The following is a 57,671-nucleotide window of genomic DNA, read 5'->3' as shown; positions in this document are numbered from 1 at the left end:
CAACAGTGTAACCATCAGCAGCGGGCGTTCGCCACGGGAAGCAAAGCGAGGTTTTAGCGAATCGATAAAGCCATCAAAATGATCGAGATGCTGCTTAGCGGCGGCCTCCATATGCAGAAGCTGCGCCATTTCGTTCAGTGAGTTGCGGGCCATCGTCAGCGGTTTTTTGCCATCGCTGAAGGTAAATCCTCGGCCAGGTGCAATGTGCGCAAGCTTGTCTTCCGACGGGCCATAGCCCGCAGACCAGACCAGAAAGGAGGGTTTCATCTGGGTCAGCAGCTCAAGGTTCGGCTCGGTGCGCAGCCCAATATCAATCGCCGAATCGGGGATCTTTGGCTCGTTCACCCACAGGTTGTAGTTGGGAATATCCGCTACGCCATAGGGCGCGACGCCCAGCGCGAGTAAAAGCTCAACCGGCAGCCATTCCAGCGCCACAATTCGATGCGGATCGATGGCGGCAGCACGCGCCTTGCTCATGTTTAACAGCAGCGGCGAAAGCGCCATGGCCGTCAGTAAACGACGGCGACTCATCAAAGTGGAATCCAGCATCAGAACACAAAGCTCACCGGTGCAGCCCCTGCAGGATGAGGCAGAATACCCATTGGAATACCGTAAATTTGTTCCAGCGTTTCGCCGCGCATCAGTTCAGACGGCGTACCCTGTGCAATCATCTCTCCCCCGCGAAGGGCGACCAGATAATCGCAGTAACGGGCCGCCATGTTGATATCATGCAGCACCGCAATCACCGTCAGCCCTTTCTGCTGGCTCAGGCGATGGATCAACGCCAAAACATCAACCTGGTGCGCGATATCCAACGCCGAGGTGGGTTCATCGAGCAGCAAACAGTCGCTATCCTGCGCCACCAGCATCGCAATCCACGCACGCTGACGTTCGCCGCCGGAGAGGCTATCGACCAGACGATGCGCCAGCGGTTTTAATCCCACCAGCGTAATCGCTTCTTCTACTTTTTCTCTGTCGGCCATGCCAAAACGCCCGAGCGCACCGTGCCACGGATAACGTCCAATCGCCACGAGCTCACGCACCGTCATCCCTTCCGCCTGCGGAAGTTGCTGCGGCAGATAAGCGACCTTGCGCGCAAATGCCTTGCTGTTCCAGCTGTCGAGCGGCTGTCCGTCGAGCAGGATGTCTCCTTCTGACGGCGGCTGATGGCGGCCCAGCATTTTTAGCAGCGTGGATTTACCGGAACCATTGTGACCAATCAGGCCCGTTACTTTTCCAACAGGGAACGTCAAAGAGAGCGGATGCAGCAACGTGCGTCCGGGTACGCGAAAGGAGGTGTTCTGAAGTGCGAAAGTGGTGTCGGAATGCGTTTTGTTATCCTGCATGATAGCCAACTTGTTAAAGGGCACGGCGAACCGTGCCCGAAAAAAGATTAGAAGCGGAAGGTCGCCGTGGCAACAACCTGACGTCCTGCGCCCCAGTAGCATGCATATTCGCTATAGCAACTGGAGACATACTCACGGTCAAAGATATTGTTCACGTTGACGCCAACCGAAGAGCCCGGCAGACCTAAACGAGCAAGATCGTATTTCACGGTCGCATCGGCCAGCGCATAACCCGCGACGTTAAACGACTCGTAAGCTTTCGATGACGCAGCGGAGTAGTAAGAAACGGTATTGCCGATGTAACGCGCACCCGCACCTAAGGTCAGGCCACTCAGCGCCGTTTCATGGAAGGTATAATCCGCCCACAGTGAAGCCATGTTGCGCGGAACTTCTGCCGGACGACGGCCTTCGTACCAGGTATCGTGGGTATATTTGGCATCGGTGTAGCTATACGCTGCCGTCACGTCGATGTTGGCATTCACTGCCGCTTTCGCTTCCAGCTCGAAACCTCGTGAACGGATCTCACCACCCTGTACGCTAAATCCGCTGGTTGGGTTTGCTGGATCCGCTGTCAGGTTGTTGTTCTTGGTCAGCTGATATACAGCGGCAGTGATAACAACAGGCAGATCCTTAGGAACATATTTCACACCCGTTTCGTACTGTTTACCACGAGCCGGATCGAACGGTTTTCCGCCCTGCGTTCCCCCAGAAATTGGTTCGAATGATTCGCTATAGCTGAAGTAAGGTGTGATGCCGTTGTCGAAGAGATAGTTAATCCCGCCGCGCCAGGTGAAGGCCTTATCGTTAATTTCCGCTGTGGTTGCAGACGCGCGTGTCAGAGTCGACGTTTTTGCGAAATCATAACGTCCGCCCAGCGTCATTACCCACTTATCCCATTCCGCCTGATCCTGTGCATACAGTCCCGTTTGCTCCTGACGATTAAGCACCGCATAAGGGAAGTTCACGTTGACGTTGGCATTACCGTACTGCGGATCGTTCATGCTGATCGGATCGGCAGAACCATATTTAGCATCAATGTCGTTACGCATACGCAGGTAATCAACACCCGTTAACAGAGTATGATCGACGGCACCCGTAGCAAATTTTGACTGAAGCTGCGTATCAACCGTGAAGGAGTTCAGATTCTCATCGGAACGGACGTAGGCACGGCTTATTTGAGCGGGCGCAATATAGCCCGTTCCGTAGACAGAACGATAAAGCGTATTGATTTTGGTGTAGCGCAGGTTTTGACGCACAGTGAAAGTGTCATCAAATTCGTGCGCGAAGCTATAGCCGATAAGCTTCTGGCGACGAGAAACTTTATTGTCCTGTTCACCTTCGTTGAAATCAGTTGGCAGCTTATGCGCGTTGCCGTTCGCATCATAATAAGGAACGACCGTCCCTTCACGAGGCAGCCAACCGTAGTAACCCGCATCCGGATCGCTTTGGAAGTTGCTCAGGAAGGTGAAATCCGTTTTATCATCGGGACGCCAGCTGAATGAAGGTGCAACCGCGTAGCGGGTAGATTTCACCATTTCCTGCTGCGCATTCTCACTCTTACCCAAACCGGTCAGGCGGTAAGACCACACGCCGTTATCATCAATCGCATCGCTAAAGTCAAAACCGGTCTGCCAGAGGTTGTCAGTGCCCATTTTGAACTGAATTTCACGCAGTGGCTCGGTCGTTGGGCGTTTACTTACCATACTGACCACGCCGCCCGGATGGCTTTTGCCATACAGGACAGAGGTTGGACCGCGTAACAACTCAACACGTTCCAGGAAATATGGGTCCATAGACGCTTCAGAGTAGTTGTCACCCTGTAGCTTCATCCCATCCAGATACTGGTTGGTGTTCACCGTGCTGGAAGTGGTAAAACCGCGAATCGAAACAACGTCATACGTTGTCGAAGAACCACGCGTCGCAAAAACGCTTGGGGAGTACGCCAGAGCCTGCTTAACCGTTGCAGGCTGTTTCATATCCATCTCTTCGCGCGTGACGATGGAGATAGACTGCGGCGTTTTCTCAATAGGCGTATCGGTTTTGGTCGCGGTTGCAGTGCGTTTTGCCGCAATCGTCGGAGAGGGACCCCAAGCACTTTCCTGCTGAGCAGGTGCTGCGGTAATAGTAATCGTGTCTTCTTTAGGGGTATCAGCCGCATGTGCAAAAGCAGACATGCCGCTCACCGCTGTGGCTACAACAACTGCGATTTTACGCAGCGAAGCATTCATTGGCTGAGCAGTTTTAAGCGCCATTGGTATATCTCTGATGAAAGAGTGAATGATAACGTAAACGAGAATTATTATTATGACCGCAGAATAATATGCGAAACGCTGGCGGCATAGCAAGCGATATGCGGCCCTACCAGAAATGAGGGTTTAAGAATTAATCAGATGAAAATGATGGGTTAATAAAGTTAGGAAAATGATCGCGTAACTACCGCCACAGCATAACGATGGGTTAACGATAGAAAACGTCAAAAGTGGCGACAGCGTCCACTTTTCCGGCTTTGACATCACCGGTTTTGATGTAACGCGCTTTCAGTGGGATCTCGACTTTTTCATTTTCGCGGGTACTGCTGATGGCGGTGTAATCCTGGTCAAAACCTATCACCGTATTGTTACCGTCGAGGATCTGAATCCCCACTCCGCTTGCAGCTTGATCCCCACTCGCTATATCCAGAATATTACTGGTTTTCACCCCCATCGAACCTGCGCTCTTAAAGCGATAATCGACACGAGTGCCAGCCCTACAGTCTGTAATCTCAATTTTAAACCCACTGTCCGTCAAGATCTCAGAGTACCCATCTTTAAGATCGTGAGCGTTGATGGTTTTTAATGGGACATAAATATTCTTATCGATCAAATTGCAGGTATTTGTCGTAATGCGCACCGTGGTCGGGGAGAAACGCATTTCTCCCAACACAGAACCACCGAGCGTTTCCTGAGCGGTCAGAAGAGAGGTGTCCAGATTACCCTCTTCTATACTTCCTATAACAACAAACTGAGCGGCCGCGCGAAAAGTTACCGTGTCCGATGAAGAACCGTGCCGCGTGCCATAATAGTCCCAGGGGCGGATAAAATCGTCATCACTATAAGTGGGGAGCCTTTCGGTCGAGGCGGCTGCCCGAATGCCTATCCCCGGCACATTCGTTCGATAAACACCGGGTAATACATCTTCTCTGGCATCGCCATTATTTAACGTCAAATAACCTTTTCGGATTTGCTCATCTCGCCCTTCACACTTCACCACCACTTCACCGCTCTCTACGTTATGTTCGTAAACCACCGTCCCCACAGGCGTATCGGGATCAAGAATAATGACGGAAGGAACCTGAAAGGTAACGATACCATTGGCCTCTCCCTCCTCTAGATGACACGCTGCCCCTGCGGGGCTAATCCTCGTTCCGCAAAGCAATAACAGCGCCAGAAAGAAAAACGGTGCAACAGAAAAGTGATGACTCACACTCTTACCCCTACCTAACGGCAACTCACCGTAGCGTTTATAATACTTGAGGCATCCTTAACGGGTACCACAAGCGTTCCTGAACAATACTGCCCACGCCCTTCTCCCCACTGCACGCGAAACGCAACCGTTCCACTGAGACCCGTGAGCCACACTTCCCCATCATCACCCACAATCGCCGTCGTATTATCCAGAGCAACGATAGCGCCGAATGGTACTGGCTTGCCAAGATAAAGCAGCGTCACCAGGGCACGACGCCCAACTCGAGCGTCAAAGGTTGCAGTGACCGCAGCCCCTTTCGTGGGAACAACATCCAGAGTGGAAGCTTCAATATCGACGCTGTCATTTTCCTGCGTGTTCACTGTAATTACATTGTGGCGATAGGCCGTTAGCGTTGGAACTATCGCGTTACCAAAACCATCGGTAGAAATTTCGCGTCCGTTTTGCACTTTGACATCGTCGCCCTCAGGAATGTGCACAATAGCAAAAGCATCCCGCACCGGCTGACCGAGCGTGACGCCATACTCGTGCGCAACGACCGATCCCTGCGCACTGTAATTCCATTGCCTGTCACTGCCACCATAGCGATAGCCCAGGCCAACTTCTCCAGACGATCCGCGATATCGACCTGACATACTGGCACCATAACCCGCGTCATTTTGGGTATAACTCTGCTGGAGGTTGTAGCTCAGATTATTGTTTTCTAGCGCCGTTCCCCCCAGTCCAACTTGATGAGAGGCGTATCCATTGCTTGCGGTATTCACGCTATAAGTCGCCCATGCGTTGGGCAGCCAATGCGAGAGAGGAACGTTGACCGAGAAAGCCATCTGTCGGTCGTTGTCTGCATCCGGGGTTTGGGTCATATTGATATTCACAGACCAGGTGATATCCTGCCAACTTGAGCTAAATCCTGCGCTTACACTGCGTTCGTAACCGCCCATCCCCCAGTAATCTTGTTGATAGGTATTGAGATAAGCCGATCCCAAACTTCCCAGGCGTTGCGAGACATTTATCTGCATGCGACTACGGCGGTTATTCATCCAGCGATAGGTGTAGATCCCATCGTCAAAGTCGGTATCACGTCGATCGATGGCTTCCTGAAAGGAGTAAAATCCTGATGTCGAATAGCGATAGCTCGCCAGCGTCACCATAGTATTCGTATCCGGAATATCCTTTGAATATTGCATACGCCAGGACAGTCCATTCGCATCATCACGTCCATCATCGAAACGGGTGCGTGCCGCAGTGATATCCACAGATACCGATCCCAAACGACCTAAATCGGCTCCAGCACCGGCCAGCAGTGCGTGATATAACGATGCCCCGAGTGCTCCGCCGTATGCAGTGACGCCATACGGCAAACCATATATCACCGTTCCTTGTGCAAACGCAGGCGCTTCTTCTCCTTGCTCCCCGCGAAAAGTTCCGGCGGCAATTGCGTATTTGAAACCGCCTTCGCGCTGCAATATTGGCACCGAGGCGCTGGCCTGGATAAAGCTATGCTCGCTACCATCGGCTTCTTCAACGGTCACTTCCAAATCCGTACCCGCCGTTACCTGACTCAGATCGCGAATGTCAAAAGGTCCCGCCGGGACGTTGGTTTGATAAATGGTGTAACCATTCTGCTTGATAGTAATTTTGGCATCACTATTCGCGATACCACGAACGACAGGCGCAAAACCTTGCTGGCTGGCAGGAAGCATGGAAGTGTCGGTTTCCAGCTTCATCCCCGTCATTTGTACGCTGTCAAAGAGTTCACCATTGGTGTAGGTTTGCCCAATTTCGAGTTGGCTTTGCCATGGTTTGATATCACGCTGTAGGCTGGTGCTGATGACGTCCCAGTCTGAGGAATCACTCCATGTGCTGTTATTACGAAGGCGCCACGCGCCGAGGTTGAAACCAGAATCGAGTCCAAGCCAGGTCGACGTTGTTTTGCCGTAGCTTGACTGCTGCTGAGAACCACTAATCTGATAGCTTGCCCAGGCTACTGTCACGCCATCATCCCAGTATTTTGGATCGATCGTTCCAACGGCGCGTTGATCGCGATAAATCTGTGGGATAACAAGATTAAGCGTCTGGTCATCCAGATTGAAATCATACCTCGCTGCATCAAGGTAGTGAGAAATGTCATCGACACGAGCCGTCTCTTTCATCTCTTTGATGCCCGTAATCGCATCCACTTTGACACCAAACTCACGTAAATCTGCTTTTGTCAGTGCTGGCAGCAGGCGTTGTTTATCGTCTGAAAGGGAGAACATTATCGTACGTTTCTCGATAACCTCTTTTCCCCATACTATCGTGGTCAGATATTTACCGGGTAACAACCCGTTGTCTTTGATGAAATTTTCAAGCGTGGCGGTATTTTCCAGCGGGGTATCCAGCTCCAGGATCCGCAGGTTGAATTCATCTTCTGCACAAGCCGGTTGGAATACGGTTAGCAATGCCAACGTTATTCCGTTTAATACCGATTTGAGCACGGGTGATGAAGACATACTTTTCCAACATATTGAGTTAAAGCGTTTGTTTTCGCTGCGACGTTTGCGCACCAAAATCATTCACCGCCGTCCAGATCACCGGACCATTGGCAGCTTTAGGGAGGATAAAAGTCTTCTCACTAAACGGCGCGACCATCATTGAAAGCGCACCGGGCGTGGCTTTAGTGTCAACAACGGGCACCGCCGTATTGCCAACCGAAAGTTCGCCAAACGAGACATAAAATGGCGTTGGATTTTTTGCCATAAGTCGCTCGCCCGTACGTCGGAACGTGATTTTCTCGAAGGCCCGCATGGCATCTGATTCAGCTAATTGCGCTGGGCGCCAGAACAGTTTTAATCGCGTTTTCATCGCAAACTGCAGCGTATTCTTGTCTTTCATTTCAGGAGCAATCGCGGAAACCGATTTAACATTGGCCACAAAAAGTGATTCACGATCTTTGGGTAATGTATTTTTATCACCCGTAAAAATAATATGTAAAAGTGTCTGGCGATTCTCTTGTAATTTATATACAGGTGGAGTAATGACGAATGGTGCTTTTGCATCATCGGGGTAACTCACCCAACTTTGCACCAGGTAACGGGTATGCAGATCTTTATTTTTTAGCGCAATCTGCACTTCATTTTTATTTGCTGGATAGATAATACGCGTACCACCAAGGACAATACTGGCTTGCACAGAAAAACAACTCATTATCAAAGTGGCGCATAAGAATTTTGAAAGGGCATTCATAAACAATCGACCTGGCTGAGGCAGCATTTTCATGCTGCCTGAATACAATCAACGATATACGACCTCAAAGGTTGCTGAAGCCGAGTACTTACCCGCGGTAGGTACAGTCGCACCAACCTGTATCACCTTAGCGGTATAGTTAAAAACAGATGCCGTTGTGCCGGTTGCATCATTTGCCACATCGGTTGTCGCATCAGGCACGGAGCCATTGAAGAGAACATCTCCTTTCGTTCCATTTTCGTTGCTGACGGTAATACCGACATTCGTTGCATTGCCAGCGCCAGAAAGGTCGTTCTGAAGGCGCTTATGGCCTGCGTCTGATGTCGTTCCGCTGAATTTCAAATTTAGGTTAGCCACCAACGGGTCACATTTTTTCACTTCAATCCTAAACGCTTTTGAGGTTCCGACCGTTCCATCACCAGAATAATCGGAAGGATACGTATCAGCGAAAGTCACCGTTGTTGCATTTGTTCCTGAATCATCGACGTTAATTTCGCAGGTATCGGCAACTATTTTACCAGAAAAATTAACAGTTCCTGAATCACCTGCAGCGAGTGCCGGAGCAATAGCCGACACCATTAGCCCTCCAGCTAATATGGAGGAAATTAAATATTTACTCATCGTGAATCCCTTGTATTATATCGACATATTATTCCATTACCGGTTGCATTAATAATATGCAACTGCCAGTCATGCCTGTTTACTAACAATCCAATTTAATCAGATTAATCTTGACTCTGTCCAGATGACCGCGGGACATCACACCTTGAAAAATTTTCAAGCTTCTGTTTTATAAAAAATAAACGTGTTGTTATTTATTCTTAATTCGACTTTTAATTAAACTTAATTTAGAGCAATACCATTCATGGAATAAATAGTTTAAGCAGAATGCAAAAAAAAAGCCGCTTTATGACAAAGCGGCTTATACCATGATAATTTAATTAGTTGCTGCCAAACATGTCCTTGATCCAACCCGCGACACCGTCGCTGTCTTTCTTCTCATTCTGCGGCTGCTGCTGTTGCTGCTGTGGCTGAGAAGATTGCTCAAACGGATTGCCCGTCGGCTGTTCTGGCTGGTTTTGCTGACACAGCGAATCCGGATCGGCCGTCCAGACCGGCAGAGTTCTCACACCACCGCCGCAGACAAAGTTACCGGCATCATCTACGCCCATATCAACGATATCTTCAGGTGCCGTCAGGTTCAGCGGAACCGGAGACTGATTGGCAAGATAGCGCTGATAAATCGACATCGCCCCGCTCGCACCGTACAGTTTGGTCGGCTGGTTGTTATCTCGGCCCACCCAGGTGATGACCACTTCACGGCCATCAATACCGGCAAACCAGGTATCAACGTTGTTGTTCGTCGTCCCTGTTTTACCCGCCAGATGCAGACCCGGGTATTTCGCGCCAAGCTGGCGACCCGTACCACGCTGCACAACCTGCTGCATGGTCCAGAGCGTCATATACGCTGCCTGAGCCGGAACCGCGCGCTCTGACTGCGGGAAGCTCTGATACAGCACCGTTCCATCTTCAGCGATCACCGACCGCAATGAAGAGAGCGAAGCGCGGTTGCCCCCACTGGCAATGGTCTGGAACGCCTGGGCCACTTCGATTGGCGTCAGGTTCAATGCGCCGAGGATCATCGCCGGAACCGGATGCAGCTGCTCTTTCGGCACGCCCAGCTTCTGCCAGGTGTCCGTAATTGCAGGCAGACCCAGCGCCATGCCAAGGTTAACCGTCGGTACGTTCATTGAACGCGTTAATGCATCAACCAGCATCACCTGACCGCTAAACTGCTTATCGTCGTTTTGCGGTGACCACACCTGGCCATTTGGCTGACGCAGGGCAATCGGCGCATCGGCAATCCAGGTATTAAGACGATACAGATTCGGCTGACTCAGCGCGGTAAGATAGGTCGCTGGTTTTGCCAGTGAGCCAATCGAACGGCGCGCCTGCATCGCACGGTTATAGCCTGCATATTGCGGTTCTGCCCCGCCGACCATCGCACGAACTTCACCGCTATAGCGATCAACAACCACCATCGCGGTTTCCAGATCGCTCAGCTTACGCTGTTTTTTCAGTGCCGGAATGCCGTCAACGGCGGCTTTCTCGGCGGCGTCCTGCGCGACCGAATCGAACGTGGTGAAAATCTTCACGCCGGAGAGATCTTTCACTTTATCGCCAAGCCTGGACTGCAACTCCTGACGCACCATCTGCATAAAGGCAGGCTGCGGGGAGATCACGCCACCGCGCGGCTGGACGCCCAGCGGACGCGCACTCAGCATGTCGTAAAGTTCCTGATCGATAACCTGCTGCTGCTGCAACAAGCGCAGCACCAGGTTACGACGTTCCAGTGCCAGCTTCGGATTGCGCCACGGGTTATAGATCGACGCACCTTTCACCATGCCCACCAGCAGAGCCTGCTGGTCGAGGCTCAGCTCTTCTACCGGGCGACCAAAGTAGTACAGACTCGCCAGTGGGAAACCGCGGATTTCGTTATCGCCACTCTGACCGAGGTAGACCTCGTTCATGTACAGTTCAAGAATACGATCCTTGCTGTAACGCGCGTCCATCAGCACGGCCATGTACGCTTCGTTGGCTTTACGCCAGTACGAACGTTCGCTGGAGAGGAACAGGTTCTTCACCAACTGCTGGGTCAGCGTACTTGCGCCCTGCACCGTACGTCCGGCGGTCAGGTTCGCCAGCACCGCACGACCAATAGAGTACAGGCTGACGCCGTCATGCTCATAGAAATGACGGTCTTCGGTTGCCAGCAGCGTATCCACCAGCAGATCCGGGAAACCGTTACGCGCAACGAACAGGCGCTGCTCGCCGTTTGGCGAAGAGAGCATGGTGATCAGGCGCGGATCGAGACGGAAGAAACCGAACTGACGGTTGTTATCCAGGTTCTCGATCGTTTCCAGACGATCGCCGTCAAAGGTCAGACGCGCACGCATCTGCCCTTCTTTACTGTCCGGGAAGTCGAACGGACGACGGATCATCTCGATGCTTTTCGCCTGCACGGTAAACTCGCCAGGACGTGTCATCTTCGTCACCTGACGGTACTGCGTGGCTTGAAGCAGTTTGACCATCTCGTTTTTGCTGACGGGCATGTCTGGCTCAAGGTTTACCATGCGACCATACACCGCCGCAGGCAGTTGCCAGACCTTACCGTCGATACGGCTGCGAATCTTCTGATCCAGATACACGCCGTAAATCGCCATCAGCACAACAAAAACAATAAACAGTTTCAGCAATAGCCAGAACCAGCCACGCTTACCGCGAGGCTTAGGCCCTTTGCCTTTTCCTTTACGGGGCATCGGTTCTTCATCCTCATAATCGTCTTCATAGTCATCGTCATAGTCTTCATCTCTGACTGGACGACGGCTCACTTTTTCTTTCGCCGGACGCGCAGGTTTTCCTTTACGTCCTATTGGCTCGCGGTCATTCCCCGCCATGCTTTCTCTCCGCAACGTTCAGGCGCAAGGGCCCGATTCTCTTTTCTTCCGCCCATCGACGAAAGAAGAAATCTCTCAAAATAAACGAATTCTCCCTCTCCCCGTGGGAGAGGGCCGGGGTGAGGGCATCAGGCCGCCCCACACGCACCGCACAAACTACGAATACTTCTTCGTACGCCTTGTCGGCGCTGTATTTGCCGGATCGTCCGGCCAGACGTGTTTCGGATAACGCCCCTTCATCTCTTTTTGCACTTCACGATAGCTGCCCGCCCAAAACGCCCCTAAATCACGGGTAATTTGTAGCGGGCGATGCGCAGGTGATAACAGCTCCATCACCAGCGCAATACGCCCTTCAGCAATGGAGGGTGTGGTCGCTTCACCAAACATTTCCTGCATCCGCACCGCCAGCGCCGGCGGATTATCTTCATGATAACGAATCGCAATCCGGCTTCCGGTCGGCACAGTGTAATGCGTGGGCAGTTCACTATCCAGACGTTGACGTAATGACCAGTCCAGTAAATTCTGTAACGCGGCCTTAACATCCAGCGCTTTCAGGGCGCGCAGCGAGTGCACCCCCTGCATTTGCGGCAGTAACCATTCTTCGAGCGAGGCCAACAACGTCTCGTCATCCACCTCCGGCCAGGCATAGTGTGGCAGCCAGCGTGAGGCGCAGTGTAGACGCAGACGATACTGCTCGGCCTCTGGCGTCCAGTTCAGCACGCTGAGTCCTTTTTCGCGGATGCCGTTAAGCATCGCCCGATGCAGCTCTTCTTCAGACGGTTTCGCCAGCGGCTTCACACTGACGGTGAGTCTGCCAATCTGGCTGCGGCGAAACGCCTTAAGCGTTCCCTGTGCATCATCCCATTCGACGGTATCAGAAAGTTGCACCAGCTGCGGACAGGCTCGCGTTAATGCATCAATATCAACGGCAATCGCCTGCAGAATCCGCGCATCCGGGGAGTGACTGCCCTGTAAGAGCAACGGCGCAATAAGCCACTCGTGACGAGTCAGCGCATCATCGCTGTCCAGCATTGCCCCCATTCCATTCGCCAGTTGATAACGACCGTCCAGGCCGCGCCGACGCGCAATCCTGTCGGGGAAGGCCGCCGCCAGCAGGCTAACAATGTCTCCCCCGTTCGGCTCACCGCCACGACTGTTGAGTCGCTGACCTAACTGCCGGGCCCGCTGCTGCCAGTTTGGTTGATTGCGCGAAAATGCCGTCGCAAGATCGCTGCTTGCGCCGCGCGGGGGTTCTTCAAGGATCGCCGCCAGTTTTGCCGCCGTGGCAATTTCGTCGTCGCCTTTTGCTGCCGTTAGCATAGCCGCCAGACGCGGATCGTTGCCAAGACCTGCCATTTTTTGACCACGCGAGGACAAACGTCCCTCTTCCAGTGCCCCAAGCTGAGTCAGCAAGCGACGTGCTGCCGCCAGGTGAGTGGCAGGAGGCGTATCCAGCCAGGTCAGCTGCGCGGGATCCTGACAGCCCCACTGAAGTAACTCCATCAGTAGCCCAGAGAGATCGCTTTGCAAAATCTCCGGAGTGCTCTGCCCAGCGGCACGTTCGGCTTGTTCAGCACCGAGTAAATGTAGACATATTCCCGGCTCCAGTCGCCCGGCGCGACCTGCGCGCTGCGTCATCGAGGCCTGGCTAATCCGCTGCGTCAGCAGTTTCGTTAGTCCGGTACGCGGATCGAAGCTCGCCACCCTCTCCTGCGCGGTATCGACCACCAGACGAATACCTTCAATCGTTAAACTGGTCTCCGCAATGTTAGTCGCCAGCACCACTTTGCGCTGACCATCAGGGGCAGGAAGTATCGCTTTACGCTGTTCATTGAGCGACAACGCACCATAGAGCGGGCAAAGCAGCACGTCACTGCCCACGCGCGCGGCCAGTCTTTCTTGTACACGCTGGATTTCACCTACACCGGGTAAAAAGAGTAGCAGCGAACCAGGGGCCTGGCGCAGCAGGTCGGCAGTGGCGATTGCCACCGCGTCGTCAAAGCGTTGATGTGAAGAAAGCGGCTGATAGCGGCGTTCAACCGGGAAGGCACGCCCTTCGGAACGAATGATCGGTGCATCGGGCAGGATCTGCTGTAAACGATCGTTGTCGAGGGTGGCCGACATGATCAGCAGCTTAAGATCGTCACGTAGCCCTTGCTGAACGTCCAGCAGCAATGCCAGAGCCATATCCGCCTGTAGGCTGCGCTCGTGAAATTCATCAAGAATCACCAGATCCACGCCGGTCAGTTCCGGATCGCTTTGCAGCATTCGGGTGAGGATCCCCTCCGTCACAACCTCCAGGCGCGTATTCGGCCCAACGCAGGTTTCAGCACGCATGCGATACCCCACCGTCTCGCCGGGTTTCTCGTCGAGCAGTTCCGCCAACCGCTGTGCTACATTTCGCGCGGCGATCCTGCGGGGTTCCAGCAGAATTATTTTTCCGCGAATCCCACCCGATTTTAAGATCTGCAACGGCAGCCACGTCGATTTACCCGCACCGGTCGGCGCATTAAGCAAAATCTGGGGGGCATTTTGTAAAGCAACGAGCAGCTCAGGCAGGACGGCGGCAACCGGCAATGAGGACACTAACAGCTCCAGAGGGTTAACATTAGACGGCGTACATTGTAGCATCGGCGCATATCATTACCGAGTCCCCCGTATGTCTGAGTCGAAACGACTGTTTTTCGCCATTGAGCCCCCCGCCGCAATCCAGCGCCAGATCGTACGCTGGCGTGCCGGGCATTTCCCAGCAGAAGCAGGCCGTCCGGTCGCGGCGGCCAATTTGCACCTGACGCTGGCCTTTTTGGGTGAGGTTAGCGCTGAAAAGCAACGTGCGCTGGTGGCCATGGCCGGGCGCATTTATCAACCCGGCTTTAGCCTGAATCTGGATGATGCAGGCCAATGGCTGCGCTCGCGCGTGGTCTGGCTGGGCACCCGACAGCCTCCGCGCGGCTTATTGCAACTGGCGAATATGCTGCGCGCACAGGCTGCACGTAGCGGCTGCTACCAAAGCCCGCAGCCGTTTCATCCCCATATCAGCCTGCTACGCAATACCAGCCACGCCGTAGCAATCCCTGCGCCCGGCTTTAGCTGGACATTTACAGTGGATGAATTTGTGCTGTATGAATCTGTCTTTCACCAGGGACGGACCCGATATACTCCGCTTCAGCGCTTTACGCTTAGCGAAAATCCAAGGAATCACGATGAAGTTTAGCCCTGAGCTCCAGTCAGCTACGCTTATCCAGCGCTATAAACGGTTTCTGGCAGATGTCGTCACCCCTGCGGGTGAACATCTGACGATCCACTGCCCAAATACCGGTGCGATGACCGGCTGTGCGACGCCGGGCGACACGGTCTGGTATTCAGCATCAGAAAATACTAAACGCAAATATGCTCATACCTGGGAAATGACTCAAACCCAGCAAGGCGCATTTATTTGTGTGAATACATTGCGAGCAAACCAGCTGGTTAAAGAAGCTATCGTCGAAAATCGTATTGCGGAATTGCTCGATTACAGCGTCATAAAAAGCGAAGTAAAATATGGCGAGGAAGGCAGCAGAATTGACTTTATGTTACAGGCGGAAGGCCGTCCTGAGTGCTATATTGAAGTCAAATCAGTGACGTTAGCAGACAAGGATAATGGCTACTTTCCGGATGCGGTGACGCTACGCGGCCAAAAGCATCTGCGAGAGTTGATGAGTGTAGCGGCGGCGGGCAAGCGCGCCGTATTGTTGTTTGCGGTTTTGCACTCAGCAATTGAACGATTTTCCCCCGCCCGCCATATTGATCCGAAATACGCGCAACTGTTGAATGAGGCACAAAAGCAGGGGGTGGAGATTTTAGCTTATAAAGCGGAACTTTCTGCCGATAATATGACTCTGATATCGACTCTACCCGTTGTGTTATAAGGGTTTAGAAGATGACGATTTGGTGTACTGGCCGCGTGCGCAAATACGCTTTTCCTCACAGGCTTGTCAAGTGTTACGTTTAGATAATTGCCTTACGGAAAAGCATCTGCTATTTATAGCGACCTGATTTTTCCCCCAACACGGGGATCGATAGTGCGTGTTAAGGAGAAACAACATGCAAGAAGGGCAAAACCGTAAAACATCGTCCCTGAGTATTCTCGCCATCGCTGGGGTGGAGCCATACCAAGAGAAACCGGGCGAAGAGTATATGAACGAAGCCCAGCTGTCTCACTTCAGGCGTATTCTTGAAGCATGGCGTAATCAACTTAGGGATGAAGTCGATCGCACCGTTACCCATATGCAGGACGAAGCTGCAAACTTCCCGGATCCGGTAGACCGTGCCGCTCAGGAAGAAGAGTTCAGCCTCGAACTGCGTAACCGTGACCGCGAGCGCAAGCTGATCAAAAAGATCGAGAAAACGCTGAAGAAGGTTGAAGACGAAGATTTCGGCTTCTGTGAATCCTGCGGTGTGGAAATTGGTATTCGTCGCCTTGAAGCGCGTCCGACTGCCGATCTGTGCATCGACTGTAAAACGCTGGCTGAAATCCGCGAAAAACAGATGGCGGGTTAATCCCAGTCCTGTCAAAACGATCATAAAGGCGGGGGAAATCTCCCGCCTTATTACCTTTTGTCTGCCGTGAATATGCCTCAATCAGACTATATCGGGCGCTTTGCGCCATCTCCCTCCGGTGAATTGCACTTCGGATCTTTGATAGCAGCCCTTGGCAGTTACCTGCAAGCGCGAGCGAATAAGGGTATCTGGCGCGTTCGCATTGAGGATATTGACCCCCCGCGTGAAGTTCCCGGTGCAGCAGAAACGATTCTGCGTCAACTGGAACATTACGGCCTTCACTGGGACGGCGAGGTACTTTGGCAATCACAGCGCCACGATGCCTATCGCGAACGCCTGACGTGGTTGTACGAGCAAAAATGTTCTTACTATTGCACCTGCACGCGCGCACGTATTCAGAGTACGGGCGGGGTCTACGATGGGCATTGCCGCACACAACATCGTGGCCCAGAAAATGCCGCCATTCGTTTGTGGCAGCACTATCCCGTCACCCACTTTCACGATCGACTTCTCGGCGAAATCCAGGCTGACACTCGGCTGGCGCATGAAGATTTTATCATTCATCGCCGCGACGGTTTATTTGCCTATAACCTTGCGGTTGTCGTTGACGACCATTTCCAGGGCGTCACTGAAATAGTGCGCGGGGCCGATTTGATTGAACCCACCGTACGGCAAATCTCGCTTTATCACCATTTTGGCTGGACTCCCCCGCATTATATTCATCTGCCATTGGCGCTGAACGATCAGGGGAATAAACTTTCGAAACAGAACCATGCGCCAGCGCTGCCTAACAGCGATCCGCGCCCGGTTTTAATCGACGCTTTGCGATTTCTAAACCAGAATGTAACAACCGAATGGCAAGATTTAGACGTTGACGAATTATTGAATAAAGCCGTGGAGAATTGGGCGCTTTTAGCGGTACCAAAAATCCAGCATTCTCAAATGCGTCTCGCTGAGCTATGATTAGCCGCTATTTTTTTGTCCTGTCAATAAAACACACTACCGAGGTGTACTATTTTTACTCGAGTCGCTAATTTTTGCCGTAAGGTGCTAAGCCGCGATGAAAGCATGGCGAACGACGCTATTGCTCAATCTCATATGTCGGTTATTCCGCGTGAGCAGCACACTATTTCCCGCAAAGATATCAGTGAAAATGCCCTCAAGGTGCTCTATCGTCTGAATAAAGCAGGCTATGAGGCCTATCTTGTGGGCGGCGGGGTTCGCGATTTACTGCTCGGCAAAAAGCCAAAAGATTTTGACGTGACCACCAGCGCCACGCCTGAACAGGTGCGTAAATTATTCCGCAACTGTCGTCTGGTTGGCCGCCGCTTCCGTCTTGCCCACGTGATGTTTGGGCCGGAGATCATTGAAGTCGCGACGTTCCGTGGTCACCACGAAGTCGGCGAAGCATCGGATCGCACCACGTCTCAGCGCGGCCAAAACGGCATGCTGCTGCGCGACAACATTTTTGGCTCCATCGAAGAAGATGCCCAGCGTCGCGATTTCACCATCAACAGCCTTTATTACAGCGTCGCCGATTTTACGGTGCGTGATTTCGTGGGTGGTATGCAGGATCTGAAAGACGGCATGATTCGTCTGATCGGCAATCCTGAAACGCGCTACCGCGAAGATCCGGTCCGCATGCTGCGCGCCGTGCGTTTTGCTGCCAAGCTGAACATGCAAATCAGTGCAGAAACCGCCGAACCGATCCCGCGCCTGGCTACGCTGATTAACGACGTTCCTCCAGCGCGCCTGTTTGAAGAAGCGCTGAAGATGCTGCAAGCAGGTTATGGTTTTGAAACCTATAAGCTGCTGCGTGAAAACAGCCTGTTCCAGCCCCTGTTCCCGTCCATCGTTCGCTACTTCACCGAAAGCGGTGATAGCCCGATGGAGCGCATCATCGCTCAGGTACTGAAAAACACCGATACCCGCATTCACAACGATATGCGTGTTAATCCGGCGTTCCTGTTCGCCGCAATGTTCTGGTATCCGTTACTGGAAACCGCACAGAAAATTGCTCAGGAAAGCGGTCTGGCTTATTACGACGCCTTTGCGCTTGCCGCGAATGATGTTCTGGACGAAGCCTGCCGTAATCTGGCGATTCCTAAGCGCATTACCACGCTGGTTCGCGATATCTGGCAGCTCCAGCTGCGTATGTCTCGCCGTCAGGGTAAACGCGCCTGGAAGTTGATGGAGCATCCTAAATTCCGCGCAGCTTACGATCTGCTGGCGCTACGTGCCGAGATTGAGAACAACAAAGAGCTGCAAAGTCTGGTGCAGTGGTGGGGTGAGTTCCAGGTTTCCGCGCCGCCGGAGCAAAAAGGCATGCTCACTAATCTGGACGATGAGCCAGAACAGCGTCGTCGTCACCGTCGTCCGCGCAAGCGCGCACCTCGCCGCGAAGGCAGTGCATGACAACGGCGTACATCGCCATCGGCAGCAATCTGGCCTCTCCGCTGGAGCAGGTCAACGCTGCCGTTCAGGCGTTGGGTGATATCCCGCAAAGCCGCCTTGTTGCGGTTTCGGCGTTTTATCGCACGCCGCCGCTGGGGCCTCAGGATCAACCTGATTACCTGAACGCTACCGCCGTGCTGGAAACCGCCCTTGACGCACACGCGCTGCTGGATAACACCCAGCGCATTGAGCTACAGCAAGGGCGAGTGCGTAAAGACGAACGCTGGGGGCCGCGCACCCTCGACCTCGATATCATGCTGTTTGGCGATGAAGTGATTCACTCGGAACGCCTGACGGTACCGCATTACGATATGAAGAATCGCGGCTTTATGCTGTGGCCGCTGTTTGACGTCGCTCCACAACTCACCTTCCCCAACGGCGAAACATTGATGGCCGTTTTGCAGCACCTCAAGGCCGATAAACCCGCGCTCTGGTCACCGCTTTCACGCTGAAACCCCATTAATACTTTGTGATTGATCGGTTGCCTAAAATCATTGTTCCCCCGAATGTTACTGTTAGAATGCGCAAAGATTCGCTTTGGGCTATCAGGAAACATTATGAAACCAACCACCATCTCCTTACTGCAGAAATGCAAACAGGACAAAAAACGCTTCGCCACAATCACCGCCTATGACTATAGCTTCGCCAAATTATTTGCCGAAGAAGGTATTAACGTCATGCTGGTCGGCGATTCGTTAGGGATGACGGTACAAGGACATGATTCCACCCTGCCAGTGACGGTAGAAGATATCGCTTACCACACGCGCGCCGTACGTCGCGGTGCCCCGCATTGCCTGCTGCTGGCCGACCTTCCATTCATGGCGTATGCCACACCCGAACAAGCCTTTGAACATTCCGCCACGGTCATGCGAGCGGGCGCTAACATGGTCAAAATCGAAGGGGGTGCATGGCTTGTTGATACGGTGAAAATGCTCGCGGAGCGCGCTGTACCTGTATGCGGCCATCTCGGTTTGACTCCGCAGTCGGTCAATATCTTTGGCGGTTATAAAGTTCAGGGCCGTGGCGACGCGGCGCAAACGCTGCTCGACGATGCGCTGGCGCTGGAAGCCGCCGGAGCACAGCTGCTGGTGCTTGAGTGTGTTCCCGTTGAACTGGCGAAGCGTGTGACCGACGCGCTCTCTATTCCCGTGATTGGTATTGGTGCCGGAAACGTCACCGATGGCCAGATTCTGGTTATGCACGATGCCTTTGGTATTACCGGCGGCCACATTCCAAAATTTGCGAAGAATTTCCTCAATGAGGCGGGCGACATGCGCGCCGCAGTCAGGCAGTATATCGCCGAGGTTGAATCCGGGGTTTACCCGGGTGAAGAACACAGTTTCCATTAAGGAGTCTTGTTGTGCTAATCATTGAAACCCTGCCGCTGCTGCGCCAGCACATTCGTCGCCTGCGTCAGGAAGGTAAACGCATCGCGCTGGTCCCGACCATGGGCAATCTTCATGACGGCCATATGAAGCTGGTGGACGAGGCGAAAGCACGTGCGGACGTCGTGGTGGTCAGTATCTTTGTCAATCCGATGCAGTTTGACAGAGCGGACGATCTGGCGCGTTACCCTCGCACTCTTCAAGAAGACTGTGAGAAGCTCAATAAACGCCAGGTCGACTTCGTTTTTTCTCCCGCTCCGGAAGATATCTATCCGCAGGGAACGGAAGGCGCAACCTACGTCGAGGTACCGGGTATTTCGACCATGCTCGAAGGCGCCAGCCGCCCGGGACATTTCCGTGGCGTATCGACCATCGTCAGCAAACTGTTCAACCTGGTACAACCAGACATTGCCTGCTTCGGCGAAAAAGATTTCCAACAGCTGGCGTTGATTCGCAAGATGGTGGCTGACATGGGTTATGACATTGACGTGGTTGGCGTGCCTATTGTGCGTGCTAAAGATGGCCTGGCGCTGAGCTCCCGAAATGGTTATCTGACCGCCGAACAGCGCAAAATCGCGCCTGGATTGAGCAAAGTCATGAACGCCATGGCCGAACAGCTTAAGGCGCGCGAACTGACGCCAGAAGAAATTATCGCGCTCGCCGAGCAGGAGTTAAACGACAAAGGCCTGCGAGCTGACGACGTACAAATCCGTGATGGTGATACGCTGCTGGAGCTGTCCGACAGCAGCAAACGTGCGGTGATCCTGGTTGCCGCATGGCTTGGTCAGGCACGTCTCATCGACAATAAAGTGGTTGAACTGGCGTAGTTGTCTCATCCTCCCCTCGTCGAGAGGGGGTAACGCATGATGATTAAAGGTAAAACGTAATGATTCGCAAAATGCTGCAAGGTAAGCTTCACCGTGTGAAAGTCACTCAAGCGGACCTGCACTATGAAGGCTCCTGTGCCATTGACCAGGATTTCCTCGATGCGGCTGGAATTCTCGAAAACGAAGCGATTGATATCTGGAACGTGACGAACGGTAAACGCTTTGCAACGTACGCTATTGCGGCTGAGCGTGGCTCTAAAATCATCTCCGTCAACGGTGCCGCCGCGCACTGTGCTGACGTCGGTGACATCGTGATTATCGCCAGCTTCGTGATGATGTCCGATGAAGAAGCGCATCGCTGGCAGCCGAAAGTGGCCTATTTCGATGGCGACAACGACATGAAGCGTACTGCAAAGGCGATTCCTGTTCAGGTTGCCTAAGTGCTACCCCTGCGGCTGATTACTGATCAGCCGCGACATTGTCTCCAGCGAATCCGTTCTTAAAATATACAAACGTTTCAGTAAGAAGGGATTATCCCCCGGCTTTACCTTCCCTTTCACCGTGGTGACCGCCATATGAAACCCGGCATCGTTCGCCGCTTTCACGGCTTTATCGTCATAGCCACCAAACGGATATGAGAGATAAAGCACCCGCGGATTAAACTGCGCCAGCGCACGACGCGAGCGTTCAAAATCAAACAAAATCACATGATAGCTACGACTTAATAAAATCGGTTGCTTGTTAGCGTCCACTCGATGCAGAAAGTGGGTGTGCGATTGAATATCAAATACATCCTGTATCCCCTTCATCTCCGCCACGCTCATAAACTGCAACGATTTTGGGTCCCACTTTTGCGGATGCCCCTTGATACGCGACGAAATAATAAAAGCCGTCGCATTAAAGCCGTACTCTTTGAGGATCGGATATGCATAGCGACTGACGGATTTAAGGCCATCATCAAAAGTGATCGCCACGGCGCGCGCGGGCAGGTTTATTTTATTGCGTACGTATCCTTCCAGCTGATACATCGTCAGGGTGCTGTAACCTTGATCGCGTAGCCAGGCCATCTGGTTGTTGAATGCACGTACGCTGGTGGTCGTCGAGGTATGGCGAAAACGGGTATTCTCTTCATCACGCAAAATATGGTGATAGGTCAGTACCGGGATGCCTTTATCTTCCTGTGCGTCCAGACTGCTTATCCATGCCAGCCTGTTACCGATGCGAATTTGATACCAGGTTTGATTCAAACGATCTTTGAGTTTGTTCAGGATCGGATAACGCAGGTTCTCACTGAGCGTTCCAAACGGAGCACTCCCACCGTTCGGGGCGTTATACACCGGCGTATCTTTCCAGGTCAGTAAATTCTGGTTACTCAGCGGTTTGTTCAGATCGCCCAGGCTATCTTCAACACGCTGTTTCCCCTGCACCTTTTCCAGGTGACCTTTATCGATAAAACCCGTACCAAAGCCGAAGCGGAATTCATAGTAGTCTGCCGACGTTGGCACCACGGCAATAATTTGCCCGGCGCGTACGTTCCCTACATTGATGACGTTATTGCCCACCTGCGCCCAGATCGCCGCATCTTCGGTGGTTTGCATATATTGAGAAGGAAGACCTTGCTGACTTAACAAGCTGGCAGACGCGCCACCGGAAAGCAAAAGGAACAGCAGAAAGAAAACACGCATGAACATGGGATAGTTGTCGGTACGAGAAAACAGCCGCTATTGTAACAAAAGCGCCATCAATACCAACGTTTAATTCTTATACAGATCGTGAAGCAAGACAAAAGGCGGGTTTTTCTGCTGCTGGTGCCACAGACTGCTGACGCCAGGGATATTCTGGCCCACGATTTTATCGCGGAATTCAGCGCTGCTCACTAATTCACGCTGCAAATACATCATCTCCACTAACCCGTAGTGAATACCCGAGATGACTTCACAGTTATCGTGCTTATGGCTCAATAATGCCGCCGCGCGATAAGGTGCAGCGCCAGATTTATCGGTAAGAAAGATAACCCCTTTCCCGGCATCGGTTTGGTGGAGGGCATCGCACATCATGCGACTTAACATATTGGTACTCAGACCACGCCAGTAATTGACGGCCTGGCATTGCGCCAACGGGCCAAATTTCTTTTCCAGGCGATCAAGCATCACCTGGGCTTCGTCATCGTGACAGGTAATAACCCAACCTAGCATAGTGTCTCTCCTTAGCAGGCGAGTAGTTTAGCGGGGTGAAGGTTCATTGTCGGTGATAACAATCAAAGAAAATCATGCCCGGCGCTCATCATGCCGCCGGGCTGTGGTTTTAGGTACGCAGCCCACGTCCACGCTGAATCAGATACCAGCACAATGCATAGAACGCGATGATAAACACCACCAGCACCCCAACCGTCGTGAACAGCGGCACATCCGAAATACCGAGGAATCCAAAGCGGAATCCGCTGATCATGTAGACAATCGGATTCAGATGCGACAGCGCCTGCCAGAACGGTGGCAGCAACGTCAGCGAGTAGAAGACCCCGCCCAGATAGGTCAGCGGCGTCAGAACGAATGTTGGGATCAGGCTGATATCATCAAACGTTGTCGCAAACACGGCGTTCAGCAAACCCGCCAGTGAGAACAAAATGGCCGTCAGCAACAGGGTTAATCCGACAAACAGCCATGAATGTACCTGGAAGGGTACAAAGAATAGCGAAATCGCCGTGACCAAAATACCCACACACAGGCCACGCGCCACACCACCGCCAACGTAGCCCGCAATCACCACGTGCGTGGGTACCGGAGCAACCAATAGCTCTTCGATGTTGCGTTGAAATTTGGCGCTAAAGAACGACGATGCAACGTTCGCATAGGCGTTGGTAATGACCGCCATCATAATCAGCCCCGGCACGATAAATTGCATGTAGGTAAAACCATGCATTTCGCCGATTCGGGAACCGATCAAGTTGCCAAAAATGATGAAATAGAGCGTCATGGTGATCACCGGCGGCACCAGGGTTTGGATCCAGATGCGCATAAAGCGGTTGATCTCTTTGGCCCAAATACTTTTCAGCGCCACCCAATAAAGCTGCATCATGCCTGCTCTCCTCTTTTATCATGTACCAGCGAGACAAACAGCTCTTCGAGTCGGTTCGCTTTATTACGCATACTTAATACCTGAATACCCTGCGCGCTCAATTGTGAAAACACGCTATTAATGCCCTGCTCACGCAGGACTTCCACTTCCAGCGTCGAGGTATCCACCAGACGATACTGATAGCCTTCGAGCTTCGGCAGCGGGCTTTTAGCCGCCAGATCGAGAATAAAGGTTTCCGATTTCAGCTTGGACAGCAGGTTTTTCATCGAGGTGTTTTCCACCAGTTCACCATGCTGGATAATACCGATGTTACGGCACAGCATTTCTGCCTCTTCCAGATAGTGGGTGGTCAGGATGATGGTGGTACCTTTGTCATTCAGGTCTTTTAAAAAGCCCCACATTGAGCGGCGTAGTTCAATATCGACGCCCGCGGTAGGCTCATCAAGAATCAGCAGTTTGGGTTCATGCATCAGCGCACGGGCGATCATCAAACGGCGCTTCATGCCGCCAGACAGCATCCGCGCACGTTCATCACGTTTTTCCCACAGATCGAGCTGTTTCAGGTATTTTTCGCTACGCTCCATGGCATCTTTACGCTCGACGCCATAATAGCCCGCCTGGTTCACCACGATTTGCTGAACGGTCTCAAACGGGTTGAAGTTAAACTCCTGCGGCACCAGCCCGAGCTGGCGCTTGGCATTTACAACGTCTTTTTCGAGATCGTAACCAAACACCGCCACCTTGCCGGACGTTTTATTAACCAGTGAACTGATAATGCCAATGGTGGTAGATTTACCTGCGCCGTTTGGCCCCAGCAGGGCGTAAAAATCCCCCGCTTCTACTTTCAGGTCGATCCCGCGCAACGCCTGAACGCCGCCGGAATAGACTTTTTTAAGCTGCTCAAGCTCCAGTGCAATTGTCATGAATTAAACTTACCTATAGTTCTGACACACGTTGTGTGGTTTCAATAAAAGTCGAGTTACCCTATATTAGCGCAACGCAATTACTCGGTTACAGGTCGTTAACCTCTATGAATGACATAGATACACTCATCAGCAACAATGCACTATGGTCAAAAATGCTGGTAGAAGAGGATCCGGGGTTTTTCGAAAAACTGGCGCAAGCGCAGAACCCACGCTTTCTATGGATTGGATGTTCCGACAGCCGCGTCCCGGCTGAACGCCTGACCGGTCTTGAACCTGGCGAATTGTTCGTTCACCGTAACGTTGCCAACCTGGTGATTCACACCGATCTCAACTGTCTGTCCGTCGTCCAGTACGCGGTCGATGTACTCGAAGTTGAACATATCATTATTTGCGGCCACTACGGCTGCGGTGGCGTACAGGCTGCTGTCGAAAATCCAGAACTGGGTTTGATCGATAACTGGCTGCTGCACATTCGCGATATCTGGTTCAAACATAGCTCACTGCTGGGCGAAATGCCGCAGGAGCGTCGACTTGATACTCTGTGTGAGCTCAACGTGATGGAACAGGTGTACAACCTGGGGCACTCCACCATTATGCGTTCAGCCTGGAAGCGCGGGCAGAAAGTCTCGATTCACGGTTGGGCCTACGGTATTTCCGACGGATTACTGCGAAATCTGGAAGTGACGGCAACAAATCGCGAGACGCTGGAACAGCGCTATCGTCAGGGCGTTTCTAACCTGACCAAAAATCACGCCAATCACAAATAACCGTTAAAAGCCGGGTTAACCCCGGCGATTTACCTACTCGTCGAGCAATACCACTTTGCCAACGTACGGCAGATGACGATAACGCTGGGCATAGTCAATGCCGTAACCCACCACGAACTCATCCGGGATCGAGAAACCGATAAATTCAACCGGCACGTCGACTTCACGGCGGGATGGTTTATCCAGCAGCGTACAAATCGCCAGCGATTTTGGTCCGCGCAGGCTCAGGATTTCGCGCACTTTAGACAGCGTGTTACCGGAGTCGATAATGTCCTCGACGATCAACACATCTTTGCCGCGAATATCTTCATCCAGGTCTTTTAGGATTTTCACGTCACGCGTCGTCGACATGCCGCTGCCGTAGCTTGAAGCGGTCATAAAATCGACCTCGTGGGAAACCTGCACCTGACGGCACAGATCCGCCATGAACATGAACGAGCCGCGTAACAGACCCACCAGCACCATTTCGCTGCCGCTGTCTTTATAACGTTCGGTGATTTGACGACCCAATTCGGCGATACGCGCTTTGATCTCGTCTTCCGGGATCATCACTTCAACAGTATGTTTCATATTACTAACCGTATGATTTTAAAACCAATCTATCAACCCGATACAACCTGCGTCCGGCATTGATTCGCAAGTGAAGAAGTATACCAGCAAATGCATGCCGAAAACGCATGTGTTGTTAAAAGCAAATTTTGTGATTCCGATCACACTTGTTAATACCTATAATATATTGCTGACAAATAATTAACAAAACTGAAGAGTACATTTTCTATGGCTGAAACAAAAACTCAACGGTCACGTCTACTGGTGACATTAACAGCGGCGTTCGCAGCTTTCTGCGCACTCTATCTGTTAGCCGGTGGCATCTGGCTGGTCGCATTAGGCGGCTCCTGGTACTACCCAATAGCGGGCCTGGTTATGATTGGTGTAACCGTTCTGCTGTTGCGTGGTAAACGCTCTGCACTGTGGCTTTACGCCGCATTGCTCCTCGCAACGATGATCTGGGGAGTCTGGGAAGTCGGCTTTGACTTCTGGGCGCTGACACCGCGCAGTGACATTCTGGTCTTCTTTGGTGTCTGGCTGATTCTGCCATTCGTCTGGCGTCGCCTGTTCATTCCTTCCCGTGGTGCCGTTTCCGCGCTGGTCGTTGCTCTGCTCATCACGGGTGGCATCCTGACCTGGGCTGGATTTAACGATCCGCAGGAAGTAAAAGGCACACTGAGCGCCGAATCTACCCCTGCGGCAGCAATCTCTCAGGTTGCCGACGGCGACTGGCCTGCCTATGGACGTAACCAGGAAGGTCAACGTTATTCTCCGCTGAAGCAAATCAACGCGGATAACGTCAAAAATCTGAAAGAAGCCTGGGTGTTCCGCACTGGCGATCTGAAGCAACCCAACGATCCGGGCGAACTCACCAACGAAGTGACCCCCATCAAAGTGGGCGACATGCTTTACCTGTGTACGGCGCACCAGCGTCTGTTCGCACTCGATGCTGCCACCGGTAAAGAAAAATGGCACTTCGATCCACAGCTGAATTCCAATCCGTCGTTCCAGCACATTACTTGTCGCGGCGTGTCTTATCACGAAGCCCGCGCGGATAATGCCAGCCCGGAAGTGATTGCGGATTGCCCGCGTCGCATCATGCTGCCGGTGAACGATGGTCGTCTGTTTGCGATCAACGCCGAAACCGGCAAGCTGTGCGAAACCTTTGCCAACAAAGGTATTCTGAATCTACAGACCAACATGCCGAACACCACTCCGGGTCTGTATGAGCCAACCTCACCGCCGATTATCACCGATACCACTATCGTGATTGCCGGTTCGGTCACGGATAACTTCTCCACTCGCGAAACCTCAGGCGTTATTCGTGGTTTTGACGTGAATACGGGCAAACTGCTGTGGGCCTTCGATCCGGGCGCGAAAGATCCAAACGCGATCCCATCGGATGAACACACCTTCACCTTTAACTCGCCAAACTCCTGGGCACCGGCGGCGTATGACGCGAAGCTGGACCTGGTGTATCTGCCGATGGGCGTGACCACACCGGACATCTGGGGCGGTAACCGCACGCCGGAACAGGAACGTTATGCCAGCGCTATCGTGGCGCTGAACGCGACGACCGGCAAACTGGCGTGGAGCTATCAGACGGTTCACCACGACCTGTGGGATATGGACATGCCGTCTCAGCCGACGCTGGCGGACATCACCGTTAACGGCAAAACCGTGCCGGTGATTTATGCTCCGGCGAAAACCGGTAACATCTTCGTGCTGGACCGCCGTAACGGCGAGTTGGTGGTGCCTGCACCGGAAAAACCGGTTCCGCAAGGCGCGGCCAAAGGCGACTACGTTTCCAAAACGCAGCCGTTCTCTGACCTCAGCTTCCGTCCGAAGAAAGATCTGACCGGTGCGGACATGTGGGGCGCCACCATGTTCGATCAGTTGGTGTGCCGCGTAATGTTCCATCAGTTGCGCTATGAAGGCATCTTCACGCCGCCGTCCGAGCAAGGCACGCTGGTGTTCCCGGGTAACCTGGGGATGTTCGAATGGGGCGGGATTTCCGTTGATCCGAACCGTCAGGTCGCGATTGCTAACCCGATGGCGCTGCCGTTTGTCTCTAAGCTTATCCCTCGCGGTCCTGGTAACCCAATGGAGCAGCCGAAAGATGCGAAAGGCAGCGGTACCGAAGCCGGTATCCAGCCGCAATACGGCGTTCCGTTTGGCGTGACGCTGAACCCGTTCCTCTCTCCGTTTGGCCTGCCGTGTAAACAGCCTGCCTGGGGTTATATCTCCGCGCTGGATCTGAAAACCAATCAGGTTGTCTGGAAGAAACGTATTGGTACGCCACAGGACAGCATGCCGTTCCCGATGCCTGTACCGGTGCCGTTCAATATGGGTATGCCGATGCTCGGTGGCCCAATTTCCACCGCTGGTAATGTGCTGTTCATCGCGGCAACCGCAGATAACTACCTGCGCGCGTACAACATGAGCAACGGTGAGAAGCTGTGGCAAGGCCGTCTGCCTGCGGGTGGACAAGCCACGCCGATGACCTATGAAGTGAATGGCAAGCAGTATGTTGTCATCTCAGCGGGTGGTCACGGTTCGTTTGGGACGAAGATGGGCGACTATATTGTCGCGTATGCTTTGCCGGACGACGCAAAATAAAAGCAAAACGGCAACGAAAGTTGCCGTTTAGTGTTTATTCCCTCTCCCCGTGGAGAGGGCATCAGCCCGAAGAAATCTACACTGTAAACCCCAGCATCATCCCCGTATCTTCATGCTCCAGCAGATGGCAGTGCGCCATATAGGCAAACTCCTTCGGCGCGTCGTGCTCGAACTTCACTAATACCTCACTGACGCCCCCTTCAACACGAACCGTATCCTTCCAGCCTGTACGATGTACCGCTGGCGCTTTGCCGTTTTCCGACAAAATGCGGAACTGCGTGCCGTGAATATGGAACGGATGCAGCATCATGTCGCCTTCTCCGGAAATCACCCAGCGCTCATACTGCCCTTTAGCAGCGGCAAACATCGGCGTGTTCATATCAAAGGCTTTGCCGTTGATGCGGTTAGCATTGTGGAAATCAAACTCGTGGCCGCCGTGGTTCATGCCCCCCATCTTGCCGTGATCCATGTTCATATGGCCCGACATCTGCCCGTGATGCATCCCGGCCATCGCCTGGTCGCCGTATTTCTGCATCAGCGCCTGCATACCCATCATGTCGAGCATGGGGTCCATCGAAAGCTGGAGTTTACGCTGCGTGAGTCCTTCGAGCGATGGCAGTGCCGGCACCGCAGCCAGCGTATCAGGCAACACGCCTGATGCCGTCACCAGCAGCGGTTGAATGCGCAAAACAGGATGCGGCTTATCGAACGGGGCGACGGCCATGCCCATCTGGCTCACCGGCAGCGTCACCACATCAAAAGCTTTGCCGTCGCTGATATCCACCAGCACTTCAAAACGCTCGCCCATCAGCATCGGTAACTCATCGACCTTCACCGGCTCCGCCAGAAGGCCGCCGTCGCTTGCCACCACGTACATTGGGCGCTTGTCGCTGGTGGCAAAGTTCAGCGAGCGGGCGTTACAACCGTTAAGCAAACGCAAACGCAGCCAGCCTTTAGGCGCGGCGTGCTGCGGATAAATCGCCCCGTTGGTCAAAAGCGTGTCGCCAAACCAGCCCACCGCGGCGCTCATCACGTCCAGTTGATAATCGATCTGCCCGTCGGCCGTAAATTTCTTGTCCTGCACAATAACCGGAACGTCGTCGATGCCCCACTGTTTTGGCAGACGCAGCAGGCGGCTTTCGTCATCTTCAATCAATACCAGCCCCGCCAGCCCCATCGCCACCTGATGCCCCGTTTTACCGTGCTGATGCGGGTGGAACCAGCAGGTCGCTGCGCGCTGCTCGGGCGTGAACGTTACCGTACGCTCGCCGCCTGGCTTAATGATGCCATGCGGTCCACCATCCACTTCGCCGGGCACTTCCAGCCCGTGCCAGTGCAGCGTGGTTTCTTCCGTCAGAGTATTGTGGATATTCACCGTGACGGCTTTGCCCTTACGCAACTGAAGCGCCGGGCCGAGTAAATTGCCGTTATAGCCCCAGGTGGTCGCGGTATGGGAGCCAAAGTTCGTTTTACCGGCCTGCACGACGAGCTGAATGCGGCTGCGGGCATCTGCGGTAAGCAGTTCGGGGATCGAAAGCGCTGGTCTGTCGGCGGCAAAAGCGGCGCGACTCCACAGCGGTAATGCGCTGGCAGCCCCCAGTACGGCTGAATATTTCAAAAAATCACGACGTTGCATGTTCATTCCTTTTTTCGTGCAGGCGATATTTTGAGCTTAAACCCTCCCCTAACCGGAAGGTCAAGTAAAGCGGTAATAATAAAGGTCGTCGCCCTGGCACCAAGTATGCTAACGTTTATTTTCCGTGATGCCGTGGTAGAAGCAATGAAGACGTTTTTCAGGACAATGTTACTCACAAGCCTGATGGCTATGAGTGCGAACAGTTATGCGCTGAGTGAAAATGAAGCGGAAGATATGGCCGATTTAACGGCGGTTTTTGTATTCCTGAAAAATGATTGTGGTTACCAGAATTTACCCAACGGGCAGATTCGTCGCGCACTGGTCTTTTTTGCTCAGCAAAACCAATGGGATCTCAGCAACTACGACAGCTTTGACATGAAGGCGCTCGGTGAAGACAGCTACCGCGATTTAAGCGGCATTGGCATCCCTGTCGCGAAAAAATGCAAAGCGCTGGCCCGCGATTCTCTGAGCCTGCTCGCCTACGTAAAGTAACCTTCCCGACGCCTCCTTGTTGAAACGATGGCCGTGCGCGCATGGCCGTTGTTGGCTATGATGTTGCGCCTGTTTTGCATGGGTGTAACAGATGTTAACGAAGGAGAGTTCAGCCGATGACAGATAACACAGTGTGGCATGAAACGCTGCATGACCAGTTTGGTCAGTACTTTGCCGTAGATAACGTGCTTTATCACCAGAAAACCGATCATCAGGATTTGATCATTTTCGAGAACGCCGCTTTTGGCCGCGTGATGGCGCTGGATGGCGTGGTACAAACCACTGAACGCGATGAGTTTATCTATCACGAAATGATGACTCACGTGCCGTTAATGGCGCATGGACACCCAAAACATGTGCTGATTATCGGCGGTGGGGACGGCGCAATGCTGCGCGAGGTCTCCCGCCATAAATCCATCGAAACCATCACTATGGTGGAGATCGATGCAGGCGTAGTCTCTTTCTGCCGTCAATATCTGCCTAACCATAATGCCGGGAGCTACGACGATCCGCGCTTCACGTTGGTCATCGACGACGGCGTCAATTTTGTCAATCAAACCCACCAAACCTTCGATGTGATCATCTCTGATTGCACGGACCCTATCGGCCCGGGCGCAACGCTGTTTACGTCATCCTTCTACGAAGGCTGTAAACGTTGCCTGAACCCTGGCGGGATATTCGTTGCCCAGAACGGCGTCTGTTTTTTACAGCAAGACGAAGCTATCGATAGCCATCGCAAACTGAGCCACTACTTTGGCGATGTCAGTTTCTATCAGGCCGCCATTCCGACCTACTACGGCGGGATCATGACCTTTGCCTGGGCGACGGATAACGAGGCGTTACGCAGTCTCTCCACCGAGATTATTGCCGCACGTTTTCATCATCTCGGCCTGAAATGTCGCTACTACAATCCAGCCGTCCACACGGCAGCCTTTGCCTTGCCACAATATTTGCAAGACGCACTGTCCTTAAGGGGGTGAGCTAAATTGAAAAAGCTGAAACTACATGGCTTTAACAACCTGACCAAAAGCCTGAGTTTTTGTATTTACGATATCTGCTACGTGAAAACAACGGAAGAACGCGATGGTTATATCGCCTATATCGATGAACTCTACAACGCCAACCGGTTGACCGAAATCCTCTCAGAAACCTGTTCCATTATCGGTGCCAATATCTTGAACGTGGCGCGTCAGGATTACGAACCGCAAGGCGCAAGCGTGACCATCCTCGTGAGCGAGGAACCGGTTGATCCGCACCTCATCGACCCGACTGAACACCCCGGCCCGTTGCCCGAAGCGGTAGTTGCCCATCTCGACAAAAGCCACATCTGCGTGCATACCTACCCGGAGAGCCACCCGGAAGCCGGGCTGTGCACCTTCCGCGCCGATATCGAAGTATCGACCTGTGGCGTGATTTCCCCGCTTAATGCGCTGAATTATTTAATCCACCAGCTTGAATCCGATATCGTGACGATTGATTATCGTGTGCGCGGCTTTACCCGCGATATCAACGGCATGAAGCATTTTATCGATCATGAGATCAACTCGATTCAGAACTTTATGTCCGATGATATGAAGGGACTGTACGACATGATGGATGTGAACGTGTACCAGGAAAATATCTTCCATACCAAGATGCTGCTTAAGGAGTTCGACCTTAAACACTACATGTTCCATACCCAACCGGAAGATTTAAGCGAAGAAGAGCGCAAGGTCATTACCGACCTGCTCTGGAAAGAGATGCGCGAAATCTACTACGGCCGCAATATTCCGGCCGTGTAAACCACGCCTGGAGCAAGGACGCTCCGGTGAATCACTTCTGATGCATAAACTTGCGGTAGGCCGCTACCACCTGCAAAAAGTCCTCAACGCCGCATAGCGAGAAGCTCTCTTCGTCGTAATAGCTCATGCCCTCTTCCATCTCATCACCCGAGATTTCAAGCTGGTTAGCGCGAACCATCACCTCTTCGCCATCCATCCACAGCGTATATTCGTGACCAACGCGTTGCCACGAGCGCTCACTGCCTTTCACCGAACACGCCGCCTGTTCCACTTCGTCCAACAGGGCGAGATTCTCTTTCACCTCTTCGTTAAACCAGTGCCCTACCACTTCGTGGCCCATTGACATACGCACTTTCACCACACCAGTGATGTCGCGCAGAAATTCGTAATCCATTGTGTTTTCCTCTGCAAAGCCATTAGGGTAATTATCGCAGCAGAGAGGGAGAAAAAAAGCGGAACGCGTGGGAGGAATGAAAATAAAAAGGGGAGAGCAAGACTCTGCGGTCTGATGCCCTCACCCCAGCCCTCTCCCACGGGAGAGGGTGAAAACACTCAAAACCGTCTCTGTGGAGACGGTTTTGCTGTTTATACTGCCGTCTGGAAAATCACCCCGTCGGCTTTCTCGGTGTACTGAGACAGCTTATCGAAGTTCAGATAACGGTAAGTATCAACCGCCGTTTTTTCCACCTGCGCGACAAAGGTCTGATACTCGCCTGGCGTTGGCAACTTACCAATCAACGCTGCAACCGCCGCCAGCTCCGCAGAGGCCAGGAAGACGTTAGCACCGGTCCCTAAACGGTTCGGGAAGTTACGGGTCGAAGTGGAGACCACCGTCGCACCGTCAGCCACACGCGCCTGGTTGCCCATACACAGGGAACAGCCAGGGATTTCAATACGCGCACCGCTCTTACCAAACACGCTGTAGTAACCTTCTTCGGTCAGCTGCGCCGCGTCCATACGGGTTGGCGGAGCCACCCACAGACGGGTTGGCAGTTGGCCTTTGTGCGTATCCAGCAGTTTACCTGCCGCACGGAAGTGACCGATGTTGGTCATGCAGGAACCGATGAACACTTCGTCGATCTTCTCACCCTGCACCTCAGAGAGCGGACGCGCATCGTCAGGATCGTTTGGAGCACACAGGATTGGCTCTTTGATATCCGCCAGATCGATGTCGATGACTGCCGCATATTCAGCGTCAGCATCGGCTTCGAGCAGTTGCGGATCCGCCAGCCATTTTTCCATGCCCTGAACGCGACGTTCCAGCGTACGACGGTCGCCGTAACCTTCAGCAATCATCCACTTCAGCAGCACGATGTTGGAGCTCAGATACTCAACGATCGGTTCCTGATTCAGCTTAATGGTACAACCCGCAGCAGAACGCTCAGCGGAGGCATCGGTCAGTTCAAACGCTTGCTCAACCTTCAGATCCGGCAGGCCTTCGATTTCCAGGATGCGACCAGAGAAGATGTTGATCTTGCCTTTTTTCTCAACGGTCAGCAGGCCCTGCTTGATCGCGTACAGTGGGATCGCATGCACTAAATCGCGCAGCGTAATGCCCGGCTGCATTTTACCTTTGAAGCGCACCAGAACGGATTCCGGCATATCCAGCGGCATCACGCCCGTAGCTGCGGCAAACGCCACCAGACCAGAGCCCGCAGGGAAGGAGATCCCAATCGGGAAACGGGTGTGGGAGTCACCGCCGGTGCCAACAGTATCTGGCAGCAGCATGCGGTTCAGCCAGGAGTGGATGACGCCATCGCCAGGACGCAAAGACACACCACCACGGTTCATGATGAAGTCTGGCAGCGTATGGTGCGTGGTAACGTCAACCGGCTTTGGATAGGCTGCGGTGTGGCAGAAGGACTGCATCACCAGATCAGAAGAGAAGCCCAGGCATGCCAGGTCTTTCAGTTCATCACGAGTCATTGGACCGGTGGTGTCCTGAGAACCGACGGAGGTCATCTTCGGCTCGCAGTACGCGCCGGGACGAACGCCGGTCACGCCGCATGCACGGCCGACCATTTTTTGTGCCAGAGAGTAGCCACGGTCGCTTTCCGCCACGTCTTTCGCCTGACGGAAAACATCGCTATGTGGCAGGCCCAGCGCTTCACGCGCTTTGGTGGTCAAGCCACGACCGATGATCAACGGAATACGGCCACCGGCGCGCACTTCGTCCACCAGGACGTCGGTTTTCAACTCAAAGTTGGCCAGCAGTTCGCCCGTTTCGTGGTTGCGCACTTCGCCTTTGAACGGGTAAACGTCAATCACGTCGCCCATGTTCAGCTTGTTGACGTCAACTTCGATTGGCAGCGCGCCCGCATCTTCCATGGTGTTGAAGAAGATAGGTGCGATTTTGCCACCGAGGCAGAGACCGCCACCGCGCTTGTTCGGTACATGAGGGATATCATCACCCATGAACCACAGCACGGAGTTGGTGGCAGATTTACGCGAGGAACCGGTACCGACAACGTCACCGACGTAAGCCAGCGGGAAGCCTTTTTTGGCCAGTTCTTCAATTTGCTTGATCGGACCTACTGCGCCAGGCTCATCAGGAATGATGCCTTCGCGGGCGTTTTTGAGCATCGCCAGCGCGTGCAGTGGGATATCCGGGCGAGACCAGGCATCCGGGGCCGGAGACAGGTCATCAGTGTTCGTTTCACCCGTCACTTTAAACACGGTGACGGTCATTTTCTCTGCCAGAGCGGGACGATTCAGGAACCATTCGGCATCAGCCCAGGATTGCATCACCTGTTTTGCATAGGCGTTGCCCGCTTTTGCTTTTTCTTCTACATCGTAGAAGTTATCAAACATCAGCAGAGTTTGAGACAGCGCTTTGGCAGCAATCGGTGCCAACACGTCGCTCTCCAGCGCATCAATCAGCGGATGAATGTTATAGCCGCCCTGCATGGTGCCGAGCAGTTCAATTGCTTTTTCAGGAGTAACCAGTGGGGAGGTTGCTTCGCCTTTAGTAATGGCAGCAAGGAATCCGGCCTTTACATACGCGGCTTCATCTACGCCCGGCGGAACACGATTGATCAAAAGATCTAAAAGGAATGCTTCTTCGCCTGCAGGCGGATTCTTCAGCAGCTCGACGAGCGCGGCCATTTGGGTTGCATCTAAAGGTTTCGGTACAATTCCCTCGGCGGCACGTTCTGCTACGTGCTTACGGTATTCTTCTAGCACGACGGTTCTCCTCGCTCTCATTATCATAATGCGGCCGGCGTTCTCTTCACGCTCCTGTGAGACAGCAGTTTGTAGGGTAAATGCCCGGTACCGCGTCGGGCAGCATAGCAGGATTTCTGCACAGTGTTAATCCGTTTACAAAAAAGCAACATTGAATAATTTGCTGAATCGTTAAGGATGGTGTAGCGAGAAATGAGCGACGAGCACAACAAAACCACCTTCTGAATATCCCAGCGACTTTTCCGCCATCGGATATAATTTGTGTCATAAATGCTCACACTCTTTATCCGGACACCTCCGGCTTTTCCCAACATTAGTCAAAACGTGAAAACACGGGTGAATATACTCGCGGCATCAGGAACATCCTTCGACACTGCTTACGCTGGAGTCACACTATGAAGTTGCCTTTTAAGCCACATCTGCTGGTCCTTTTATGCAGTGCCGGGCTGTTCGCCGCCTCCGGAGCGATGTTTGTGATGAGCCGCGCCACGGACACGCCTGCGGCTCCGGTGGTACCCGTGCCTGCGGCACAGCAACCTGCCGCGCCCACTCTCCCGCCTGCACCCGTCGTTGCGCCAACCTACAGCGCCGCACAACTCGATCAGTGGACGGCTCCTGTCGCCCTCTACCCTGATGCGCTGCTGTCACAAATATTGATGGCATCCACCTATCCCTCGAACGTGATTCAGGCGGCGCAATGGTCAAAGGATAACCCCAAAATGCAGGGCGACGCTGCTATCCAGGCCGTTGCCGACCAGCCATGGGACCCCAGCGTAAAATCACTGGTCGCGTTTCCACAACTGACGTCGTTGATGGGTGAAAATCCGCAGTGGATACAGAACCTTGGCGATGCGTTTCTCGCACAACCGAAGGATGTGATGGATTCCGTGCAGCGCCTGCGCTTGCTTGCACAGCAAACGGGAGCGTTACAATCCACGCCCCAACAAACGGTGACAACCGAGAAGAAAGCCGAGCCGGCCCCTACGCCCGCAAAAAGTAGCGCTTCAAGCTCAACCACCACCACGACAACCACAAGCCCTACGGTAATTAAGATCGAATCTGCCGATCCGCAGGTGGTGTATGTTCCCACCTATAATCCAAATACCGTGTACGGCACCTGGCCAAATACCGCCTATCCCCCCACCTACTTACCACCATCGCCAGGCGAGCAATTTACCGATAGCCTGGTGAAAGGCCTGGGATTTAGTCTCGGTGTGGCGACAACTTACGCCATATTCAGCAATATTGACTGGGATGACGATGATGACTGGGATCATCATCATAACGACGACTATCACGGCGGCTATAATCGCAACGGCGATAACAACATCAATATTAACGTTGATAACTTTAATAAAATCAGTGGTGAGCACCTGACCGATGCAAATCGTAATTGGCAGCATAACCCAGCCTATCGCGAAGGCGTGCCCTACCCGACTACCCAGCTCAACAACCGCTTCCACTCAACCAACTCGGCGACGGGTCTGAGCGCGACGCAAAATAAACCTGTCAATCGCGATAGCCAGCGCCAGGCCGCGCTCGCGCAGGTTCAACAGTCCACCGGCAAATCGCTGTCTCAAACGCAGCGGCCTGCAACGAAAGATGCGCAGCGTCAGGCGGCGAACCAACAGCTTAAGCAGATTTCCCAGCGCAATAACTACCGTGGCTACGACAACAGCAAACCGCAAGCCACACAGCGCGCCAGTAACAAACAACAGCATCAAAATCGCCAAACGACGGCGCAACGCCAGGAGAGACGCTCGTCGCAACCCGCTCAGCAGCGGAATTCGCAACCTCGCGCTAATGCCTTAAGCGGTAACGACAGCCGTTCCGCCAACTGGCAGGCACAACAGCAGCGCGGCGCGCAGAGTCGGCAGCAAACCTCTCGCACGCAACACCAGCCGCCGCGACAACCGTCTGCGGGCCGTAATGAACACCGCGAATTCCGTCACCGCTAAGGAAGAACGATATGAAAATGAAATTACTGGGTGGCATGGCGTTGTTCATGGTTTCGGCCTTTGCCCTCGCACAGCAGAATTTTAGTGCCCCCGACCAGGCAACTGATGCGTTAGCCAAAGCGATCGCCGAGCAAAATGAAAGCGCAATGAACGAACTACTGGGTGAGGACTGGCGTAATTTCCTGCCTCCTGAAGGGGTCGATCCCGATGCGGTTGACCGCTTCGTGCGCGACTGGAAAGTCAGTCATAGCACCGTTATCAACGGCGATATCGCCCACCTGATAGTCGGCGATAGCCACTGGCAGTTGCCGATTCCGGTCGTGAAGAACGCCTCCGGTTGGCAATTTGATATGCAAAAAGCCGCCGATGAAATCCTGACCCGCGAAATTGGCCGTAATGAACTGGCGGCCATCGAAGCGCTACATGCTTATGTCGATGCGCAGCAGAGCTATTTTGCGATGAACCAGAAATACGCCCAGAAGGTGATCAGCACAGAAGGGAAAAAAGATGGCCTGTATTGGCCCACAACGCCTGGTGACGCCCCGAGCCCGCTTGGCCCGGCCTTCAGTCCACAGGTACCAGGCACAGGTTATCACGGCTATCGTTTCCGTATTTTGCCTGATAAGGATAAAGGGTTTGCGATGGTCGCCTGGCCGGTGAGTTATGGTCAGACGGGGGTGATGAGCTTTGTCGTTAATGAGGACGACGAAGTGTATCAGGCAAATCTTGGCAGTGATTCTCAGAAAAAAGCGCAGGCATTAACAACTTATGCGCCTGATAAACACTGGCAGCAAGTCGCGCCGTAAACGCCCGTCGACGCGTCGAGGATGTTGTAGGCCAGGTGGCGATCGCCACCCGGCTTTTGCTTTACAGGATGTTAGCCACTGACTTCGCCAGCTGTGCTTCCAGAACTGGTTTTGCGTCTTCGAACTTCAGGTTCACTTTGTTGGCGTTGGAAACGACGCGCGTCTGATACTTCGCACGGTCACCTTGCTCTGAGCTGGTTTGCAGCTTCACGCCCGAGGTACCCTGGCGCAGGGCAGCGATATTATCGGTGGTGACCTTCGCTTTGCTACGTTCAGAAATCTGCAGGTCGGTGACCATGGTGTAGTTCACATCTTCCACCATCGCATCCGCCGCCAGGCCGATCAGACCAGCCGCCAGGCCCACGCCCAGCGCGGCACCGGAAGAGCTGCTGTTATAGGCGGTGATACCTGCGCCCAGCGCGGCACCGACAGCAGCGCCTTCATAACCGGTTTTCAGGTAGCCCTGCGTTTCGCGCAGATCCATTTTATCGGCCTTCAACACGTTCGCCTGCACCCAGTAGTAAGCACTATCCGGAGAGCTGGTCACTTTATAACCTTTTGCGGTCAGATCGTTTGCCAGCAGGGTTTGCAGGTTGCTCATATCTTTATCAGAGGTGTTTTTAACCTGAATGTAGACCGTTTTCTCGCTGGATGGCTCAAGCCAGATAGTCTCGCTCATCTGGGTTTTCACTTCCAGATTGCGCTTCTTCACTGCCGTGGTCATGGCTCCGCACCCTGTCAACGTTAGCGCTGCCGCCACTAAGCCAATCACCGCAACTTTTTTCAAAGACATTTTTTTTCCTTTTTTGTGTAATAAATAGTCCAGAACTTAATAACCGCGCAGCCATTAGCCACACAATGGTGAAAAAGTTATCGGCAGAGTACGGGAATTTTTTAGTAAAAACATCAATGAAATAGCTACCAAATTGGGTAGTTTTCAGGCAAAAAAAAACGCCTCCTAAGAGGCGTTTATTCGCTGAAAGAAGATTACTTCTTCTTGGCTTTCGCGTTTGGCAGGTCGGTGATGCTACCTTCAAACACTTCTGCCGCCAGGCCCACAGACTCATGCAGAGTCGGGTGAGCGTGGATGGTCAGCGCGATGTCTTCTGCGTCACAGCCCATTTCGATGGCCAGACCGATCTCACCCAGCAGCTCGCCGCCGTTGGTACCGACAATCGCACCACCGATAACACGGTGAGTTTCTTTGTCGAAGATAAGCTTGGTCACGCCGTCGGCGCAATCAGAAGCGATAGCACGGCCAGAAGCAGCCCACGGGAAGGTGGCGGTTTCGTAGCTGATGCCTTTTTCTTTCGCTTCTTTCTCGGTCAGACCCACCCAGGCAACTTCTGGCTCGGTGTAGGCAATAGAAGGAATCACTTTCGGGTCGAAGTAGTGCTTCATGCCCGCGATAACTTCAGCGGCAACGTGGCCTTCGTGAACACCTTTGTGCGCCAGCATTGGCTGACCGACGATATCGCCGATAGCAAAGATGTGCGGCACGTTAGTGCGCAGCTGTTTGTCCACGCGGATAAAGCCACGGTCGTCAACTTCAACGCCCGCTGCGCCTGCATCCAGGTTTTTACCGTTTGGTACGCGACCGATAGCAACCAGCACAGCGTCGTAACGCTGCGCTTCGCCAGGGGCTTTTTTGCCTTCCATGGAAACGTAAATACCGTCTTCTTTTGCTTCAACGGCCGTTACTTTGGTTTCCAGCATCAGGTTGAATTTCTTGCTGATGCGTTTGGTGAAGACTTTAACGATGTCTTTATCAGCAGCCGGGATCACCTGGTCGAACATTTCAACCACGTCAATCTCTGAACCCAGCGCATGGTAAACGGTCGCCATTTCCAGACCGATAATACCGCCACCCATCACCAGCAGACGCTTCGGTACGGATTTCAGCTCCAGCGCATCGGTGGAATCCCACACGCGTGGATCTTCATGTGGAATGAACGGCAGTTCGATCGGACGGGAACCCGCCGCGATGATCGCGTTGTCGAAGTTGATCACGGTTTTACCGTTTTCGCCTTCAACTTCCAGAGTGTTTGCTCCGGTAAATTTACCCAGACCGTTAACCACCTTCACTTTACGGCCTTTAGCCATACCGGCCAGACCGCCAGTCAGTTGGGTGATCACTTTCTCTTTCCAGGTACGAATCTTGTCGATATCGGTTTTCGGCTCGCCGAAGACGATACCGTGGTCAGCCAGCGCTTTGGCTTCTTCGATAACTTTTGCTACGTGCAGCAGCGCTTTTGAAGGGATACAGCCGACGTTCAGACAAACACCACCAAGGGTGCTGTAACGTTCTACGATGACGGTTTCCAGACCTAAATCCGCGACGCGGAATGCTGCAGAGTAACCTGCCGGGCCTGCCCCAAGTACTACGACCTGAGTTTTGATTTCTGTGCTCATCATGACCTCTTAATTTATACCCGTCGTCCACCGGGTCGTTCTATCCGCCCGCAGTTTACAAAATTGTTAACAATTTTGAAACAACAAACGGCTCACGAATTTTTGCTTTCGCCGATAACCTCACAATCTTCATGAGATTACCAGAAAAAAGCCGGCCGTTTGGCCGGCTTTTCGATTACATCACCAGGCGGCGAATATCGCTCAGCGTGTTGTTGATGATGGTAATGAAACGCGCACCATCAGCCCCGTCGATCACGCGGTGGTCGAAGGAAAGAGAGATTGGCATCATCAGACGCGGCACAAACTCTTTACCATTCCACACCGGCTCCATCGCGGATTTGGACACACCGAGGATAGCCACTTCCGGCGCATTAACAATCGGCGCGAAGTGGGTGGTACCCAGGCCGCCGATGCTGGAGATAGTGAAGCAACCGCCCTGCATTTCGCCAGCAGTCAGCTTACCATCACGCGCTTTCTTGGAGATCACGGTCAGTTCACGGGACAGCTCAGTAATGCTCTTTTTGTTCACGTCTTTAAAGACCGGAACAACCAGACCATTTGGCGTATCAACCGCAACACCGATGTTGATGTATTTTTTCAGCGTCAGACGCTGCGCATCTTCAGACAGGGAGCTGTTGAAACGAGGCATCTGCTCAAGCGCCGCAGCAACCGCTTTCATGATGAAGACCACTGGGGTGAATTTCACATCCAGGCGACGCTTCTCAGCTTCGGCGTTCTGCTGTTTACGGAACGCTTCCAGATCGGTGATATCGGTTTTGTCGAAATGCGTAACGTGCGGGATCATCACCCAGTTACGGCTCAGGTTCGCGCCAGAGATTTTCTGGATACGGCCTAGTTCAACTTCTTCGATGTCGCCAAACTTGCTGAAGTCCACTTTCGGCCATGGCAGCATGCCCGGGATACCGCCACCAGTGGCAGCAGCAGGTGCCGCTTCAGCGCGTTTCACGGCGTCTTTCACGTAAGTCTGAACGTCTTCGCGCAGGATACGACCTTTACGGCCAGTCCCTTTCACTTTCGCCAGGTTCACGCCAAATTCGCGCGCCAGGCGACGAATCAGCGGAGTCGCGTGGACGTAAGCATCGTTTTCAGCAAACTCAGTTTTGCCTTCAGCTTTAGCAGCCGGTGCAGCAGCTTTCGCAGCTGGAGCCGGAGCGGCAGCAGCAGATGCTGGCGCAGCAGCCGGGGTCGCAGCAGGCGCAGCACCTTCTACTTCGAAGACCATAATCAGAGAACCCGTAGACACTTTGTCGCCGGTGCTGATTTTGATTTCTTTAACGGTACCTGCGAACGGTGCCGGAACTTCCATTGAAGCTTTGTCACCTTCAACGGTGATCAGTGACTGCTCAGCGGCAACTTTGTCGCCCACTTTCACCATCACTTCAGTCACTTCAACTTCGTCGCCGCCGATATCCGGTACGTTGACTTCTTTAGAACCAGACGCCGCCGGAGCCGCAGCAGCCGGGGCCGCTTCTGCTTTTGCCGGAGCCGCAGCAGGTGCTGCACCCGCGACTTCGAAGACCATAATCAGGGAGCCGGTTGACACTTTATCGCCGGTGTTGATTTTGATCTCTTTCACCACGCCCGCGAACGGAGCCGGAACTTCCATAGAGGCTTTGTCGCCTTCTACGGTGATCAGGGACTGCTCAGCCGCAACGGTATCGCCAACTTTGACCATGATCTCGGTGACTTCAACTTCGTCGCCGCCGATGTCCGGTACGTTAACCTCTTTCGCAGCCGCAGCGGCTGGTGCCGCAGCCGGAGCTGCCGCTTCTTTTTTCTCTTCCTGCGCAGGTGCAGCTGCTGCTGCACCCTCGGCGGAATCGAAAATCATGATCAGTTTGCCGGTCTCGGTTTTATCGCCAACGGAGATTTTGATCTCTTTAACGATGCCAGCCTGAGGAGACGGGACTTCCATAGAGGCTTTATCGCCTTCTACGGTGATCAGCGACTGTTCAACTTCAACTTTGTCGCCTACTTTGACCAGGATCTCGGTGATTTCAACTTCATCAGCCCCGATGTCCGGTACATTGATTTCGATAGCCATTATTCTTTTACCTCTTACGCCAGACGCGGGTTAACTTTATCTGCATCGATGTTGAATTTGGTAATGGCTTCCGCCACCACTTTCTTATCGATTTCGCCACGTTTAGCCAGTTCGCCCAGCGCTGCTACTACCACGTAAGAAGCATCAACTTCGAAGTGGTGACGCAGGTTTTCACGGCTGTCGGAGCGACCGAAGCCATCGGTACCCAGTACGCGGTAATCATCAGCCGGTACATAAGTACGAACCTGCTCGGCGAACAGTTTCATATAGTCAGTAGATGCCACTGCCGGCGCGTCGTTCATCACCTGAGCGATGTACGGAACGCGCGGAGTTTCCAGCGGGTGCAGCATATTCCAGCGTTCACAATCCTGGCCATCACGCGCCAGTTCAGTGAAGGAGGTTACGCTGTACACGTCGGAACCGACACCGTAGTCGTTCGCCAGGATCTGCGCTGCTTCACGAACGTGACGCAGGATAGAACCGGAGCCCAACAGCTGAACTTTACCTTTGCTACCTGCAACGGTTTCGAGTTTGTAGATACCTTTACGGATACCTTCCTCGGCACCTGCTGGCATAGCCGGCATGTGGTAGTTTTCGTTCAGCGTGGTGATGTAGTAGTAAACGTTCTCTTGCGCTTCACCGTACATACGCACCAGACCGTCATGCATGATGACTGCCACTTCGTACGCGTAAGACGGGTCATAAGAGATACAGTTCGGGATAGTCAGAGACTGAATATGGCTGTGGCCATCTTCGTGCTGCAGACCTTCACCGTTCAGGGTTGTACGACCGGAAGTACCACCGACCAGGAAGCCGCGAGCCTGTTGGTCGCCAGCCTGCCAGCACAGGTCACCGATACGCTGGAAACCGAACATAGAATAGTAGATGTAGAACGGAATCATCGGCAGGTTGTTGGTGCTGTAAGAGGTCGCAGCAGCCAGCCAGGATGCGCCTGCACCCAGTTCGTTGATCCCTTCCTGCAGAATCTGACCTTTCTCGTCTTCTTTGTAGTAAGCAACCTGCTCACGGTCCTGCGGGGTGTACTGCTGGCCGTTCGGGCTGTAAATACCAATCTGACGGAACAGACCTTCCATACCGAAGGTACGCGCTTCATCGGCGATGATAGGAACCAGACGATCTTTGATCGACTTGTTCTTCAGCATCACGTTCAGGGCACGAACGAAAGCGATAGTGGTAGAGATCTCTTTGTTCTGCTCTTCCAGCAGTTGGGAGAAGTCTTCCAGAGCCGGCAGTTCCAGAGTCTCGGTGAAGTTAACCTGGCGTGACGGCAGGTAGCCGTTCAGCTTCTGACGCTGTGCGTGCAGATAGGTGTGTTCTTCTGAGCCTTCCGGGAAGGTGATGTAAGACAGGTTTTCAACCTGCTCGTCGGTGACAGGAACATTGAAACGATCGCGAACGTAGCGAACGCCGTCCATGTTCATTTTCTTCACCTGGTGAGCAATGTTTTTACCTTCAGCGGTGTCACCCATGCCATAGCCTTTAACGGTATGGGCCAGGATAACGGTCGCTTTGCCTTTGGTGTCTTGTGCGTTTTTCAGTGCCGCGTAGACTTTCTTCGGATCGTGGCCACCACGGTTCAGTGCCCAGATCTGATCGTCAGACCAGTCAGCAACCAGTGCGGCAGTTTCAGGGTATTTACCGAAGAAGTGCTCACGAACGTAGGCACCGTTTTTAGATTTGAAGGTCTGATAGTCGCCGTCAACGGTTTCTTGCATCAGCTGCATCAGTTTGCCGCTGGTGTCTTTACGCAGCAGCTCATCCCAACGACCGCCCCACATCACTTTAACCACGTTCCAGCCAGCACCGCTAAAGATGCCTTCCAGTTCGTTGATGATCTTGCCGTTGCCGGTTACCGGACCATCCAGACGCTGCAGGTTACAGTTGATGATGAAGCACAGGTTGTCCAGCTTCTCACGGGTGGCGATGGTGATCGCACCTTTAGATTCTGGCTCATCCATTTCGCCGTCACCCAGGAAGGCGTAAACGGTTTGCTGAGAGGTATCTTTCAGACCACGGTGTTCCAGATATTTCAGGAACTTCGCCTGGTAGATAGCACCGATTGGGCCCAGACCCATAGAAACGGTTGGGAACTGCCAGAATTCAGGCATCAGTTTCGGGTGCGGGTAAGAAGACAGACCTTTACCGTGAACTTCCTGACGGAAGTTGTTCATCTGCTCTTCAGTCAGACGACCTTCCAGGAATGCACGTGCGTATACGCCCGGAGAGATGTGGCCCTGGAAGTACACCAGGTCGCCGCCGTCTTTTTCGGTGCGTGCGCGGAAGAAGTGGTTAAAGCACACTTCATAAACGGTCGCAGAAGACTGGAAGGAAGCCATGTGGCCGCCCAGCTCCAGGTCTTTTTTGGATGCGCGCAGAACGGTCATGATCGCGTTCCAGCGAATAGCTGAACGGATACGACGTTCCAGATCCAGATTGCCCGGGTATTCCGGTTCGTCTTCAACGGCAATCGTGTTTACGTAGTTGCTAGCCCCTGCACCTGCAGCTACTTTCACGCCGCCTTTGCGGGCCTCTGAAAGAAGCTCATTAATCAGATACTGAGCACGCTCAACACCTTCTTCACGGATGACCGATTCGATCGCTTGTAGCCAGTCGCGAGTTTCGATCGGATCCACGTCATTTTGGAGACGTTCTGACATGGGGGTATTCCTTATCTATCTAATACGTTGATTTGTCTGGAACCTGTCCCATTGTATTTTCGCCAGAAAACACAATAAGACAGGTTCTGCGTTTAGTTGCCGCGCTCTAAAATAACTGGCGCTTAATCCTTTCTTTGCTGTATGCGACGTAATGAACGCTCACGGCGTGATTGTTCACGGCTGCGGTCCAGCAAGATTTCCTCAATGAAAGCCAGGTGACGGTGCGACGCTTCTCGCGCATGCTCCGGTTCCCCGGCCATTATCGCCTCGAATACTCGGGTGCGATGGTTGCTTACCAGTGGGAGCATTTCCCGACGGGCATACAACAATTCAAAATTTTGTCGAACGTTCTGGGCCAGCATCGGCTCCATGCAGCGTAGCAGATGGAGTAGCACCACATTGTGCGCCGCTTCGGTGACGGCAATTTGATACTGGACGACGGCATTGGACTCAGCATCGAGATCGCCTGATTGCTGCGCGCGCTCAATAGCCTGATGAAGCTCACGAATACGTGAGCGATCTTCATCATTGCTGCGCAGTGCCGCGTAATAGGCGGCAATACCTTCAAGCGCGTGACGGGTTTCAAGCAGATCAAACTGGGATTCTGGGTGGTCAGATAGAAGCTCTACCAGCGGATCGCTGAAGCTCTGCCACAGGCTGTTTTGTACAAAGGTTCCGCCGCCCTGGCGACGAAGCAACAAGCCCTTAGCTTCGAGACGTTGAATCGCCTCACGCAGAGAGGGACGGGAAACATCGAACTGTTTGGCCAGTTCGCGTTCAGGCGGGAGTTTTTCACCGGGGCGCAGAGTCCCTTCGAGGATCAAAAACTCCAGCTGTTGCTCAATCACATCGGATAGTTTTGGTTGGCGAATTTTGCTGTAGGCCATATTCCCTGTCTTACGCCTTTTTGCCCGGAGTCAATTGGTCTTACCAATTTCATGTTCGTATCGCTAAAGTAACAAAGTATTCACCTTCTGTCCATATTGGTTTTGATTGAAATCATTAAACCCTGCACATTTTAACAACCTTACAGAAATGACGTTTCAGAATTGTAACTTTGCACAAATGAATTGGTTACCCACAAAGAGGTGGTTTTAACCTTATTGAAACGAGGGGATTGGTAATCTGAAGCGATTCAACAATGCAAATAATGAAAATTCGCCCCCTTTTGGAGCATTTCTATTCTATAGGTTGGGGAAGAAGGGTTAGGGCCACAATTTACAAATGCTTTCTTTTTATGCAACTCGTCATCACCCCTTCATAAAGCAGGTGCATTCACAGGCACTTATCACTATTCTGGCGTCAACGGAAGTCACCTCCGATTTTTACGGACAACTTAACCGTAAAGAAATAAATACAGAAAATGGACTTTGATAATTACACACGCCCGAGCGTGAACATAATAACCACACACGAGGTTTCATAATGGAAGGTCAACAGCATAGCGATCAGCTGAAGCGCGGCCTCAAAAACCGCCATATTCAGCTCATTGCTTTAGGTGGCGCTATCGGCACCGGCCTGTTTCTGGGCAGTGCGTCCGTTATTCAATCAGCCGGACCCGGGATTATCCTGGGCTACGCTATCGCTGGTTTTATCGCATTCTTAATCATGCGCCAGCTCGGTGAAATGGTTGTTGAAGAGCCGGTAGCCGGTTCCTTCAGTCACTTTGCCTATAAATACTGGGGAGGCTTTGCCGGTTTCGCCTCTGGCTGGAACTACTGGGTGCTCTACGTGCTGGTCGCCATGGCGGAATTGACTGCCGTCGGTAAATACATCCAGTTCTGGTATCCGGATATCCCGACCTGGGCTTCCGCTGCGGTCTTCTTTGTTGTGATTAACGCCATCAACCTGACCAATGTAAAAGTGTTCGGTGAGATGGAATTCTGGTTTGCCATTATTAAGGTGATTGCCGTTGTTGCGATGATTATCTTTGGCGGTTGGCTGCTGTTCAGCGGCAACGGCGGCCCACAGGCTACCGTGCGCAACCTGTGGGAACAGGGTGGATTCCTGCCTCATGGCATGACCGGCCTGGTGATGATGATGGCAATCATTATGTTCTCGTTCGGCGGGCTGGAGCTGGTGGGTATCACCGCGGCAGAAGCCGATAATCCAGAAGTCAGCATCCCGAAAGCCACCAACCAGGTTATCTATCGCATTCTGATTTTCTATGTGGGCTCACTGGCCGTGCTGCTTTCTCTGCTGCCGTGGACGCGCGTGACCGCTGACACCAGCCCGTTTGTTCTGATCTTCCATGAGCTTGGCGATACCTTCGTGGCGAACGCACTGAACGTGGTCGTCCTGACCGCAGCGCTGTCCGTCTATAACAGCTGCGTGTACTGCAACAGCCGCATGCTGTTTGGTCTGGCTCAGCAGGGTAATGCGCCAAAAGCGCTGCTTAACGTGGATAAACGCGGCGTGCCGGTCAACACCATCATTGTGTCTGCCGTGGTGACCGCACTGTGCGTATTGATTAACTACCTCGCGCCGGAATCCGCGTTCGGTATGTTAATGGCGCTGGTGGTGTCGGCTCTGGTGATCAACTGGGCGATGATTAGCCTCGCGCACATCAAGTTCCGTCGTGCAAAACAAAAACAGGGTGTGGCAACATGCTTCCCTGCCCTGTTCTACCCGTTGGGTAACTGGGTCTGTCTGGTGTTTATGGCGGCAGTGCTGGTTATCATGCTCATGACGCCTGGCATGGCTATTTCGGTTTATCTGATTCCGGTTTGGGTGGTTATTCTCGGTATCGGCTATCTGTTTAAACAGAAAAATGCCAAAACGGTAAAAGCGCATTAATCCTGTCTAGCTCTGTGCCCGGCAACGGGCACAGAGCGTGTTACCTGCCTCACAAATTCGCACGCATAGCCATTTCATCCATATCACCGCCTCTATCCTGCAACGCATATATTCCTTTGCGGGCGAATAATTCTCTCCATACCGTCACTCGGAGAGCTGTCGATGGATAACAATAAACTTTCAGTTAAAGAAAAGATCGGCTATGGAATGGGCGACGCGGGATGCAACATCATCTTCGGCGCTATAATGTTGTTTGTTAACTATTTCTATACGGACATTTTTGGTCTGGCACCTGCTCTCGTCGGGGTATTATTGTTATCGGTACGCGTCATTGACGCCGTAACCGATCCGATTATGGGCGCCATCGCGGACCGCACCCGCAGTAAATATGGTCGATTTCGTCCATGGCTGCTGTGGATTGCCTTCCCTTACGCGTTGTTTAGCATTCTGATGTTCACCACCCCGGAATGGACTTACAACAGCAAAGTTATCTATGCCTTTGTCACCTATTTCCTCCTTTCCCTGACCTATACCGCCATCAATATCCCCTACTGTTCTTTAGGTAGCGTGATCACCAACGATCCAAAAGAGCGCGTTGCGTGCCAGTCCTATCGCTTTGTGATGGTCGGCATTGCCACTTTGCTGCTGTCCTTAACCTTGCTGCCGATGGTCGATTATTTTGGCGGAGAGAATAAAGCCAAGGGCTACCAGATGGCGATGACCGTACTGGCGCTTATCGGCACCTGTATGTTTCTGTTCAGCTTCGCTACGGTGCGCGAACGTATTCGCCCGGCGGTTCAAACCAATGACGAACTGAAAAACGATCTGAAAGATGCGTGGAAGAACGATCAGTGGGTACGCATCCTGCTCCTGACGCTGTGTAACGTCTGCCCAGGTTTTATCCGCATGGCAGCAACGATGTACTACGTCACCTGGGTTATGGGTCAAAGCACCCATTTCGCAACCCTGTTTATCAGCCTGGGCGTCGTCGGCATGATGCTCGGAAGTATGCTGGCGAAGGTGCTGACCGACCGCTGGTGCAAACTGAAGGTCTTCTTCTGGACCAACATCGCGCTGGCGATTTTCTCCTGCGCGTTCTACTTCTTCGATCCAAGGGCAACCACCACCATTGTGGTGCTCTATTTCTTGCTGAATATTCTGCATCAGATCCCTTCTCCGCTGCACTGGTCGCTAATGGCAGATGTGGACGATTACGGCGAGTGGAAAACCGGGAAACGCATCACCGGGATTAGCTTCTCTGGCAATATTTTCTTCCTGAAACTCGGGCTGGCGATTGCGGGTGCGATGGTCGGCTTCTTACTCTCCTGGTATGGCTATGACGCGGGGGCTAAAGCGCAAAGCGCAGACGCGATGAACGGCATTGTATTGCTCTTTACGGTTATTCCAGGCGTTGGTTATTTGATTACCGCAGGCGTAGTTCGTCTGTTGAAGGTGGACCGCGAAACGATGAAGCAGATTCAGGAAGATCTGGAAAAGCGTCGCACAAACTACCGCGAACTGAGCGACTATCAGAGTCTGAAAGCCGCAGAGACAAAATAAGGAGAGCCGCATGCTCAACTGGCCTAACCCGTTTATTGAACAACGTGCCGACCCGTATATTTTGCATCACGAGGGGCAATACTACTTTGTCGCCTCCGTGCCGGAATACGACAGGCTGGCGCTTCGCCGCGCAGATTCGCTGGAAGGTTTACGCAGCGCCGAAGAGGTGACTGTCTGGCGTAAACCGGATACCGGCCCGATGAGCCAGCTTATCTGGGCACCGGAACTGCACAGCATCGACGGTAAGTGGTATCTCTATTTTGCCGCTACGCACACGCAGGCGCTGGACAAGCTGGGCATGTTCCAGCACCGGATGTTCGCTCTGGAGTGCGAAGACCACGATCCGCTGACCGGTAAATGGGTAGAGAAAGGGCAAATCCACACCCCGTTTGATACCTTCGCACTGGATGCGACGACCTTTGTTCATCAGGGTAAACGCTGGTATCTGTGGGCACAAAAAGCCCCTGATATTGCGGGTAACTCCAATCTTTATCTGTGCGAGATGGAAAATCCGTGGACGCTCAAGGGCGACCCGGTAATGCTCAGCAAGCCGGAGTATGACTGGGAATGTCGCGGTTTTTGGGTTAACGAAGGCCCGGCGGTATTAACGCACGCCGACAAGCTGTTTATTAGCTACTCCGCCAGCGCCACCGACGAAAATTACTGCATGGGGCTGCTGTGGATCGACATACACGCCGATCCCTGTAACCCAGCAAACTGGCATAAATCATCGCATCCGGTGTTTACCACCAGCGATGAAAATCGTCAGTATGGTCCTGGGCATAACAGCTTTACGCAAACGCCGGATGGCGAAGATGTGCTGGTGTATCACGCGCGCAACTACACCGAAATCGAAGGTGACCCGCTTTACGATCCTAATCGCCATACGCGATTGAAGCAGGTTCGCTGGAAAGAAAACGGGATGCCAGATTTTGGCATCCCGCCTGCGGATACGTATTGAGGAGAGCGGCACGCAGGTTTAGATAAGCGTGCCGTAAATCGTCAGCAATGCCACAATCACCACCACCACAAACGATGTCTTTTTCGCCATCGACACCGCCGCTTTTGGCGTTTGCACTTTATCCGTATGAGGTTCGCGAGCCAGTGAGAACTGCGCCAGACGCGTGAGCACCTGATACTGCGAGGTATGACGATCGCCAAGAGAAGCAAACCACGCTGGCAACGCCTTTTCACCGTGACCGATTAACGCGTACACCACGCCGACCAAACGCACCGGCAGCCAGTCCAGCACATGCAGAATGGCATCAATGCCCGATTGCAGGCGTTCATGCGGCGTGAGATAGCGGGCAAGCCAGGTCTGCCAGGCCCGTAAGAACGCGTAGCCCATCAGCAACACAGGTCCCCATGGCCCGCCCACGACAAACCAGAACAGCGGAGCAAGATAGTAGCGGAAGTTAATCCACAGCAGCGCATTCTGGAGTTCGCGTAAAAATTCGCGTTCGTTGCAATCCGGCGGCACACCGTGGATCAGTGTCAGCTCACTCGCCATCGCACTACGGGCATGACTATCGTCACGAGACGCCGCTTTCAAATAAGCGTGATAGTGCAAACGCACTTTGCCGGCACCGATGCACAGCACGCCGAGCAGGATCCACACCACCAGGAGTGGCACATTAAAGAAAAGGCCATAGATCGCGCGCAGTAGCAGGAAAACAACCACCATCACTCCGGCGGTCATCAGCAGCGTGCGCAGCATCGAAAAGTGTTTAATCCGACGGAATATGACTTCCATCCGGTGATCCAATTGCCAGTGCTCGCCAAGCTTAAACAAACGTTCAGCAATCATAACCAGCAGCATGGTAAACAACGTCATGTCATCTCCTTAACTGACGAAGCGGTCAGCATGGCGCGATACCTGGACCAGTCAAAAGCGGGTCCTGGATCGGTTTTTCTCACCGGCGCAATGTCGCAATGGCCCGTGATGTTGTCAGCGATGGTTGGATAAAGCGCGATCAGTACACGAGTCAACGCCACCAGCGCCTGATACTGGGCATCGGTGTAGGGCGTGGTATCCGTACCTTCCAGCTCAATACCAATTGAAAAATCATTACAACGCTCACGCCCGCGATAAGAAGAGACGCCTGCGTGCCATGCGCGTTTATCGAAAGGAACATACTGAACGATTTCGCCGTCGCGACGAATCAGACAATGGGCAGAAACGCGCAGGTGAGCGATGTCAGCAAAAAAAGGATGGGCAGTGGGATCAATCGTTCCGGTGAATAATGCATCGATCCAGGGACCGCCGAATTCACCCGGGGGCAGGCTAATATTATGTACCACCAGCAGTGAGGGGGTTTCATCCTCCGGGCGGCAATCATGGTGCGGCGAGAGTACGTGCCGCGCATCCACCAGCCATCCGTTCTGTAACTGCATGCTGGCTCTCCTTATGTATGGTGCTGATACTCGGTTCAGAGTAGCATGTTTCAATCTTATGATTCGTTACCAATTTGGAGTTTTATCATGCCGCCTCGCCGTTATAACCCCGACCATCGACGTGATGCGCTTCTGGAACGTATTAACCTCGATATCCCGGCAAGCGTAGCCCATGCGCTGCGTGAAGATCTGGACGGTGAGGTGAACGCCGATAACGATATTACTGCGCAATTGTTGCCACAGGACATGCGCTCTCACGCGGTGATCATCACCCGCGAAGAGGGGGTATTCTGCGGTAAACGATGGGTTGAAGAGGTATTTACTCAACTCGCGGGCGATGACGTAAAAGTCACATGGCATGTTGAAGACGGCGACAGCATCACCGCCAATCAGCCTTTGTTCGAGCTTGATGGACCCTCTCGCGTGCTGTTAACGGGTGAGCGTACCGCCCTCAACTTTGTTCAGACGCTCTCCGGCGTCGCCAGCGAAGTACGTCGCTATGTAGAGCTATTGGCAGGCACCAAAACACAGCTGCTGGATACGCGTAAAACATTACCCGGCCTGCGTACCGCGCTTAAATATGCGGTGTTGTGCGGCGGTGGTGCAAACCATCGTCTGGGATTGTCCGATGCCTTCCTGATAAAAGAGAACCATATTATTGCTTCTGGCTCGGTGCGCCAGGCCGTCGAAAAAGCCTTCTGGCTGCATCCAGACGTGCCTGTAGAAGTTGAAGTAGAAAGCCTCGACGAGCTGGAAGATGCCATCAAAGCCGGTGCCGATATCATCATGCTGGATAACTTTGAAACCGAGCAAATGCGTGAAGCGGTCAAGCGTACCAACGGTCAGGCCCGCCTTGAAGTGTCCGGCAACGTAACGTATGAAACCATTCGTGAATTTGCCGAAACGGGTGTGGATTTTATCTCGGTAGGGGCACTCACTAAGCACGTCCAGGCTCTGGATCTGTCCATGCGCTTTAAATAGTAAAATGTTTTCAGGGGAACTTGCAGCACTGCTCGCAAATCCCCTGTTCTTTGATGTAATCCCGCCATAAATCCCTGAACCCGCCTTCGTATCCTCTTTTTTACTGCTCGTTTCTGTTCTGCCGCCCTGCCACAGTTGCGCCATTCAACTAAGGAGCAGACATGAACAGACAAAAAGGATTTACGCTCATTGAGTTAATGGTCGTTATTGGCATCATCGCTATTCTGAGCGCCATCGGCGTGCCGGCCTATCAAAACTACCTTCGAAAAGCAGCGCTGACCGATATGCTGCAAACCTTTGTTCCCTACCGCACTGCCATTGAACTGTGTGCCCTCGATCATGGCGGCGTAGACACCTGCGATGCGAGTACTAACGGCATCCCGTCACCTGCGACAACGCGCTATGTCTCGGCCATGAGCGTGGCTAAAGGCGTCGTGGCACTCAGCGGTCAGGAAAGCCTGAACGGCCTGGAAGTGGTGATGACGCCAAACTGGGATAATGGTAACGGCATAACCGGCTGGACGCGCGAGTGTAATATCGCCAGTGACAGCGCCTTGCAACAGGCCTGTGAAGACGTCTTCCGCTTCGACAATAAATAACAGGAGCGGATGATGAATTCAGACCAACTCACTACGTTGTGCCAACGCCATCACGCGCTGCTATTAAGCAGCGACGCAGAGAGAATCAATATTGCCGTGGTGGGTAATCCCCTACCCGAGTTGATGGAATCCCTGCGTTTCGCCACCCAAAAGCGAATAGATATTGAATGCTGGACAACGGAACGCATGGAAAAACACCAGCAGATATCATCTCAATCCCACCTGCCAGTGGTGGCAACTGCGGCAAATTCGGCGATTGATATCCTCAACCGGACACTGTTGCAGGCCTTGAGCCAACGCGCCTCCGACATCCATATCGAGCCCGCAGAAAATGCCTGTCAAATCCGCTTGCGCATTGATGGCGTGCTTTATCCACAGCCACCGCTGTCTGCCGCACTGGCGACCACGTTAACGGCTCGCCTAAAAGTGCTGGGCAATCTGGATATCGCTGAACGCCGTTTGCCACAGGATGGACAGTTCGCCGTGGCGTTATCCGGTACGTCGGTCTCGTTTCGTATCGCCACGCTCCCCTGCCGTGGCGGGGAAAAAATCGTGCTGCGTTTAATGCATCAGGTTCAGCAGGCGCTCGAAATCGAGTCGCTCGGAATGAGTGCTTCACAGCGGAGTCTTTTCAAGGAAGCCCTCCAGCAACCGCAAGGATTGATCCTCGTCACTGGCCCGACAGGTAGCGGTAAAACCGTCACGCTTTACAGCGCGCTTCAGGCTCGCAACACACGGGACGTGAATATCTGCAGCGTGGAGGATCCTATTGAGATCCCGCTTGAAGGCTTAAATCAAACCCAAATAAATCCCCGAGCAGGGCTCTCTTTTCAAAGCGTGCTAAGGGCACTTTTGCGCCAGGATCCTGACATTATAATGGTGGGCGAAATTCGGGACGGAGAAACGGCTGAAATTGCTATCAACGCCGCGCAAACGGGGCATCTCGTCCTCTCAACATTGCACACCAACTCGACGGCCGAGACGCTGGTACGGCTGCAACAAATGGGCGTTGCCCGGTGGATGGTTTCGTCAGCCCTGACGCTGGTTATCGCGCAACGACTGGTTCGTCGACTTTGCCCTCACTGCCGCAAAGAAACGCATCAGGAGGCGTTAATCCCTCAAACCGTTTGGCCGAGAAAGCTGCCCCACTGGCAGCCAACAGGCTGCGATCGGTGCTATCACGGCTTTTATGGCCGCATCGCGCTATTCGAAGTGCTCACCATTAATAACCAAATCCGTCAGGCTATCGCCAGTGGCGCGTCCGTAGAAGAAGTCGAAAAATGTGCTAAAAAAACGGGTATGACGACACTCTTCGAACATGGCTGCATGGCGGTAGAACAAGGACAGACCACGCTTGAAGAATTGGTCCGCGTGTTGGGGCTTCCTGATGACGCCTAATCATCTCTGGCACTGGCGGGCGCTGAACGTAAATGGCGAACTTCTGCAAGGCACGCTGTGGGCCAACGATCGTGAGGCAGCCTTTCGCCGATTGCTGCATAAAGAGATCTACCCGTTGGATCTCTCTCGCTGCTTGCTACTCCAGTCATGGCAGTCTCAGCACTGTTACGAGATTTTCCGCCAGCTTGCCACGCTGCTTCAGGCAGGCCTCACGCTGGCATATAGCCTACAAATGCTGGCAGAACAGCATCCGGCAAAGCAATGGCAGGCACTGTTACACAGTCTTGCTGACGACCTCAGTGAAGGGCAATCCTTCTCGGACGCGTTAAAAAAATGGCCGGAGGTTTTTGCCCCTCTGTATATCTCGATGATGAAAACGGGTGAGCTAACCGGAAAACTAGAGGAGTGCTGTCTTCAGTTAGCACAGCAGCAAAAAATGCAGCAGCAGCTGAGTGCAAAGGTCAAAAAAGCACTGCGCTACCCGATGATCATTTTAACGCTGGCGGTGGTGGTTGTGCTGGCCATGGTGATGCTGGTCTTACCCGAGTTTGCGGCTATCTATAAAACGTTTAATACCCCGCTACCAGCCCTGACGCAGATAGTGATGGGATTAGCCGCCTTTGTTCGACAGAACGCCGTGGCTATCCTGGTGGTCATGCTGTTACCCGCCATCCTCATGCGCTGCCTGCGACGTCATCAAGGCTGGCAGCGCACGAGCCAGCGTATTCTGTTGCGTACACCGATCGTTGGAACGTTGGTTCGCGGCCAGAAGCTAAGCCAAATTTTTACGGTGTTATCGCTAACCCAACAATCTGGCATCGCGTTTTTACAGGGACTCGAAAGTACGCAAGAGTCGGTAGAAGGCCCCTACTGGCAGGAGATAGTGAAAGGTATCAAGGAACGAGTCGCGCAGGGAACGCCTATCTGGTCATCACTACGTGAAGCAGGTGTGTTCACTCCACTGTGCATTCAGCTAGTGCGAACGGGGGAAATTTCAGGTGCGCTGGATATTATGCTGGCCAATCTGGCGCGCCATCATAACGAACAAACCTTTCAGCATGCCGATAACCTGGCATCGCTGTTAGAACCACTGCTATTAATTGTGACGGGAGTAATTATTGGAACCCTGGTCGTTGCCATGTATCTGCCCATTTTTCATTTAGGAGATGCCATGAGTGGCGCAGGGTAACCAACGCTGGCGCAACGTATTGCGCCAGTCTGAGGAGCTTACAGGCTATTGAAAACGCGGTTTTCCTGCTCCTGAACGCGGATAAACGTGGTACGTTTTGTCAGCTCTTTCAGGCGAGAAGCGCCCACGTAAGTACAGGCTGAACGCAAACCACCAAGGATATCACGGGCGGTGTTATCAACCGGGCCACGCAGCGGCAGCTTAACCGTTTTTCCTTCTGCTGCGCGATACTGGGCAACGCCACCCACGTGACGGTTCATCGCGGACTCAGAACTCATGCCATAAAACAGCATAAATTTCTCACCGTCTTCTTCTACCATTGTGCCGCCACTCTCTTCGTGGCCCGCCAGCATACCGCCGAGCATGACGAAGTCCGCGCCGCCGCCAAAGGCTTTAGCGACATCGCCCGGCGTAGTGCAACCACCGTCACTGATAATTTGACCGCCCAGACCGTGCGCCGCATCTGCGCACTCAATCACCGCGGACAGCTGCGGATAACCGACACCTGTTTTCACACGCGTGGTGCATACAGAACCCGGACCGATACCGACTTTAACGATATCCGCACCAGAAAGAATTAGCTCTTCGCACATCTCACCGGTGACAACGTTACCCGCGATAATGGTTTTGGTCGGCCAGGCCGCACGCGCTTTACTCACGAACTGGACGAAATGTTCCGAATAACCATTCGCCACATCAATGCAGACAAAATTGAGCATGGGATTAGCGGACAGGATCTGTTGGGTTTTGCCGAAATCAGCGTCAGACGTGCCTGTAGAAACCACGACATGCTTAAGCACATTTTCAGATGCTGACGCCACAAAGGCATTCCACTCTTCAATGCTGTAGTGTTTGTGGACGGCGGTCAGGATATCGAAAGAGGCCAGCGCGGTTGCCATCGCAAACGTCCCTACGGTGTCCATATTGGCAGCGATAATCGGTACGCCAGACCAGGTCTGACCGGAATGTTTAAAGGTGAATTGACGTTCGAGTTCAACGTCTGAGCGGCTTTTGAGTGTAGAACGTTTAGGGCGGATAAGAACGTCTTTGAAACCTAACTTCAGATCTTCTTCGATACGCATGTGCGGATTCCTGGGGTTAGAGGCAAATA

The 57,671-nt window shown here is 53.1% G+C and carries 48 protein-coding genes (1 of these 48 only partly in view); 23 read left to right on the top strand and 25 right to left on the bottom strand.

All coding sequences use genetic code 11. The features are described 5' to 3' along the window. The 9 genes from fhuD to hrpB form a co-directional block, all read right to left on the bottom strand. Positions 1-549 carry the 5' portion of a Fe(3+)-hydroxamate ABC transporter substrate-binding protein FhuD gene (gene fhuD / locus AC6EMZ_RS14370; protein WP_498403213.1) on the bottom strand. It extends 342 nt beyond the left edge of the window, so only the first 549 of its 891 coding nucleotides appear in the window; it begins with the start codon at positions 547-549; its stop codon lies off the left edge, out of view. Further along, positions 549-1,346 carry a Fe3+-hydroxamate ABC transporter ATP-binding protein FhuC gene (fhuC, locus tag AC6EMZ_RS14365; protein ID WP_498403212.1) on the bottom strand — a complete coding sequence of 266 codons (798 nt, stop codon included), beginning with the start codon at positions 1,344-1,346 and terminating at the stop codon, positions 549-551. The genes fhuD and fhuC overlap by 1 nt, the downstream gene beginning before the upstream one ends. Before the next feature lie 47 nt (positions 1,347-1,393). Continuing rightward, a complete protein-coding gene (gene fhuA, locus AC6EMZ_RS14360; protein WP_498403211.1) occupies positions 1,394-3,598 on the bottom strand; it encodes a ferrichrome porin FhuA in 2,205 nt (734 codons plus the stop codon). Positions 3,599-3,803: 205 nt separating this feature from the next. Continuing rightward, entirely contained in the window at positions 3,804-4,808 is a 1,005-nt protein-coding gene (locus AC6EMZ_RS14355; protein ID WP_498403210.1) for a fimbrial protein, read from the bottom strand. Positions 4,809-4,822: 14 nt separating this feature from the next. Beyond that, a complete protein-coding gene (locus AC6EMZ_RS14350) occupies positions 4,823-7,300 on the bottom strand; it encodes a fimbria/pilus outer membrane usher protein (RefSeq protein ID WP_498403209.1) in 2,478 nt (825 codons plus the stop codon). 19 nt (positions 7,301-7,319) lie between these two features. Next, complete coding sequence (locus tag AC6EMZ_RS14345) at positions 7,320-8,033, bottom strand: fimbrial biogenesis chaperone (RefSeq protein WP_498403290.1); 714 nt, start codon at positions 8,031-8,033, stop codon at positions 7,320-7,322. A gap of 48 nt (positions 8,034-8,081) precedes the next feature. After that, positions 8,082-8,654: a fimbrial protein gene (locus AC6EMZ_RS14340; protein ID WP_498403208.1), complete on the bottom strand. Its 573-nt coding sequence runs from the start codon at positions 8,652-8,654 to the stop codon at positions 8,082-8,084. 320 nt (positions 8,655-8,974) lie between these two features. Further along, positions 8,975-11,491, bottom strand: coding sequence for a bifunctional glycosyl transferase/transpeptidase (gene mrcB, locus AC6EMZ_RS14335; protein WP_498403207.1), 2,517 nt, complete (start codon positions 11,489-11,491; stop codon positions 8,975-8,977). Positions 11,492-11,647: 156 nt separating this feature from the next. Then, a complete protein-coding gene (hrpB, locus tag AC6EMZ_RS14330) occupies positions 11,648-14,077 on the bottom strand; it encodes an ATP-dependent helicase HrpB (protein WP_498403205.1) in 2,430 nt (809 codons plus the stop codon). A gap of 73 nt (positions 14,078-14,150) precedes the next feature. On the opposite strand from hrpB, the gene thpR reads away from it, so the two are divergent. The 9 genes from thpR (at position 14,151) to panD (ending at position 21,136) form a co-directional block, all read left to right on the top strand. Then, complete coding sequence (gene thpR / locus AC6EMZ_RS14325) at positions 14,151-14,705, top strand: RNA 2',3'-cyclic phosphodiesterase (protein ID WP_498403203.1); 555 nt, start codon at positions 14,151-14,153, stop codon at positions 14,703-14,705. After that, positions 14,695-15,399: a DNA/RNA nuclease SfsA gene (sfsA, locus tag AC6EMZ_RS14320; protein WP_498403201.1), complete on the top strand. Its 705-nt coding sequence runs from the start codon at positions 14,695-14,697 to the stop codon at positions 15,397-15,399. Before thpR ends, sfsA begins: the two co-directional genes overlap by 11 nt. Positions 15,400-15,574: 175 nt before the next feature. Further along, positions 15,575-16,030: an RNA polymerase-binding protein DksA gene (gene dksA / locus AC6EMZ_RS14315; RefSeq protein ID WP_220267573.1), complete on the top strand. Its 456-nt coding sequence runs from the start codon at positions 15,575-15,577 to the stop codon at positions 16,028-16,030. A gap of 72 nt (positions 16,031-16,102) precedes the next feature. After that, the gene (gene gluQRS / locus AC6EMZ_RS14310) at positions 16,103-16,993 is read left to right on the top strand and encodes a tRNA glutamyl-Q(34) synthetase GluQRS (protein ID WP_498403200.1); all 891 of its coding nucleotides are present in this window, start codon (positions 16,103-16,105) and stop codon (positions 16,991-16,993) included. Between the two features lie 51 nt (positions 16,994-17,044). Continuing rightward, positions 17,045-18,445: a polynucleotide adenylyltransferase PcnB gene (gene pcnB, locus AC6EMZ_RS14305; protein WP_498403289.1), complete on the top strand. Its 1,401-nt coding sequence runs from the start codon at positions 17,045-17,047 to the stop codon at positions 18,443-18,445. After that, entirely contained in the window at positions 18,442-18,936 is a 495-nt protein-coding gene (folK, locus tag AC6EMZ_RS14300; protein ID WP_498403199.1) for a 2-amino-4-hydroxy-6-hydroxymethyldihydropteridine diphosphokinase, read from the top strand. The genes pcnB and folK overlap by 4 nt, the downstream gene beginning before the upstream one ends. 105 nt (positions 18,937-19,041) lie before the next feature. Then, entirely contained in the window at positions 19,042-19,833 is a 792-nt protein-coding gene (gene panB, locus AC6EMZ_RS14295; protein WP_498403198.1) for a 3-methyl-2-oxobutanoate hydroxymethyltransferase, read from the top strand. Positions 19,834-19,844: 11 nt separating this feature from the next. After that, positions 19,845-20,696 carry a pantoate--beta-alanine ligase gene (gene panC, locus AC6EMZ_RS14290; RefSeq protein ID WP_498403196.1) on the top strand — a complete coding sequence of 284 codons (852 nt, stop codon included), beginning with the start codon at positions 19,845-19,847 and terminating at the stop codon, positions 20,694-20,696. A 59-nt stretch (positions 20,697-20,755) separates the two neighbouring features. Beyond that, on the top strand, positions 20,756-21,136 hold the full coding sequence (gene panD, locus AC6EMZ_RS14285; protein WP_498403194.1) for an aspartate 1-decarboxylase: 381 nt from the start codon (positions 20,756-20,758) through the stop codon (positions 21,134-21,136). A gap of 3 nt (positions 21,137-21,139) precedes the next feature. On the opposite strand, the gene AC6EMZ_RS14280 is transcribed toward panD, so the two are convergent. The 4 genes from AC6EMZ_RS14280 to AC6EMZ_RS14265 all read right to left on the bottom strand — a co-directional run bounded on the left by AC6EMZ_RS14280 (position 21,140) and on the right by AC6EMZ_RS14265 (position 24,694). Then, on the bottom strand, positions 21,140-22,387 hold the full coding sequence (locus tag AC6EMZ_RS14280; protein ID WP_498403193.1) for a polysaccharide deacetylase family protein: 1,248 nt from the start codon (positions 22,385-22,387) through the stop codon (positions 21,140-21,142). A 63-nt stretch (positions 22,388-22,450) separates the two neighbouring features. Then, positions 22,451-22,891: a PTS sugar transporter subunit IIA gene (locus AC6EMZ_RS14275; RefSeq protein WP_498403192.1), complete on the bottom strand. Its 441-nt coding sequence runs from the start codon at positions 22,889-22,891 to the stop codon at positions 22,451-22,453. Between the two features lie 109 nt (positions 22,892-23,000). Then, a complete protein-coding gene (locus AC6EMZ_RS14270) occupies positions 23,001-23,771 on the bottom strand; it encodes an ABC transporter permease (RefSeq protein WP_498403191.1) in 771 nt (256 codons plus the stop codon). Then, the gene (locus AC6EMZ_RS14265; RefSeq protein ID WP_498403189.1) at positions 23,768-24,694 is read right to left on the bottom strand and encodes an ABC transporter ATP-binding protein; all 927 of its coding nucleotides are present in this window, start codon (positions 24,692-24,694) and stop codon (positions 23,768-23,770) included. The genes AC6EMZ_RS14270 and AC6EMZ_RS14265 overlap by 4 nt, the downstream gene beginning before the upstream one ends. 107 nt (positions 24,695-24,801) lie before the next feature. On the opposite strand from AC6EMZ_RS14265, the gene can reads away from it, so the two are divergent. Continuing rightward, a complete protein-coding gene (can, locus tag AC6EMZ_RS14260; RefSeq protein WP_498403188.1) occupies positions 24,802-25,464 on the top strand; it encodes a carbonate dehydratase in 663 nt (220 codons plus the stop codon). Positions 25,465-25,497: 33 nt separating this feature from the next. Here can and hpt read toward each other — a convergent pair whose 3' ends face one another. Then, complete coding sequence (gene hpt / locus AC6EMZ_RS14255; protein ID WP_498403186.1) at positions 25,498-26,034, bottom strand: hypoxanthine phosphoribosyltransferase; 537 nt, start codon at positions 26,032-26,034, stop codon at positions 25,498-25,500. Positions 26,035-26,241: 207 nt separating this feature from the next. Here hpt and AC6EMZ_RS14250 point away from each other — a divergent pair, with 207 nt between their 5' ends. Beyond that, positions 26,242-28,632: a glucose/quinate/shikimate family membrane-bound PQQ-dependent dehydrogenase gene (locus AC6EMZ_RS14250; RefSeq protein WP_498403185.1), complete on the top strand. Its 2,391-nt coding sequence runs from the start codon at positions 26,242-26,244 to the stop codon at positions 28,630-28,632. Positions 28,633-28,708: 76 nt separating this feature from the next. On the opposite strand, the gene cueO is transcribed toward AC6EMZ_RS14250, so the two are convergent. Further along, positions 28,709-30,268: a multicopper oxidase CueO gene (cueO, locus tag AC6EMZ_RS14245; protein ID WP_498403184.1), complete on the bottom strand. Its 1,560-nt coding sequence runs from the start codon at positions 30,266-30,268 to the stop codon at positions 28,709-28,711. Positions 30,269-30,412: 144 nt separating this feature from the next. Between cueO and AC6EMZ_RS14240 the strand changes: the two genes are divergently transcribed. The 3 genes from AC6EMZ_RS14240 to speD all read left to right on the top strand — a co-directional run bounded on the left by AC6EMZ_RS14240 (position 30,413) and on the right by speD (position 32,541). Continuing rightward, the gene (locus tag AC6EMZ_RS14240) at positions 30,413-30,760 is read left to right on the top strand and encodes a YacC family pilotin-like protein (protein WP_498403288.1); all 348 of its coding nucleotides are present in this window, start codon (positions 30,413-30,415) and stop codon (positions 30,758-30,760) included. Between the two features lie 116 nt (positions 30,761-30,876). Next, positions 30,877-31,740 (top strand): polyamine aminopropyltransferase, encoded by an 864-nt coding sequence (speE, locus tag AC6EMZ_RS14235; protein WP_498403183.1) that lies wholly within the window; start codon positions 30,877-30,879, stop codon positions 31,738-31,740. 6 nt (positions 31,741-31,746) lie between these two features. Then, positions 31,747-32,541 carry an adenosylmethionine decarboxylase gene (gene speD, locus AC6EMZ_RS14230; protein ID WP_498403182.1) on the top strand — a complete coding sequence of 265 codons (795 nt, stop codon included), beginning with the start codon at positions 31,747-31,749 and terminating at the stop codon, positions 32,539-32,541. Positions 32,542-32,572: 31 nt separating this feature from the next. On the opposite strand, the gene yacL is transcribed toward speD, so the two are convergent. After that, positions 32,573-32,935 carry a protein YacL gene (gene yacL / locus AC6EMZ_RS14225; protein ID WP_498403181.1) on the bottom strand — a complete coding sequence of 121 codons (363 nt, stop codon included), beginning with the start codon at positions 32,933-32,935 and terminating at the stop codon, positions 32,573-32,575. 191 nt (positions 32,936-33,126) lie between these two features. Then, positions 33,127-35,724 (bottom strand): bifunctional aconitate hydratase 2/2-methylisocitrate dehydratase, encoded by a 2,598-nt coding sequence (gene acnB / locus AC6EMZ_RS14220; RefSeq protein ID WP_498403179.1) that lies wholly within the window; start codon positions 35,722-35,724, stop codon positions 33,127-33,129. A gap of 395 nt (positions 35,725-36,119) precedes the next feature. Between acnB and AC6EMZ_RS14215 the strand changes: the two genes are divergently transcribed. Together AC6EMZ_RS14215 and AC6EMZ_RS14210 are read left to right on the top strand one after the other, a co-directional pair. Further along, a complete protein-coding gene (locus AC6EMZ_RS14215) occupies positions 36,120-37,682 on the top strand; it encodes a DUF3300 domain-containing protein (RefSeq protein WP_498403178.1) in 1,563 nt (520 codons plus the stop codon). An 11-nt stretch (positions 37,683-37,693) separates the two neighbouring features. After that, positions 37,694-38,488: a DUF2950 family protein gene (locus AC6EMZ_RS14210; RefSeq protein ID WP_498403176.1), complete on the top strand. Its 795-nt coding sequence runs from the start codon at positions 37,694-37,696 to the stop codon at positions 38,486-38,488. Positions 38,489-38,549: 61 nt separating this feature from the next. On the opposite strand, the gene traT is transcribed toward AC6EMZ_RS14210, so the two are convergent. From traT to pdhR, 5 genes are all read right to left on the bottom strand, one after another. Continuing rightward, positions 38,550-39,281 carry a conjugal transfer complement resistance protein TraT gene (gene traT, locus AC6EMZ_RS14205; protein ID WP_498403175.1) on the bottom strand — a complete coding sequence of 244 codons (732 nt, stop codon included), beginning with the start codon at positions 39,279-39,281 and terminating at the stop codon, positions 38,550-38,552. Between the two features lie 194 nt (positions 39,282-39,475). Next, entirely contained in the window at positions 39,476-40,900 is a 1,425-nt protein-coding gene (gene lpdA, locus AC6EMZ_RS14200) for a dihydrolipoyl dehydrogenase (protein ID WP_498403287.1), read from the bottom strand. A 175-nt stretch (positions 40,901-41,075) separates the two neighbouring features. After that, complete coding sequence (gene aceF, locus AC6EMZ_RS14195) at positions 41,076-42,965, bottom strand: pyruvate dehydrogenase complex dihydrolipoyllysine-residue acetyltransferase (protein ID WP_498403173.1); 1,890 nt, start codon at positions 42,963-42,965, stop codon at positions 41,076-41,078. 14 nt (positions 42,966-42,979) lie between these two features. Next, the gene (aceE, locus tag AC6EMZ_RS14190; protein WP_498403171.1) at positions 42,980-45,643 is read right to left on the bottom strand and encodes a pyruvate dehydrogenase (acetyl-transferring), homodimeric type; all 2,664 of its coding nucleotides are present in this window, start codon (positions 45,641-45,643) and stop codon (positions 42,980-42,982) included. A 122-nt stretch (positions 45,644-45,765) separates the two neighbouring features. Next, on the bottom strand, positions 45,766-46,530 hold the full coding sequence (gene pdhR, locus AC6EMZ_RS14185; RefSeq protein ID WP_498403170.1) for a pyruvate dehydrogenase complex transcriptional repressor PdhR: 765 nt from the start codon (positions 46,528-46,530) through the stop codon (positions 45,766-45,768). Positions 46,531-47,068: 538 nt separating this feature from the next. Between pdhR and aroP the strand changes: the two genes are divergently transcribed. From aroP to AC6EMZ_RS14170, 3 genes are all read left to right on the top strand, one after another. Next, the gene (gene aroP, locus AC6EMZ_RS14180; protein ID WP_498403169.1) at positions 47,069-48,439 is read left to right on the top strand and encodes an aromatic amino acid transporter AroP; all 1,371 of its coding nucleotides are present in this window, start codon (positions 47,069-47,071) and stop codon (positions 48,437-48,439) included. Positions 48,440-48,601: 162 nt separating this feature from the next. After that, positions 48,602-49,999 (top strand): glycoside-pentoside-hexuronide (GPH):cation symporter, encoded by a 1,398-nt coding sequence (locus tag AC6EMZ_RS14175; protein WP_498403168.1) that lies wholly within the window; start codon positions 48,602-48,604, stop codon positions 49,997-49,999. 10 nt (positions 50,000-50,009) lie between these two features. After that, positions 50,010-50,960 (top strand): glycoside hydrolase family 43 protein, encoded by a 951-nt coding sequence (locus AC6EMZ_RS14170; protein WP_498403167.1) that lies wholly within the window; start codon positions 50,010-50,012, stop codon positions 50,958-50,960. 18 nt (positions 50,961-50,978) lie between these two features. Here the strand turns inward: AC6EMZ_RS14170 and ampE are convergent, their stop codons facing one another. Together ampE and ampD are read right to left on the bottom strand one after the other, a co-directional pair. After that, positions 50,979-51,833 carry a beta-lactamase regulator AmpE gene (gene ampE / locus AC6EMZ_RS14165; RefSeq protein ID WP_498403165.1) on the bottom strand — a complete coding sequence of 285 codons (855 nt, stop codon included), beginning with the start codon at positions 51,831-51,833 and terminating at the stop codon, positions 50,979-50,981. Further along, complete coding sequence (gene ampD, locus AC6EMZ_RS14160) at positions 51,830-52,393, bottom strand: 1,6-anhydro-N-acetylmuramyl-L-alanine amidase AmpD (protein ID WP_498403163.1); 564 nt, start codon at positions 52,391-52,393, stop codon at positions 51,830-51,832. Before ampD ends, ampE begins: the two co-directional genes overlap by 4 nt. Positions 52,394-52,480: 87 nt before the next feature. On the opposite strand from ampD, the gene nadC reads away from it, so the two are divergent. The 4 genes from nadC to hofC all read left to right on the top strand — a co-directional run bounded on the left by nadC (position 52,481) and on the right by hofC (position 56,560). Continuing rightward, positions 52,481-53,374 (top strand): carboxylating nicotinate-nucleotide diphosphorylase, encoded by an 894-nt coding sequence (gene nadC / locus AC6EMZ_RS14155; RefSeq protein ID WP_498403161.1) that lies wholly within the window; start codon positions 52,481-52,483, stop codon positions 53,372-53,374. Positions 53,375-53,535: 161 nt separating this feature from the next. Continuing rightward, on the top strand, positions 53,536-53,973 hold the full coding sequence (gene ppdD, locus AC6EMZ_RS14150; protein ID WP_498403160.1) for a prepilin peptidase-dependent pilin: 438 nt from the start codon (positions 53,536-53,538) through the stop codon (positions 53,971-53,973). A gap of 12 nt (positions 53,974-53,985) precedes the next feature. Continuing rightward, entirely contained in the window at positions 53,986-55,371 is a 1,386-nt protein-coding gene (gspE, locus tag AC6EMZ_RS14145; RefSeq protein WP_498403286.1) for a type II secretion system protein GspE, read from the top strand. Further along, complete coding sequence (gene hofC / locus AC6EMZ_RS14140; protein ID WP_498403284.1) at positions 55,361-56,560, top strand: protein transport protein HofC; 1,200 nt, start codon at positions 55,361-55,363, stop codon at positions 56,558-56,560. Before gspE ends, hofC begins: the two co-directional genes overlap by 11 nt. Before the next feature lie 38 nt (positions 56,561-56,598). Here hofC and AC6EMZ_RS14135 read toward each other — a convergent pair whose 3' ends face one another. Continuing rightward, positions 56,599-57,642: a GMP reductase gene (locus AC6EMZ_RS14135; protein ID WP_498403158.1), complete on the bottom strand. Its 1,044-nt coding sequence runs from the start codon at positions 57,640-57,642 to the stop codon at positions 56,599-56,601. Positions 57,643-57,671: the final 29 nt, after the last annotated feature.

The sequence above is a fragment of the Enterobacter sp. SCRI0065 genome, from assembly GCF_059766475.1.
The sequence above is the reverse complement of the archived record's forward strand: the minus strand, read 5'-3'. Positions and strand labels throughout refer to the sequence as shown.

Excerpts from the sequence above, each read along its gene's own strand:
- fhuC (WP_498403212.1), bottom strand. The coding sequence starts at position 1,346 with ATGCAGGATAACAAAACGCATTCCGACACCACTTTCGCACTTCAGAAC.
- fhuA (WP_498403211.1), bottom strand. The coding sequence starts at position 3,598 with ATGGCGCTTAAAACTGCTCAGCCAATGAATGCTTCGCTGCGTAAAATC.
- AC6EMZ_RS14350 (WP_498403209.1), bottom strand. The coding sequence starts at position 7,300 with ATGTCTTCATCACCCGTGCTCAAATCGGTATTAAACGGAATAACGTTG.
- AC6EMZ_RS14345 (WP_498403290.1), bottom strand. The coding sequence starts at position 8,033 with ATGAATGCCCTTTCAAAATTCTTATGCGCCACTTTGATAATGAGTTGT.
- AC6EMZ_RS14340 (WP_498403208.1), bottom strand. The coding sequence starts at position 8,654 with ATGAGTAAATATTTAATTTCCTCCATATTAGCTGGAGGGCTAATGGTG.
- mrcB (WP_498403207.1), bottom strand. The coding sequence starts at position 11,491 with ATGGCGGGGAATGACCGCGAGCCAATAGGACGTAAAGGAAAACCTGCG.
- thpR (WP_498403203.1), top strand. The coding sequence starts at position 14,151 with ATGTCTGAGTCGAAACGACTGTTTTTCGCCATTGAGCCCCCCGCCGCA.
- sfsA (WP_498403201.1), top strand. The coding sequence starts at position 14,695 with ATGAAGTTTAGCCCTGAGCTCCAGTCAGCTACGCTTATCCAGCGCTAT.
- dksA (WP_220267573.1), top strand. The coding sequence starts at position 15,575 with ATGCAAGAAGGGCAAAACCGTAAAACATCGTCCCTGAGTATTCTCGCC.
- gluQRS (WP_498403200.1), top strand. The coding sequence starts at position 16,103 with ATGCCTCAATCAGACTATATCGGGCGCTTTGCGCCATCTCCCTCCGGT.
- folK (WP_498403199.1), top strand. The coding sequence starts at position 18,442 with ATGACAACGGCGTACATCGCCATCGGCAGCAATCTGGCCTCTCCGCTG.
- panB (WP_498403198.1), top strand. The coding sequence starts at position 19,042 with ATGAAACCAACCACCATCTCCTTACTGCAGAAATGCAAACAGGACAAA.
- panD (WP_498403194.1), top strand. The coding sequence starts at position 20,756 with ATGATTCGCAAAATGCTGCAAGGTAAGCTTCACCGTGTGAAAGTCACT.
- AC6EMZ_RS14280 (WP_498403193.1), bottom strand. The coding sequence starts at position 22,387 with ATGTTCATGCGTGTTTTCTTTCTGCTGTTCCTTTTGCTTTCCGGTGGC.
- AC6EMZ_RS14275 (WP_498403192.1), bottom strand. The coding sequence starts at position 22,891 with ATGCTAGGTTGGGTTATTACCTGTCACGATGACGAAGCCCAGGTGATG.
- AC6EMZ_RS14270 (WP_498403191.1), bottom strand. The coding sequence starts at position 23,771 with ATGATGCAGCTTTATTGGGTGGCGCTGAAAAGTATTTGGGCCAAAGAG.
- AC6EMZ_RS14265 (WP_498403189.1), bottom strand. The coding sequence starts at position 24,694 with ATGACAATTGCACTGGAGCTTGAGCAGCTTAAAAAAGTCTATTCCGGC.
- can (WP_498403188.1), top strand. The coding sequence starts at position 24,802 with ATGAATGACATAGATACACTCATCAGCAACAATGCACTATGGTCAAAA.
- hpt (WP_498403186.1), bottom strand. The coding sequence starts at position 26,034 with ATGAAACATACTGTTGAAGTGATGATCCCGGAAGACGAGATCAAAGCG.
- AC6EMZ_RS14250 (WP_498403185.1), top strand. The coding sequence starts at position 26,242 with ATGGCTGAAACAAAAACTCAACGGTCACGTCTACTGGTGACATTAACA.
- cueO (WP_498403184.1), bottom strand. The coding sequence starts at position 30,268 with ATGCAACGTCGTGATTTTTTGAAATATTCAGCCGTACTGGGGGCTGCC.
- AC6EMZ_RS14240 (WP_498403288.1), top strand. The coding sequence starts at position 30,413 with ATGAAGACGTTTTTCAGGACAATGTTACTCACAAGCCTGATGGCTATG.
- speE (WP_498403183.1), top strand. The coding sequence starts at position 30,877 with ATGACAGATAACACAGTGTGGCATGAAACGCTGCATGACCAGTTTGGT.
- yacL (WP_498403181.1), bottom strand. The coding sequence starts at position 32,935 with ATGGATTACGAATTTCTGCGCGACATCACTGGTGTGGTGAAAGTGCGT.
- AC6EMZ_RS14215 (WP_498403178.1), top strand. The coding sequence starts at position 36,120 with ATGAAGTTGCCTTTTAAGCCACATCTGCTGGTCCTTTTATGCAGTGCC.
- AC6EMZ_RS14210 (WP_498403176.1), top strand. The coding sequence starts at position 37,694 with ATGAAAATGAAATTACTGGGTGGCATGGCGTTGTTCATGGTTTCGGCC.
- traT (WP_498403175.1), bottom strand. The coding sequence starts at position 39,281 with ATGTCTTTGAAAAAAGTTGCGGTGATTGGCTTAGTGGCGGCAGCGCTA.
- lpdA (WP_498403287.1), bottom strand. The coding sequence starts at position 40,900 with ATGAGCACAGAAATCAAAACTCAGGTCGTAGTACTTGGGGCAGGCCCG.
- aceF (WP_498403173.1), bottom strand. The coding sequence starts at position 42,965 with ATGGCTATCGAAATCAATGTACCGGACATCGGGGCTGATGAAGTTGAA.
- aceE (WP_498403171.1), bottom strand. The coding sequence starts at position 45,643 with ATGTCAGAACGTCTCCAAAATGACGTGGATCCGATCGAAACTCGCGAC.
- pdhR (WP_498403170.1), bottom strand. The coding sequence starts at position 46,530 with ATGGCCTACAGCAAAATTCGCCAACCAAAACTATCCGATGTGATTGAG.
- aroP (WP_498403169.1), top strand. The coding sequence starts at position 47,069 with ATGGAAGGTCAACAGCATAGCGATCAGCTGAAGCGCGGCCTCAAAAAC.
- AC6EMZ_RS14175 (WP_498403168.1), top strand. The coding sequence starts at position 48,602 with ATGGATAACAATAAACTTTCAGTTAAAGAAAAGATCGGCTATGGAATG.
- AC6EMZ_RS14170 (WP_498403167.1), top strand. The coding sequence starts at position 50,010 with ATGCTCAACTGGCCTAACCCGTTTATTGAACAACGTGCCGACCCGTAT.
- ampE (WP_498403165.1), bottom strand. The coding sequence starts at position 51,833 with ATGACGTTGTTTACCATGCTGCTGGTTATGATTGCTGAACGTTTGTTT.
- ampD (WP_498403163.1), bottom strand. The coding sequence starts at position 52,393 with ATGCAGTTACAGAACGGATGGCTGGTGGATGCGCGGCACGTACTCTCG.
- nadC (WP_498403161.1), top strand. The coding sequence starts at position 52,481 with ATGCCGCCTCGCCGTTATAACCCCGACCATCGACGTGATGCGCTTCTG.
- ppdD (WP_498403160.1), top strand. The coding sequence starts at position 53,536 with ATGAACAGACAAAAAGGATTTACGCTCATTGAGTTAATGGTCGTTATT.
- gspE (WP_498403286.1), top strand. The coding sequence starts at position 53,986 with ATGAATTCAGACCAACTCACTACGTTGTGCCAACGCCATCACGCGCTG.
- hofC (WP_498403284.1), top strand. The coding sequence starts at position 55,361 with ATGACGCCTAATCATCTCTGGCACTGGCGGGCGCTGAACGTAAATGGC.
- AC6EMZ_RS14135 (WP_498403158.1), bottom strand. The coding sequence starts at position 57,642 with ATGCGTATCGAAGAAGATCTGAAGTTAGGTTTCAAAGACGTTCTTATC.